A 57,671-nucleotide genomic window follows, 5' to 3' on the forward strand; every position below is an offset into this window, starting at 1 on the left:
ACTGCGGATGCAGGATAGTCAGCTCATCGCGCAGCGCATTGATGATGGGGATATACGCACCCCAGATTGAGCCGTAAGAAGTAAAGCCACCTTCCACATAGACCCATTCCGGTGCCATCGACAGGTAGAAATTCGCCCCGACTTTGGCTTTCAGTTTTTTGACAGCGACCGGCAGATACGTCTGGATAGCGGCACCCTGCGCCACGCCGTTTTCAAGATCAAGGTCTATGCCATCAAAACCGTATTTGCTGATGATGCCGTACAGGCTGTTGGCAAAGTTGGTGGCTTCAGCATCAGAGCCCACCGAGACTGAGCCATTCTGGCCGCCCAAAGACAGCACGACTTTTTTACCTTGCGCCTGCTTGGTCTTGATGTCTGCAATAAATTGCACTTCGCTACCCGCACCTGGGTCCAGCGTAAAGCTCACATTGCCACCGCCTGCGTTGTCACCAAACGAAACGACGATCACATCCCAGTCATTGCTGACTTGCGCGATAGGGTAAGTGTTACCGCTAGGGTTGGTAAAGTTGTGCCAGTAACCGACCAGTGCATGCTTGGCCAGGCCTGGGACTGGCGTCGGTGTGGGCGTTGGTGTCGGTGTGGGCGTTGGAGTTGGTGTGGGGGTAGGCGTTGGCGTCGGTGTCGGAGTTGGGGTAGGCGTCGGTGTCGGAGTTGGGGTAGGCGTAGGTGTCGGAGTTGGGGTAGGCGTAGGGCAGGCACTTGATGTGACTGATGTCCACGCGCTAGTCCAGGCCCAGCCTACACCAGGCTCGTAAGCAGATGCGCCGGTAGAGCACCAGCCCGCTACATCGCAACGATAAAAACCACCCGCATTGCTGACCACTTTTCCAGCGGCGTATTGAGTGCCGGCGACATAGGCAGAACAGCTTGGTGTCGGGGTTGGTGTGGGAGTCGGAGTAGGTGTCGGCGTGGGCGTTGGGGTTGGCGTTGGCGTAGGAGTCGGTGTGGGCGTTGGAGTGGGTGTAGGGGTAGGCGTTGGCGTGGCATCACAAGCGCCTTTGCCTGTCCAGGGTTTGCCACTTCCAGAGGCACCGCTATTGGTCGCGGGGCTTTCATTTTGCGTCCACCAGTTCGCCACATAATTATTACCACCGGTGCTGACCAGGGCACCGCCGTTGTAGGCCGTTGCTGCATCCCATGCCGCATAGCACGCTGTTGAAGCCAATGCTGGCGCGGCCTGTGGCGGTGTGTTTGCCTGCCCATTGCCCGCTGTGTTACCACTGCCACCACCGCATGCAACCAGCAAACTACCGCTCGTTGCACACACCAGCATGTTTTGAATCAGGTTTCTTAAAGTTGTATTTTCCACTGTCGTCTCCCCCGTGATGTTGTGAATTCTGAAAATGTGTTTATTCCCCCAGATACATTCTTGATACGCTTGCCCTTGCTGCAGACAAGCGCTCAGGATTCAAGCATGTAGGCCTTGAATTTGGACGTCAACTGGTTTTGTTTTTATCTTGCCACTTAAATACCACTTGGCTTGAAGGCAACAAGATGCAATGGAAATAAGAATCAGGTAAACACAGTATGTCCTGCTTTTGTCAGGCAATGATCAGACCAGCTATGGTGATTTGCGACAGTGGTATTAGGCTTTTTGTCATCCGCAGGAATGGTCGTGCGTCAGGAGATGTCGCATGCAGATGCAAACCTGCATGCGATGGGGACAGAGTAAGTCAGCTTATTCAGGCAAGTCAGCTTATTGAGGTAAGATAGGACAGGAGATCACTCCTGATACTTTTCAAATAATTTCGCCAATGTACCCTGGCGTTCGAGCAGGGCGACTGCGGCTCGCAGTTTCTTTGCATCTTCCACTGCCAGGGTCTTTGACAGCGCCATGTACAACTCGTCTTTCAGCATCACCTTGGGCAGCAGTTTGATCTGGCCTTCCAGCCCTGCCTGCCGTATTTCTGCAGCGATACCGGGTGAGCGGTGACAATAAAAACGGCCTCTGCGGGCAAGCAACTTGTTCAAATTGGATTTTGAGGAGACTGCACTGGAATCGACCTGCAAGCCCCCCAGATTCATGAGGCGTTCATTGATGGCATAGTTGTGCATGGACAGGATAATGCCGTCCTTGCCGAGCTTGCGTATGTCATCCCAGCCTGACACTTGTATATCGTCGTCGGCACGCACGGCCAGCAGGTAATTGACTGAAATAATGGGCGTATCAACATAGTCGTAGAGCAAGGCACGTTCTTTGGTATATAGTATCCCGCAAATCGCATCGACAGGCCCGCCCAGCATCCTGACCAGTGGCAACCAGTTTTGGTCGCCGACAAATTTAATACCGGGTTCCACCGCTTCTATGGCCCGCATGATATCGACACATATGCCGCCAACGGCGGGTTTGCCATCTTGTATTACAGGGATGAACTTGGGGGCAGATGCCTCTTGCGCAGCAGTCCTGATCAGGGTTTGCGCATTGGCGGGGCAGGCAAAATATAACAGCGACGCCATGCACAGAATAAAGCAGCGTGTGCCTTTGATGCTCAATGCGAAAGCAGCCACGTATCGTCTCCATTTTGTATTTTATGCGCGCCCTGATTGTCGCCACAGCCAGGCTCAGAACAGGGCTTTTTCCATTGTACGCCAGCGCATACCTGATGTCTCAGCTAGTTTCCAACGCTGACTTTGCGGGGCTAGCCACCGTCACACTTCAACGCCCTGGCTTAAGCTTGAACATGGTCCATGGCAAAAGCCATTCTCCACCGCATGGCCCTTGCTTGTTGTGTGAAAAGGCAGGCTCCAGCATGACTCCTGCCGCTGTCATTGACCATGCAGGCTGGCGCCAGATATCTTGATCCTTGGCTGCACATCGTTCTTTGAGATCGGCCATGTCGTTGCCGTGGAGATTTTGCATGGCATTTGTGATCCAGCTGGAAAGTGCAGACTCGTCCGCTACGACTGGTTTATCCCCACCCCAAATCAGTTGTGAAAGCCCAAGTTCATGCATGCCAGGAATCTGGACATTCATGCTTGATCCATGGATAGATAATCCGCCGCTGTTGCAAGTGCTTACTGTACTAAAGCGTACGCTGATTAGCGTCGTCGTTAATAAACGTGGCTCGGCACTGAAGCTGAAATCAGCAATTTGTGCGGGGCCGTAACGGCGCGAATAATCGAACTGGCAAGCGAAAAAAGCGGTAATGGCGGTCGTTTGCTCTTGTGATAGCCGTGCATTAAGACTTGCCAGTACGGTAGCGTCATAGCCACTGTCAAAACGAAACGCCCTGACTCCAGACACGGGCTCTACCCACCATTGCAATTTTTTATCCGCGACCGTTTCAGCATTGTCACGAAGCAGCGGCAGGCCTTGCAGCCGTTCATGTTCGTAGGCATTTGGCCCGGTTACAGAGCTGGTAACTGTCTTTAACGGCGACAACTGCACACGCAGGGTAGCAGGGCGCGCATGGGCTTTCCAGCTCCCCTGCCATGTGCCATTGGGGCCTGGTCGCACTACCATTTCAGCATTCGCTGTCGATGAGTGTGCAGAGACTTCTGTCAAGGCCAGGCTACCGTCGTCACGCAACTGACCTTCAAGAGCCAGATCCAGATGATGCCTGCGATAGAAATAACGGCCCTGTACATCTCCCTTATTCAACTCCAGTTGCATAACAACAGGCGAGGTACCTATTTTACCGGCGAGAGTGAGTGATTCTGCCCAGCATGTCGTTGTGAACACCAGCATGAATATGCTGAGGATAAGGCTGCTTGATTTTATATAGCATTTCCCAGCGCAGTGGACCATACCTGGTTTTCCTGGTGTGTTTAGTATTTTTTCAAATCCCGGATGTGGCAGGATTGGCCTTGCCGCATAGTTCAAGCAGTATGATAGTCGGTTTCCATTGTGATTTAATGGCAATATGAGAACATGCATCAATTCTGCTAGTGCTAGAGGTCAATACAGACATGTTTCATGCGAACACGCCACATCTGAGAACTTGTTAGGGAAAACAATATGACATCGAATACATCTGCGCCTATTCCAGAAGTGAGCGCGCAAACTTCCACCCCGCTCCCGGATGTGCAGGCAGACAAGGTCGCGGATACCGTTATCGACCTGCTTGACAAGCACGCCGTGCATCTCAATACGCACAGCTTTCCGGCCAGCCTGTATGCCGAATCGCTGTTGTACATGATTTACTGGTTCCATCGCCTGCGTGACCCGGCCCGCAAGAACTACATGCAAGAGTGTATAGGCAAATACCTGGATCTGGACCCCCAATCAGCAGCGGTGCAGGCCCTGGTGTCGGATCAACAGCTTAAAACCGGGGCAAGGCAGCGCATCGATCAGGGCATCATGGTGCGCAAGACGGTAGATGTGCTGGTCATGCGGGAAGGACAACATGGCCGCGAATTCCTGGTTCTGGACCGGTCCATTTTTCCAGAAGGTATCGCCTTGCCTGGTGGGCTGTTGCAGGATGAAGATGAGCAAAATGCGAGCGGCATTCCCGCCAATATTTTCGCTGCATTGCGGGTCTCAGGCAGCAAGGTGTTTGCATCCCTGGCACCAGAATACGGTATTGCAGAAGAAGATGGGCGCAAATACTATTTTGTCCGTGATGAAGTGAGGAGTGCAACCATCAATGAAGCCCGTATCTACATGGACAGAACGGTGACGCACAGTTACCGCGACCATCTAAGAGAAATTGCCGTTCCCTCTGACCCGCGCCATATTGTCGATACGCTGGGCTTGCTCGTCGAAATTGCCGATACCAAAGGCGTACACGGTAGGTGGTTGCCTGAGAGCGTGATGACAACGCCGTATGCGAAAGAAGGCTCGTTTGCTTTTGGCCACCACAAGCAGATAGCTGCAGCGCTGGTCGCGAAAAATTTCAGCAGGACGCAGGGTGTTTCACATCATGAGTGGATACGCGAATGGGTGAAGAACCCGGTAGATTTATACCGTGAATTGCGCCAGCTCTTTGAACATAACCACAATAACCTGAATACACCTGTGCTTGAATTGTTGCCCGTGGTCGAATATTTTCGCAGCCAGATGACACTCCCGGCAATGGAAGAAAAATGCCGCAACGATGCAGCGCTGGCTTTCATGCGCGATCAAATGCTGCACAAGCTGCACCACGTCACGATACAGAATGGCGCGATGTGTCCGTATGAGCCGACTTTGCGCATTCTGTTTGAAGCAGTAGGATTTTTTGATGTGGCTTGTCGCACTGAAAAGAATTTGAGTACGCATTTCCAAAAGAAATATTGGTACCGCTATGAAGAACTCATGCGGCGCTTGCCAGAGGTCATCATCATCCCCAGCTTCGATAATATCTCTGCGACTGATCTCATGAAAATACGCGGTACACCGGTGTATTTTATCGGCGTATCAACCGAGCCTGTGTATGTTGACGAGTTCTGGCAATCTCCGCTCGAATTCCTGATTCATGACCTCAATCATGCCTGGAAAATGATGGATATGGATGACAGGTTTTTCAAACATAAACCTGAAGTCGGCAGGGATGAATTGATCAGTAAATCCAATGCCTTTATCCGTGAGTACTTCCCGACGATTGCCATTCAAAAGACGGACACGGAAGAGCAAAAGGAAATGAAAAAGCTCAAGAAAATTCTGCTGTTTGAAGTCGGGCATGAAGATGCCAGGCCACTATTGCCAGCGATCGTCAGCGAAGCGCTGCTGGAAGATGAGGGCTATGAATTCCCGGACATCGTCGTCCGCTATGATGAAGAAGGAAAACAGGCTTATCTGGAACAGCGCACGATACCCGGCATCACCGCGCTATCATATGTGAGACATAAATTGCAGCACGGCTTCTTTGATCAGACTGATTCACAAAATATACAAATCGTCTCACCAAAATATCGCAGCGTGGAATGGATAGTCAAGGCAACAGAAGAGTTACTTGCCGAAATGCAGGCAATAATCCCACCCGCCGTGCAAGCGGAAGGTTTGACGGAATACCTGACACGTCAGGCTTGCTCCAGAGGGCCGGCTATACTTCATGCACCAGAAAACCTGGACCCGGCTGTTGAGGAATTTGGGGATGGTACAGTGTCCCGGGCGTAGGCGATTTTTCTGTCTGCGGTGATATTCCTGCAGAGTACAGCAAGAAATATTTGTCATTCCCGCGCAAGCGGGTATCAAAAGGTTGATGAACAAACAGAGTTTTTTGAAGATAAATCAACTTGCTTATAAGTGATTCATCATACGGATGATAAGGATTGATTTACGTTAGCGACGATTTCTGGATACCCGCCTGCGCGGGTATGACGATGTGGCAGGTACGGTGATTTTTGTGCAGAGTACGACCGTAAAAATCCGTCATTCCCGCGCAGGCGGGAATCCAGTGGTTGATGAACAAACAAAGGTTTTAGACGATTAACCTATCATCTAGCAATGCGTATTTCTGACCCGATTTTCAACCCGATTTCCAACCCGATTTCCAACCCGATTTCCAACCCGATTTCCAACCCGATTATCATTTCACTCATCATGCAAGCCGCCATCTACATCCTTGCCAGTCAGCGCAATGGAACTTTGTACATAGGTGTCACCAGCAATCTGGTGCAGCGCGTCTGGCAGCATCAAAACGACATTGTTGAGGGTTTCACCGAAAAATATGGCGTCCATATCCTGGTGTATTACGAATTATTTGAAGACATGCTCAGTGCGATCACCCGGGAAAAACAACTGAAGAAATGGAACCGCGCATGGAAGCTGGCTTTGATAGAAAAACATAACCCGAATTGGCAGGATCTATGGACTGTCATCGTTCAGTAAATACGGACGCTGGACGGGGCCAGGGGAGCAAGCGCACAAAGCAAGAGCCTTGTGCGCGTTGGTGATGCTATGCTGTAGAGATACTGGCAAGACTTCATCAACGGAATCTTAACGTCCCTTGATCACGATGACCGCTGCTTCCCAGCCAGGATAACCCGCACCGCTGCCACCTACCGTACCTGCAATGCCAAATGTGCCGGTAGCAGTCGGGCGTTGTTCATAGATGCGCGAAGTAACATAGGTACCTGCCTCCGGGCTCACCAGTTGCCATGGGCCGCTTGGGCTGAACGGAATGGCGTTGCCTATGCCCAGATCAATCAGCGCAAGAACCAGATCATTTGCCTTGGTGCTGACTTGTGTTTGTGATGACAAAGCCGTAGATGCGAAGCGCGGGCCTGAGCTGGTTGCCAGAGGTACATCCATTAAATTCAAGGCATCGGCATTCTGGATTTCAAGCACATGTATGCTGCCCTGGTTGGGGATGCCTACCGTCAATTTGTACGTGCCTGAGCTCGTGGCCTTGGTCGCATACAGATCGGTTCCCATGCCATCGACGTAGATACGTCCCATTGATGTGAAAGAGTCGATATCGGCATGGCCCTGATTGTCGGACAATGTGCCAGATACACCGAGCGCATTATTGTTGACACCCACTGTCACCAGTATCCAGTTACCTGCCGACACGGCGCTGGACAATTGGTGCGAACTCGTTCCTGCGGTGATCACGCCAGAGTATTGCTGGCGCACGCTGGGTGGGACGGACGGATCAGGGTTGCTCGCCAGGTTAGCGCTGCAACTTGCCGTTGTTCCCCCGTTGCTGCCTGAACAGCTCCATGCCCAGCCACTACTGGTCGTTGAAACCAGTGATGCAATACCTGCGGAACAAAGTTGGCTGCTTGGGGCAGCGCTGAACGACTGCCCGTTGGCCGTGCCGCACATGCCATTCACAGGTGTAGGAATAGGTACGACAGCACCGCTGAGTTCAAAAGCGCCAATGTCCTTGCTGTTGCCTTGCGGACGTGCAGTATTGCTGACGTCATCATTGACGGCAAAAATACCGGGCTGGGTAGCTGCATCCACGGCCGGGCTGGTCGCCAGCAATGTGTAGTTGGACGACGCTGCATTCTTGAACTGCGGGTTACCGGAGATGGCCAGGTTGTCGCCCAGTGTGCCCGGCGTTGGCGCAGTCTGACCATTGCTGAAGTACAGATTCTGTTTGAAGTCGTAGCTGGTGGTTGTTGATGGCGTACTGTAGTCAATCAGCCAGGTTGTGCCAGGCTGGGTGTCGGGGCCAAAGGCAAAAATATTATTGTAGAACTTGTTGCGTATGCCCGCGCCGCTGCCAAAGCCTTCGTCCATGATGTAGGCTTTGTTTCCTGATGCCCCGGTCATGGCGTTGTATACCGTATTGTAGGCAAACCACATGTTTTGTATCGTGGCTGTTGAGTTAATACGTATCGGGTAGAGCTTGGTGCCGGTAATGACATTGTTCCAGCTCTGGGCTTCATAAATGCCCTTGTGTGTGCTGCCCTGGTCATTGAAATTGATACCGTATTTTGCGGCGTTTTCCAGCCAGTTGTGGTGTATGCGTATGCCGGTAAAACCTTGCCAGATGCCGCCGTGTGGCAAAGTGTAAGAGCCTGCTCCACCCTCATTGTCATTGAACTGTACGGCTGAACCGCCGGTGATATTGTGTATCCAGTTATAGGCAACTTCCCAGTCCTGTGCCGTGGTGTCCGCATAGATGCCATGGTTTTGCAGTTCAGATGTGCCGGCGATGTCGTGGATGTTATTGCCGAGAACCTGGTTGCCCTTGCCATGGCCAGATACGCCTGCTGCATTGAGCGTGGCAGAATTACCGGCGATCCAGGGACCCAGTTCATTGTTGACCACCCGCCATGGGCCAGCCGTGTATTGGAAGTTGACCGGCGCAGCATCACGGCTGGCACCGCCTGCCACATCCATCCTCAGGTTCGATACCGAGATGTATTCACCGGTAGAACCTGCAATAGCTGACCAGGGTCCTGCAATTCCACCTGATGCTCCGGCTGGTGTCGTGTAATGCACATCTTCTATCGCGTTACCATTGACTGGACCTGGGTAGGCGGTGATATGTATCCATGCAGCAGGGCTGCCGTTTCTGGCATAGATGCCGCCACCAAAACGCATCCATGTTTTGTCCTGGCCGTTAGTGTCATGCCAGCTACCGCCGCGTATGACAACCTGGTCGCCAGTCTGCATGGCAAAGTAGGCACCTTTGAGCGTACTCATGTTTTGCAGTGAGCGCCATGGCCTGGCAATATTATTAGCGACAGCGCTGGTGTCAGAACCAGAGAGCGACACGAAAAGTACCCGGCCAGAAGTAGGGGTAAAGTTATTGTCGGTATTTGAAGATGCGCCGTTATACACGACCTTGACAGGCAGTGCGCTACCTGTGGGCGCGCCCTCAAGCGCGCCTACCTGTACCGTGATCTGCTGCAATCCAGTTTTTGCGCTTGATTTTGCATTGCCCAGATAGCGGTAGTTGGCGACTTCCTTATCGTTGATATACACCCTGGTATTGGTGCCAAGGTCGCTGGCAGAACCAAAGTTCTTCCCGAAGATGGAAAGGTAGCCACCCTGGTTGTTTTCCCCGCCAGTGGTCGGTGCGCTCAAGGTATCGGTAAACAAGATTTGCGGTGCGGGGCTACTGGATGCGAGTCCCTTCGCAGAATGCGCGCTCAATAGTGTCGAAGCTGTCTTTGTCGTCGGTGCCAATACATTCTGCGGGAAAGAACCGTCAGCAGGCGCCGGTGGCGGGTTCGATGTCTGTGTTTGCGGCGCAGTTGACACCGCACCATTGTTACTGCCCCCACATGCACTGAGCAGGGCGACCACGCTGGCTTGCAGCATCCATGACATCCATCCCGACTTGCGAATTTTATACATCACTGTACCTTTTGAAAGAGCGCTTCCTGGCAAAACAGGTTGGGCGTTGTCATGGTCAACAACAAAAGCAAATGCTGGCAGATTTAGCATTCATTCACAATCGTAATGATTTTTTGTTACCAAAATCTACAATTGGTAACCACAGGATTGATGGAAACTGGAAACTGGAAACTGGAAACTGGATAGTGGATAGTAGATAGTCAGACGAAAAGCGCAGCGTGAAATGACAATGTCGATTTTTCTGTTGCTTGCGCTGGAGGTCGGGCAGCACGTTGTAATGTCTTCAGACATTTGCTTGCTGATCTGACCATGCCAGTTTGATCCAGCTTGTACTAATCAAGATCAACGCTGGCAAATACGTGGTCAACTGCCTTGATGGCAGTTCGCCATGCCAAGGGAATGACATACCTTTAGCTTGAATGCCGACGACGATCTCCAGAAACTGGGGCACGCTGGGTAACCATGCCGGCGTTGATCATGCCCGTTGTCGATGTGGATAGGGCATCAAGAAAAAAGTTGAATCGTTCTTATTTGCAGTAGTGAGCTATTGTGATCTATTTAAGATCAAGCGCACGTATGTGCATCTTGCCTTCGTGAATATATGACGGTTATCAACAATTGTATTTTCCAGCTCTGGTATATTCATGAAGCTAGAATAAAAAAGCAAGGCTGACTGTTTGGCGAGTTAAAAATGAGCGTAGTACGGATGTTTCTCCTGGATATGCATGATTGATCCCTCACAATCCACCAAGATCATCGGAATAAGGGTGAAGAAAGCTTCACTTACTGGATTAGTGTTGGGGTTCGTCATGCTGGTTTGCCTGTCGCTTATCTTCATGGACGGATGGCGAAGCTGGACAGCCAGGAAAAATCAGTTGCAAGAAGCTGAGGTTTCCACAGCCAATATGGCGCGCGCGATAGCGCAACATGCCGACGATACGATCAAGGCGGCCGATACTGCCCTGCTAGGCATTGTTGAGCGTATTCAGGCGGATGGCACCTCTGCACCTGCGTTGGAGCGCCTGCACAAATTGCTCGTGCGCAGAACTTCACAACTAGCACAGCTCAAAGGCTTGTTTGTTTATGACGAAAACGGGCGATGGCTAGTGAATTCATTGCCAGCTATGCCTGAGAACGTCAACAATGCGGACCGCGACTATTTTATTTATCACCGCACCCATCAGGAAGACAAGCCATATATAGGATTGCCTATACAAAGTCGTTCCAGCGGCGCATGGGTCATGACAGTGTCTCGCCGTATCAATCATGCAGATGGCAGCTTTGCAGGTGTCGCACTGGCGTCCATCGATATTGATTATTTCAATAAATTTTACGACAGCTTCAATCTCGGAAAAAATGGGGCAATCGTTTTAGTCATGGAACGTGCTGTCTTGGTGACGCGTCGGCCTTTGTTGGCCGACTCCGTCGGCAAGAGCATGGTGAATACCACCGTTTTTAAAGAGAGCCGCTCTAAAGCGCTTGGGATATTCACCGTAAATTCTGCGCAGGATGGCGTAAAACGATTGAACAGTTTCCGTCACCTGGATAAATATCCCTTGTTTGCTTCTGCAGCCCTATCAGAACAAGAAATTCTTGCAGAATGGCTGGCGGATACTTATTTGCATTCAACTGGGGTGGGGATACTTGTGCTGGTTTTGAGTTCAGTCGGATTTTATCTTGTAGGGCAAATCAAGCTGCGTGTTGATGCAGAAGCAGAAAGCGCTGCTGCAAAAGATGCCATGCAGCGCCTGAACCTGGCTCTTGAACGGCTTTCACTGCAGGATGCATTAACTGAATTGGCCAACCGGCGCAATTTCGACATCATCCTGGAAGAAGAGTTTAATCGCGCAATCCGGAATTCGAGTTCCCTGGCGTTGATTATGTTCGATGTTGACCACTTCAAGAGGTATAACGATATTTATGGCCACGTAGCAGGAGATGAATGTCTCAAAGAAATAAGCCAGGCCGCCAAATCCTGCCAGCGTCGGGCAGGTGATCTTATCGCCCGTTATGGTGGTGAGGAATTCGCAGTGATCCTGCCAGCGACTGACGTCGAGGGTGCTCTGCTGATTGCAGAAAATATTCGTCTTGCAATTCAAAAGCTCGCTATGCCCCACGCCGCCAATGCGACGGGCGTTGTAACGGTCAGCGCTGGTGTGGAGGCGATTATCCCGTTGAGAGAATTAAACAAACCGGTTGCTTTGATCGAGGCTGCCGATATGGCACTATATGTTGCAAAAAGAACTGGGCGTAACCGTGTTTGCCGCAATGAAAGCCTGACGAAAACAGCGTGAAGAGAAAATCATGATATTGATATTGATATGCCGTGCCGGACAGGTGCTTATCGCGGGAGACTTGCTATAAAGCTTGAATAAAGTAGATGAAACATCAATAGAAAAACCACTGCGTCCCTTGCGTGGACTGTTCTTTGCGGTTATGCCTTAAGCGACAAAGACAGTACTTTAGTACGCGGCTCCTAGAAGGCGAGCTACAACGTAGCTGGGGCGGTTTTCTGTCAGTCCGAATAGTTTAAGAAAATTTAGCAGAGACCCGAAGATCTACTGAGCTCCGTTTGACTCATGCTGTATTCCCGTGGTGAGCATTGCATGACACGTTTGAAGGCTGTGCTGAATGCGCTTTCAGATTCGTAGCCCAGTGAAGGGGCGATGACGGCGATGGAGTCGCTGGTAGTCATCAGCCGGTCCCCCGCCAGCAGCATGCGCCAGCGGGTCAGGTAATCCATCGGCGATTCGCCTACCAGTGTTTTGAATTTCAAAGCGAAGGTTGATCTCGACATACAAGAGCGTTCTGCCAGGCTTTGCAAGGTCCATTTGTGGGCCGGGTCTTCATGCATGGCATGGATGGCGGCACTGAGCTGTTTGTCGCTTAGTGCATAAATCCAGCCTACGCCACTGGCTGCTTCTGTCCCTGCAGCCCCTTCTGCACCATTCACCAGAAACAGCCGGAGCGCCTGGATGAGCATGAGATGGGCCAGGTGCCGGGCGATCAATGAACCGCCAGGCTGGGGCTCGCGCAGCTCTTGCATGATTTGTTCCAGTGAACCACGCAAGGCTTTTTTATCGGATTCTTTACGAATATGTACGACCGCCGGCAAGATGCTCAGCAGCACGCTGGCATGTCTTCCGGCAAATTCGAAATAGCCGCCCAGCCCATAACAATCGCCCCCGCCGTTGTAGGTGACGATGCCACCTTCTTTTGCGGTGGGGAATACCTTGCTGGCATCAACCGCGGGCAAAGCCGGGTCGCTGCCCAGGCTGGCGGGTTGCCCGCCAGGCAGCAGTACGCAATCGCCTTCTTTCAAATGGATAGGTTCAGGATAGCCTTCCACGCTGAGCCAGAATTCGCCCTCAAGCAGAGCATAGCAGCGTATGCCTTGCATGGCCTTGAAATACAATGACCATTGTCCACCCGCGTCCAGGCCGCGAAACATATAGCTGCGCGGCTTGAGCAGGGATAAGACATCTGAAAGTGGGTCCATCACATTCCCGGACGATAGCAAAGATAAGCCGGACTATAGAGCATGGATGCTCCTTGCACAAGCGCCTATCATCTGGCCTTTCTTGCCCGTGATGGGCGATCAGTATTTATTTCAGGGGGCATGAATGACAACCAATACTGCGGCATGGATATTATCGAAACGCGCTGATCTGGCGGTACAGCCAGCCAGTTACACCCCGCCCGGCGACAACGAGATTGTGGTGAAAAACCATGCCATCGCCATCAATCCGCTGGACTGGATATTGCAAAATGCGGGTGAACTGGTGTTTTCATGGATCAGATATCCGTTTATCCTGGGGTCTGACCTGGCGGGCGAGGTAGTGGAAGTGGGCAAGAATGTCAGCCGTTTCAAGGTGGGGCAGCGGGTGCTGGCGCATGCCGTGGGGTCTGATCCCAAGCGCAACCGCGCCGCCGAAGGCGCTTTCCAGAATTACACAGTCGTTCTTGAACAGATGGCCTGCCCCATTCCCGACAGCATGTCGTATGAAAGCGCGGCGGTTCTGCCGCTCGGTTTGTCCACAGCCGCGTGCGGTCTGTTTGAACAAGATCAGATGGCGCTCCAGCATCCTTCTGCCACTGCCAAACAAGCCAAAGCCACCGGACAAACCGTGCTGGTTTGGGGTGGGTCAACCAGCGTGGGCTGCAATGCCATACAACTGGCTGTTGCTGCTGGTTATGAGGTGATTGCCACTGCCTCGGCAAAGAACTTTGATTACCTCAGAAAACTCGGTGCCAGCCAGGTCTTTGATTATCGCAGCGACAGCGTGGTCACGGATATCATCCAGGCTTGCAATGGCAAAATCCTGGCGGGTGCAATGGCGATAGGCATGGGTTCGATGGAAGCCTGTCTTGATATTGTGCATGCCTGCAAGGGCAATAAATTTGTGGCGATGGCGACGTTTCCAGTGTCTTTCCAGAAGATGACAAAGGGAACCAACCTCAAGCTACAGTTCCTGCTTCAGTTGCCAAGGCTTGTTGCGTTCATGCTGTCGATGCAGATCAAGTCGCGCTTGCGCGGTATACGCACCAAGGCCATTTTTGGCACATCGCTGATCGCCAATGAAGTCAGCCACCTTATCTATAGAGATTTTTTGCCAGCAGCGCTCGCGCAGGGCATCTTTGTTGCCGCGCCTTCGCCGCATGTCATCGGCAAGGGACTGGAGTATGTGCAGGCCGGTCTGGACATGCAAAGAAAAGGCGTATCAGCCAGCAAGATCGTGATTTCGCTGTAAAGTGGGTATCATCAACGCAGATATGAGGTTCATGTATGACATCACTCAAAGATGCGCAACAGGTGTTGCTGATGTACGGCCTGATGATGGGGGTAGGCATGGTGCTGGCCTGGGGCTGGTCGCACTTTGACAGGCGTACATTTCGTGGCGTCGGCGTCTGGGTCAAGCCGCTGAAATTCATGTCGGCCACGGCGCTGTTTGCCATGACCAGCGCAGGGTTGATGCAGATGGCTGAGGTGACACCCGCGGCCTTGCCTTCGTTTTACTGGATTGCTGTGCTCATCGTCAGTACATCGATCTTTGAAGTGTCTTACATCAGCTTGCAGGCCAGCCTGGGGCAGGCTTCGCATTACAATACGTCAGACGCTCTGCATGCGGCCATGGCGGCGCTGATGGGCATTATGGCGGTGTGCCTGACGGCCAGCCAGGTCTGGCTGGCCTGGGCCATCTGGGCGCACCGTAGCAGGCCAGCAGTGTCGCTCACGCTGATCGCCATCGTCACGGGTTTGATGTTGACTTTTGTGCTGGCAACGGTCAGCGGCTTTATGCTGGGTGCGCGTCAACCCGCAGCCGGTAAAGGCTTGCCACTGGTGGGCTGGCATGTGCAGGGCGATGTCCGGCCTGCCCATTTTCTTGGGGTGCATGCACAGCAATTCATACCGGCCTTCGGGCTGATCGCCTCCTGGCTTCCTGCCTATTTTCCGGCAAAGGCAGGCTATGTGGTATTCATCGTTCTCACTACAAGCTATGTGCTTGCGTGGTGGCGTTTAAGCGCCACTGCATTGCATGTGCGTTCATGAAATTGTGGACAGTGTTTTTGGTAAGGTAAAAATATGCAGATCATCATTATCCGTTTTATTCTTGGCATCTGTTTTCTCCAGTTGGCAGGATGCGCACCCATGCAGCATTATCCCAAATCAGATCACTATGATGGCAGCAGGTTTTTTAATCCAGCTGATCCGGCAGGTAACAGCTTGTGGGATGGGCTTAAAGTCTTATTTGCATTTGATTTTGCGCACTGGCCAGACCAGGTCGACAATGCGCCGGCACTGCATCTGCATGACAAACTGGCTGGGGATGAAGTTGCCATCACCTTTGTCAATCATGCCAGCGTGCTTATCCAGACAGAGCACATGAATTTGCTGACCGACCCGGTCTGGTCGGAGCGCGTCAGCCCCTTAAGCTGGATCGGCCCCAAACGGCACCGTCAGCCAGGCATTGCTTTTGCTGATTTGCCAAAAATTGATGTCGTCATCATCAGCCACAATCATTATGATCACATGGATCTTGACACACTCAAGCAATTAGAAGAGCGCTTTCACCCGCTATTTTTTGTCCCGCTCGGTAATAAAAAGTTATTAGAAGATAATGGCGTGACGCAGGTCGTTGAGTTGGACTGGTGGCAAAGCCACCCGCTTGCTTCGGGCGTGAAACTGAGCCTGACACCCGCTGCGCATTTTTCTGGCCGCGGCCTGTTTGACAGGGACCGCAGCTTGTGGGGCAGTTACCATCTTTCCTTTAACGGCCACAGCCTTTACTTTGGTGGCGACACCGCGTATTCACCTCATTTCAAGGCGATACAAGAACGCTTTGGCCCGCCCGATATTGCCTTGCTGCCCATTGGTGCCTTTGAGCCAAGATGGTTCATGAAGCAGGTACATATTGACCCGGCAGAAGCTGTGCAAGCACACCTGGACTTGGGAGCCAGACAAAGTATAGGCATGCATTTCGGTACTTTCCAGCTGACCAATGAAAGTATCGGTCAACCGGTAAAAGACTTGCAATCCGCTTTGCAAAATAAGAAAGTAATGGCGAGTGAATTTGCAGTTCTGGGAGAAGGGAGCACTACCAGGTTCAAACTAAAGTCCGCAACAGTGCTTAGTCAAGCAGAATGAGACACGAGTTTTTTTGAAAGAATAAGTGTGTGTAAATCAGTGAAGATTTGACCACTACCCGAGCCAGGCGTTATTAATACTGCAATCCGAAATTGCTTATCCTGGCCATTGGAATGTTCATTTTTAATAGCCATTAATTAACTAATCACGCTGACCCGTCTTTGTAAAATCAATTGGATCATCCCAAAAACAAATGCTGGACTACAGGCTACACAAGACCTTGAAAACTCCTTGAATGCCATGCCGCAAAAATTAACAAAAAAATGGTGAATCCGCCACATATTGAAAGGAAAATCAATCAGAAATATCATAAAATAATTGTGTGCGCTTAAAACTGTCTGGAATCGTAAAATGAAAAAAAATAAAAACCACCTTGACCGATTAGAGCGCATCGTTGAAACCCAATCACTTCTCGCCCAGGCGGATCTGGATCTTGCGGTGTTCATGCAGCTTGTTGTCAATACATTACAAGAACTCACAGACGCCAAAGGCGCGGTAGTCGAACTCGTCGATGGCGACTACATGGTTTATCGCGCCGCCAGCGGTGCGATATCCCAGCATGTTGGTTTGCGCTTGTTGAGGGCGAACAGCTTGTCAGGCTTATGTGTCAGTAGCGCACAGATTCTTCAATGCGACGACGCAGAAACCGATTCACGCGTCGATGCCAATGCCTGCCAAAAGGTGGGTGTCCGTTCCATGATTTGCACACCACTTTTTGAACGGGGCCTGCCCGTTGGCGTTCTTAAAGTCATGTCGGAGCAGGCATATGGTTTTGATGAAGAAGATTTACAGACGCTGGAACTGATGGGCGCGGCACTGGGGGCAGCGCTTGGCAAGCAGGTGGCTTTTGACGAGATGCTTCGTGTGCAGGCACAGCTGCGCGCCAGTGAAGAACGCATACGCACCATCCTGGAACATGCCAATGATGCCGTGATATCGATAGACAATGCTGGAATCGTGACACAATGGAACCGTTCTTCCGAATCCCTGTTTGGCTGGCACAATCATGAAGCCATGGGGCGCAATATAGTCGATCTGATCGTGCCACCGGCTTTCAGAAGTTCCTTCGTCAATATCCTGGCGCATTTGGATAAACTCAGAAAAACACCAACAACCGCACGACGGGAATTCCTCGCCGTTGACCGCGACGGTAAAGAAATTTCTGTCGAGGTGAGTTTGAACGTGAATAATATTGCAGACCGGCTTGAATTCACTGCTTTTTTACACGACATTTCTGAACGAAAAAAATGGGAAGAAGCGCTCAATGCAATGGCGCTGTCGGACGGATTAACCGGGCTTCCAAACCGGCGTCACTTCATGGAAGTATTGCATCAATCGATAGTCAGGCAATTGCGACAAAACAATGGGCTTGCTTTATTGTTCATGGACTTGAATGGTTTTAAAAAAATAAATGATACCAACGGCCATGACACGGGAGACCAGGTATTAAAAGAATTCGCAAAAAGAGTTTCTGGCTGTTTGCGAGAGAGCGACACCATGGCCCGTCTTGGCGGCGATGAATTTGTGGTGCTCGCCGAGGGGGTGCGGGTACTGGAGCATGCCCAAATCCTGGCCCGCAAAATTGTCACGACATTGGATGCGCCTGTCTCCGGTTCTGCGATTATGATGTCAACCAGCATCGGTATCAGTATTTACGATTCCCTGGCCAATGCCGAGCAATTCCTGAAGGAAGCCGATATCGCCATGTATAAAGCAAAACAGCTTGCGTCCAGTAGCAGCGCTATTGCCGCATTTGTGGAACAAAGCGTATTGCTAAAAGAATGTTGACCTGGATTTTAGTGAAATTTCCCCGCATTGCCTGATTATTTGCATCGATGCTGATCCACGGTCAATACCCCTGTCTCTACTGATCTTGATGGACAGGGACGCACCCCTCAACAGTCCGACCGATTTTATGGTTGTAAATTGCATAAAACTCATTTCATCAATAGGGTGAGATGCGGTTGTCTCATCACCTGGGCTGGTAAGGCGGGCGAGGCAATCAATAGGGCGCTATTGATAATAAGTCCAGCACAGCCCAGCGCAGGTGATGAGGCAAACCCTCCGGGAACTGACGATTTGGGCGCATTACAGCGTTGCGCCCCTCGCTAAGGTAGCAGCTTTAGCTTCGTGCCACGCCTTGCACTCCATCCCAATCGTCTTGTTCGCACGCATCCTATTGATGAAATGCGTTCTATTACATCTATTGTCATTTGACTGCAACCACACTTGCTACGTAGCGCGACATGTACACATCTACGCCAGCCATCGTAAATTTTCCGGTTTTTATTCTACTATGCAGGACTATGTCCGTTCCCGCACAGAACAATATCGCGCCAGATTTCATAATGAATAAAAACCTATTCACTGAATCTGACCATGACTATCTCAAGCGACGCTCACCCCAATGTAGAAACCGATGGTGTGCCACCACCACCCAAGAGGCGCCGCACGGCGTTCCTCTCACTTTCTGCATGGCGGCAATTTCTTGATGTCGCCAAGCCTTATTGGCTTGGTGAAGAATGGAAGAGAGCCTGGACACTTCTGGTGCTGCTGATCGTATTAATGCTGTTTGAAACCAAGTTCGCCGTCATGCTGAACGATCAGGCCGGAGAAATGACTTCGGCGCTGGCAGCAAAGCAAGGAGATCGCTTTTGGACATCCGTGCAAACCTGCCTCATGGTGCTGGCCTTTGCCGTGCCAACTTATGCCTTCTACTATTACATGCGCGACCTGTTCGCCAACCAGTGGCGGCGCTGGCTCAGTGGACGCTTCCTGGACGGTTATCTTAAAGATCGCAAATACTACGCACTCGGTGCCGACAGCACGCTCGACAACCCTGACCAGCGCATCAGCGAAGACATTAATACGTTTACAGGCAGGTCCATTAACTTCTTGCTCATTTTCTTGGGATCTGCCATGCAACTGGTGGCGTTTAGCGCTGTGTTGTGGTCGATTTCTCATTTGCTGGTTGGCGTATTGGTGGTGTACGCCCTGATCGGTACTGGTGCCGCGCTGTATGCATTCGGCAACCCATTGATACACCTGAATTTTTGGCAACTGCGGCGTGAGGCAGACTTTCGTTACAGCCTGATGCGTGTACGCGAAAATGCAGAATCGATTGCCTTCTATCGCGGCGAAGCGCAGGAACGCGCGCACATCGACAGCAAGCTTCACCGCGCCATCCAAAACTACGACAAGCTGATCAAGAAGCAGCGTTCTCTTAATCTGTACCAGCGCACGTTCAGTCAGCTCACTTTGGTGTTGCCAGTGGCGATACTTGCCCAACAAGTTTTGTCAGGCGAGCTGGAGGTAGGGCGTGCTACGCAGGCGATCGGGGCATTTTCTGCAGTACTCGGCGCTGTGGGTGTGATCGTGGAAAATTTTGAAAGCCTGAGCCGCTTCGTGGCAGGCGTAGGCCGCCTGCAGGCATTGTCAGACCTGGTATTACCCAAGACGGCACCGGTGCCGGCAACTGAAGCGGCAACTGAAGTCGAGACCGTACGCATCCAGCTGCGCCCAAGCACCCAGTTCGCACTGGAATCAGTCACACTGCATCCACCGCAATCGCAACGTGTGCTGATCAAGGAACTGAGCCTTGCATTGCAACCCGGTGAGGCCTTGCTCATTACTGGCGACAGCGGCTGCGGCAAAAGCTCGCTGTTGCGCGCGATCGCCGGATTGTGGCACACCGGCAGCGGCCTCATCCATCATCCCCCGCTAGAGAATTTTTTCTTCCTGCCGCAGCAACCTTATTTGCAGACAGGTTCGCTGCGCAGCCAGCTGATCTACCCTAGTGCGGACTCAGCACTCAGCGACGAACAGTTGCTGGAGATTCTGGATCAGGTATATCTGCCGCAACTGGCCGAACGTGTAGGCGGTCTGTCTGCGGTGCATGACTGGGAGAAGTTGCTGTCGGTCGGCGAGCAGCAGCGCATGGCATTCGCCCGCATCCTGGTCCATACACCCGACATCGTCATTCTGGACGAAGCAACCAGCGCACTCGACAGCGCCAATGAATCGGCCCTGTACGCACGCCTGCGTGAGAGCGGCGTTACCCTGATCAGTATCGCCCACCGACCCGCCGTATTGAAGCACCATACCCATGTCCTGCACCTGCTCGGTGACGGCGCATGGAAACTGCATGAGGCGAGTAGGTATCAGTTTGATGCAGCAGTAGTCAATGTGGTCAGTGTGACCAGTGAGGAAGTGCAGCCTGTGCCTGCGTTACAGGCTGCAGCAGCATAGGGTGCGGGTGCAAGGGCTCAAGCGTGCAAGGCGGCTGCGAGGTGGCATAGGCTGGACTATTGTGCATTCTGCGGCCATTGCCGTTAGCAAGCCGTTTTCGACGCGAGCTTCGGCTCCAACTTATTTTGGAGCCGCCGACCATTTCAGCATAATGGGTAGCAACGCGGGCGACGGTTGCGTAGGTCTTGCTTGTGTCGCTCAATCTGGTCGGCGAGGCAGACCTGCGCGCGTTGCTGGAAAAAGCAAAGCCAAGCGGAAGATTGATTGTGACACGCGTCGCTGTGCTGGCGGCGCTCCCTCCGCTAGAGGCCACTCAAAACCGGAGGTAGGGAGCGACAAAGTTCGCGATAGATTAATGTCTCGTGAGCAACGAGGTGGCATTCATACAGATGATTATCGAGACACGCATCGATTGAAACTAACCGAACTGCCATGCCGAGCTGCCCAAGCCAATTTCGCTCGCGAAGATCAAACAGTGGGCGCTTGAAGGCAGCATCCTGCAAGCGGCCTGCGTGGACCGCGAGTATTCCTACGTAAATGCGTAACAGGCGAAAACAGCTTTGGAATCAACGTATTTTTGCCTCACCGAACGACAGGTAACGACCCATAAAAGACACACGCTTGCGTCGTACAGGCCATTCTTTAGCGCTGATGTTGAGTAGCGTAGGCAAGTGTATGTGATTCTACTTCAAAGAAGGTGGCACAGATTGCAGCAGGTTGGCCACTTCAGCCTTCCAAAACCTCGCTTGAAATGCTGTTCCGTGCCCGGCCGTCTGGTCACTCATCGGTATGAGAAAAACATGTCCGTTCTTCACGCGCTTGATTTCACGATCCAGAATTCCAAGCTCTGGTGGATTGCGTTCGTCATCAGCGGAATTGATCGCCAACAGCGCGGACTGGATTTGCTCAAGTCCAGATGACGCGTTGTAATCACGCGAAGATTCCCACTGATAGAGGACATCATTGGCGTCAGCACTGAAGGGCGCGTTGAGCCGTTGATCAAGATTTTCGTCGGCTTTCTGGCGTGTTGGAGTCGCTCTTAACATTGCTTGATTGCCACCGTTAGTGGCAACACCAAAAAACACGGAGGCGAATTTCGCGCTTCGCGGTTGCTTCAAGTAGTTTCCGCTCATCCATTCTGGATCGCTGCGAATTGAATCAATGATGAGCCGCCTGAGCATCCAGTTCCGGCTTGACATTTCGGTTGGCAGCGATGCCATCGGAACTACGATGTCCATTAACTTCGGATGTTTTTGAGCGAAAATCCATGCCTCCATCCCGCCCATGGAATATCCAAGAACAAGTCGCAGATGGGGTATGCCGAGGTGCTCTGACACAAGTTTGTACTGGGCTTCGACCATGTCCTCATAGCTGTATTTCGGAAATTTCATGCGAAGCCCGTCAGAGGGCTTGCTCGATTTGCCGTGGCCGATTGCGTCGGGAATAATCACAAAGTAACGTCCTGCATCTAGCGGCTGCCCCGGACCGAAGAGTTCGCCAGCGAATGCAGGTGCAAGCATACTGGAACTTGATTGAGTAGTGCCGTGAAGGATCAGTACAGGCTCGCCGGTTGGAGCACCAACGGTTGTATAGTGGAGCCTCAGCTCAGGCAAAACTTCTCCAGAGTGAAACCGAAAATCGCGCACGATCCAGTCACCTTCGTTTGGCGCCGGATAGTCCGCGGCGAAGCCATCAATGGCGGTCAGCAGACAAAAAGTGGCAAGTATTGCCTGCCAAAGAACATGAACGAGTTTCATCGAGTCTCCCTTTTAAGCGTCTTAAGCGTTCTTGAGATGTCTTCTTACAGTTATTTTCGTTTCGTGAACTGCGGGCCCGTATGCTGCTACTTTGACGCAGGTAAATCTACGTCTGATGTTTCGGCAGCGCCGGAGGCGGCTCTTGGCCGATAATAACCCTAAATTGCTTATCATTTGCTGATGACAGCGCAGACGGAACAATGCGCAACTAAAATCAACGCATCTCCGCTTGGCATAGCCCCTTTGGGGTCCAGTCATGAACCAATGTCGTTGGCGGAAGAGAGGGCGCATGGAGGATAAGTGCGAAACCTTTTCTCGGTTCGCGTCCTAATGCCATAAGCAGCATTGGCGGGCCGCCACGTATTACCATGCTATTCCCTGGTCCACGCCCCACTTGTACGCCTTCTGGCGTTTCCAGACAAGAATCCCCGTTGACGGCATAAAAAGCTTCAGGCCCAGAGTGAACATGGATTGGTGCTGTCATACCTGGGCTAAAGGTAGATTTGAGAAACTCCGCATCATACGAAGTATTTCTATCTATTGAAATAGGTCCAACTTGCGCTACGTGTTCTCCGTTGAGCGGGCGCGATGCCACCGGGCCGACCGTGAACAACCAGACGCTGCCAAACGCTTTGATAACCGAAGTGCCCCGGACTACATCCCGCTGCGCTGCTTCGACGCTGGAATATTTATCCAGGCTCCAATAGACGGTATCTGCGTTAAAGTTGCCCAAGCTCTCATGTGAAAGCAGACATGCGGGGCCAGCTTTTTCTTCGTTGACGTTCACATCCTCACAATGACGGGATGTGGCCTGGGCCCAGGCAGGAGTGCTTGCGATGATTAATTTGAATGCGACTAAGATGCCTGCAATAGTTTTGCAGCTGGAAGACATCCAAAATTTGTTGGTAGTTGACATGGGCACTCCAAAGAATTTAACAGCGGGACTAACATGAAGATGCATGTTGATTGCTACGCCGACGGTCCGCTTTTGGTCATCCGCTGCCGATCCAGCTAGGTTTTAATCAAAATCTTCCGTCCTGTTTGCTTCAACGTGCCAGCACCCGCCAATATTTTTAAGCCGACGTTTCTAGAGCGCAATTCCTCCACTGCCGTTACCAAGTGCTTCAAGTCGCGACCTAGCCGATCTGGTTCCCACACCACCAGCGTCTTGCCAGGCTCAAGCGCTTTGAGGCAAGCATTCAACCCGGGCCAGTCGTCCTTGCGGACAATGGTAAGGTCTTCATAAATCCGGCTTGGATCAATGCCAGCGGAAATCAGTACATCGCGTTAAGGCATTCGTGCCTGACTAACATTGCTTTTAGAAACGCAAAGATATTCAACCAACATAACGCATCAAACGTGCAAGAAAAATTAAATCCAAGGGTACAATATTGTGTATTTATTATCAATGAGTTTTCTTGTGTTAATTCTCCTTCTTTCGATGTTCATTTAACTTTGAACAGCCAGAACCGCTAAATCAAGCACTTACAAAACCGCAGACAATTTAAGTTTGAACCGTTTTTTCATTTAACTCTGAATTTACAGGGTTTTTTTTCATTTAAGTCTGAACTTTGAGAGATGCATGTTCGTTTGCTAGCTGAATTGACCCGGCCAGTTTGATCCACCTTCCACTTCCTGGCGAAGGCTGCCACTCGGTCGTACGACCCTTCAAATCCCAGTTCTTTCAGGTCTAAGTGAATCTGTTTTAGGCTGCGTCGCTGCTTACGATTTTTACCTGCTTCGGTTTTAAGCCAGCTTGAAAGCTGTAATGCATATTTGTCTATCGCATTGGTCGTTTGTCGCTCCGCATAGACTGGCTCTGTGACTTCAAAGCGCAGATAGCGCCGGACAGTATTGCGAGAGATATCCAGTCGTCTGGCGATCTCCCGTATGGAATCTGGTCACGAATGTGCCAGCGTCGAATCCCTGCGCTTTCCCCATAGTTCAATGCCTGCTTGCGTTCGACCTAACGACTCTTCTTATGAAAAATTTTTCTAAATATTTCACGAAAAATCAAAGATTCAATTCGATAAAATATATGGTTTGTAGTTAATTTGCTGATTATTGGACGTTAATTTCCCAATTCAGCATTTGCATTTCGACATGTGATAAGCCTCATCACGCTGATGAGATGGTGTTACCACTTTCACTAGGGACTGAGCTACGATCCTTACATTCAGATGTTTCCCTGAGTGCATCTTTTGATGCAAAAGCTTACTTCAGCTCCACTCAACATACCGCGTGGTATTTTTTTGGGGGCTCTTAAAATTTCTTTTAAGTCAATGATATTAATGCAGTATGCTGAGTGGAGTATGTAATTATTTTAGCGAATATTAGGCTATAACGCTAAATTAGTTTTATTTCATCAAGAATTTTTATTTTTGCAACAGTCAATGAATTGTTGCAGCAGCTCAAAAGGCACTCTTGTTTAGCTAATCTGCGCCGTGGTCTATCGATTAAGAAAGTTTGTCGGCGTGCTGGGATAGTTTCGAGAACTTTGCGTTGCTAGGAGTTGATGTGATTTTGATATTTGTTATTTACTAAACTCTTGGAGTTTCCTTTAATAAATGACATAAATACTATGAAAAATAAATGTGTAATTATTCTAGCGAATATTCGCTAATAGATCTAAAATAAATCCATTATGGCCCAGAAAATTTCTACTTTATTACCCATTGCTGACAAGCTGCTGCAGCAATTTGGAGAGCGTCTGCGTTTAGCGCGGCTACGCCGTGGCCTATCAGCTAAACAAGTTTGTGAGCGCGCTGGAATGGCACCTATGACATTGCGTAGCGTAGAGAGAGGTGGCTCAGGTGTCACTATAGGCGCTTATATGGCAGTAATGCAGGTTCTTGGAATTGAACAAGATTTAAGCTTGCTTGGACAAGTCGATGCTGTAGGACGATCATTACAGGATTCACGCCTTCCTGCGCCTCGGGTAGCAAGTGTGCATAGTAGGACATTTTTAGGAGAGAATCGTGAGGTCACCTTGGGGCCTGACTATGAAGAAATGAAACGCCTAGCGGCTGGCGAGAGCGCATTGGACCAGATGCACAAGGTCATGGGACCTGACTATAAAGAAATGAAACGTCTGGCGTCTGGTGAAAGCGCATTGGACCAGATGCGCAAGGCCATGGGGCCTGACTATGAAGAAATGAAGCGCCTGGCGTCTGGCGATAGCGCATTGGACAAGTCGCGTAAATTCCAAGAAACTAGCGTTGCCAACAAAGATCATACGAATTGGGCGAATGAAGGTAAATTCATTAGTTCTAGTGCGCTTTCCAACTTGATCGCTTTACCTAAAAAAGATAAATAAAGATGGCTCAGCAACGGATCGCGGTGTATGGAGATTGGGATGGATTGGAAGAGCCACTACGTCTTGGTTTCCTGAATGCCCGCCGTAGTGGTAGTCAAGAACTCTTCGAATTTTCGTTTGATGCCGAGGCGCTTACACACCCAATGCTTGCGAATATTCAACTTGACCCACGTCTACAATCCTTCACAGGCCCTCAATATCCGCCACAAGGTCGAACTAGATTTGCAGTTTTTTCCGACGCAAGTCCTGATCGTTGGGGTCGCTTCCTAATGCACCGTCGTTTAGAGCGTGATAAACGCGCCGGAGTCGTTGGGCAATCGACTAAACTCTATGAGTCCGACTATTTGCTGGGTGTACATGACCAATATCGGGTTGGTGCGCTACGCTTCCGACTTGATGACGTAGGTCCATTTTTGGACAACCAAGACCACCGAGGGGCACCACCTCTAGTGGCTTTGCGCGAACTAGAGGCTGCTAGCGACGCAATCGAACGCGACGAATTCAACGATGCACCTGATGGCGGTAAATGGCTGAAGATGCTGATTGCCCCTGGAGGATCGTTAGGGGGTGCGCGACCCAAAGCTAGCGTGATAGATCCCGATGGCGGCTTATGGATTGCCAAGTTTCCCAGTGCGCGGGACACCAGGGATGATTTCAATATTGGAGCTTGGGAAATGGTGGTGCATACGCTTGCTCGTCAATGTGGCATCCGAGTTCCCGAGAGTATGTTACGGCGCTATGTACATGCCCACCACACTTTTCTTGTTAAGCGTTTCGACCGCATCGCAAATGGCCGCCGTCTCCATTTTGCCTCGGCGATGACGCTTACTGACCATCAAGATGGTGATGACGCGGCTATTGGAGCTAGCTATTTAGAAATAGCCGAAGTCCTAATCCAATACGGTTCACAGACCAATGCTGATTTACGTGAACTGTGGACTCGTATCGTTTTTAACTTGCTCGTGTCAAATACAGATGATCACCTGCGTAATCACGGGTTTTTGCTTGACCCTGGCAAAGGTTGGCGCCTTTCAGAAGCATATGATATGAACCCGGTGCCTCATTCTGATGGTTTAAAACTCAATATCAGTCAGTCCGACAATGCTTTGGATCTCGATCTTGCTAGATCAGTCGCCCAGTATTTTCGCTTGTCGCCCACGGAGGCTCAAGAGATCATCGAAAACAGTCAAGAGGTAGTACGCCAATGGCCTCTGCTGGCTACAGCGTTGACAATTCCCGAGCGCGAACAAGAACGAATGGCTGCTGCTTTTCGATTAGCATATGCGAAATATTGATGGATATCTGCGGCGAAAATGAATGTAATTAATCAAAAATCCGCAAGACATGAACTTAGCTGTGACCAATATATAAGCATTGCGACAATCTGTGAGATTCCACATATGCATATCAGAAAATATGTATTAACTAAAGTAACACCTCACTTCATCCGATACGAAGAGGTTTTTACGAAATTAAGATGGCTAAGTGCCATCGCCGCACACAGTACTTCAGTAACGCAAGGCGACGCAACAACACCAGATTAATTTGGCAACAGTCTCTTGGTCGATTAGATAACGCAATTAAATCAATGCAAACTTGAATGTAGAAAAATGTGCAGGCATAAAAGTATGGACAACATTGTGAATCACAAAACCATCGACACCTAATCTTTGAATTAACTCAATGATTTTGATTACTTATATAAAGATCATCATCTAGAGCAACTAAATTTAGTCTCGCGCAACCGTACTACACTTGTCGGTTGGTCAAAAGCACACACATGTCAAAACTTGAATCGGAAATCACTCAGTTACGTGCTGAAAACGACATGCTCAAGCGTTTGCTGGCTACACATCGCATCGCCATTCCAGGTGCTGTTGCAGATGTTAATCAAACAGGGTATATGTATTCTGACGTGAAAGTAACAGGAACGCTTTCTCCAGAGTCGAAGGTTAAACTGTTCCGTAAATTATTTCGTGGCCGGGAAGATGTGTACCCAATGCGTTGGACGAGTACCCAGACTGGTAAGGCGGGATACTCCCCGGTCTGCGCCAATGAATGGCGTCGAGGCGTTTGCGAGAAACCGCGTATCAAGTGCAGTGATTGTCAGCACAGTTTGTATGTGCCAATGACGGACCAGGTCATTTTCAATCATTTGAAGGGCGAAATAACCGCCGGCATCTATCCTCTGTTAGTCGAAGACAGGTGCCATTTCCTGGCTATCGATTTTGACGATGCCGATTGGCGCGAAGACGCCAAGGCTGTGTTACAGACTTGTATTTCTAATGGTCTTCCTGCTGCACTCGAAATTTCTCGTTCTGGGGAAGGGGCGCATCTTTGGATGTTTTTTAATGGGGCAGTCCTTGCGCGCGATGCGCGTCGTCTTGGCACAGCTTTAATCAGCGCCACTTGCGCCCGGACCAGGCAATTGAAGCTGAGTTCATATGATCGCTTATTTCCTAACCAGGATACGATGCCTAAAGGTGGATTTGGTAATCTAATCGCACTTCCTTTGCAAAAACTCCCGAGAGAATTGGGGCGTAGTGTGTTCGTCGACGAGAATCTTCAACCGCTGGCAGATCAATGGGCTTATCTAGGCAGTATTCAACCTATGCTTGCGGCTCTGCTGGAGCCAACCTTAACAAAATTGGTCGGTGATCGGCATCCTCTCGACATTGCCTACGCCGAAGTACCAGATGAGAATGCGGACACACCCTGGATCAAGGCGGCTAAACCTGATATCAAGCTCACTGGCACCATGCCAAAAGCAGTTGTCGCTACGATTGGCGACCAGCTATACATCGAGAAAGCAGGGTTGCCGCAAGCATTGATGAATCGATTGATTCGCCTGGCTGCGTTTCAAAATCCGGATTTTTATAAGGCACAGGCGATGCGTATGTCCACTTGGGACAAGCCACGCATTATAGGCCGTGCCGAAAATCACCCTAAGCACATTGCCCTGCCGCGTGGATGTTTGCCAGATGCTAGTTCGCTCTTAAAGGCTAACAAGATTGAACTCCGGCTGACAGATGTTCGTACCATAGGTGCCGCGCTCAATGTTAGATTCTCTGGAACCTTGCGCGCAGATCAACAGGAAGCAATGGACGCGGTGCTACGCAAAGATTGCGGTGTGCTAGTTGCTCCGACCGCCTTTGGCAAGACAGTCACTGCCGCAGCGATCATTGGGCATCGAAAATGCAGCACGTTGATTCTGGTTCACCGGGCAGATTTGATGCGGCAATGGCAAGAGAGGCTAGGGAGTTTCTCGGACCTTGGGACGCAAAAAATAGGTTTGATTGGTGCAGGAAAAAGCAAACAAAACGGATTATTGGATATTGCCGTCATCCAGAGCCTGGCTCGTCGAGATGATTTGCCCGATTTTCTCAGTCATTATGGGCAGATCATTGTTGACGAGGCGCATCACTTATCTGCGGTCTCATTTGAGTTGGTACTCAATCAGGCCACTGCACGTTACGTCCTCGGCTTAAGTGCGACTCCAGTTCGTAGCAACGGACACCACCCTATAATGTTCATGCAGTGCGGTCCTGTCCTTCATGTTGCCAAGCAGCCTAGTCACGTACCAGAACAATTGCTAGTCCAAGTGCAACATTTGCCAGTTCCTGCAATGCCAGCGCAAGCAAGCATTCAGGACGTAATCCGACTCTTGGCTGAAGACGATGTACGTAATGCTTGCATTGTTAGCGATGCAGTCACAGCGCTAAAACAAGGCAGGAAAGTGCTGCTGCTCTCGAAGCGGACAGAACACCTTGATTTGCTGCACGGACAATTGAAGAACTCGGACTTTCCATGTTTCTTATTGCATGGACGGATGAAGTCAAAGGATAGGCTAGCAGTAATTGCGTTGCTAAATGAATTACAGGAAGATGCACCGCACATTTTGCTGGCAAGCGCACAATTGATTGGAGAAGGATTTGACCATGCTCCTTTGGACACGATGATCTTGACTTTGCCAATTTCCTGGGAAGGCAGCTTGCGTCAATATGCTGGGCGACTGCATCGAGATCACGCTAACAAAACAAATATTTTGATATACGACTATGCAGAACTAGATCATCCACAGCTTGCGAGGATGTGGGAGAAGCGCCAACGTGGATACCGGGCAATGGGATATCAAGTTGAAGTGGCTGGCCGCAGGTTGTGTTGAGAAATTTCTATGAGGCTAGCGAAGAAGTAGTTCGATCTTTACCGGCAGGCCTGCGTCATCAATCATGTCATCTGTGACTACGTGAAATGAAAATGTTCGCTGTTTGAGAATGGATGAAACCTGATTAAACATTTCAACCGACTTGTAGACGAACACTGCTGGCTTGACTTCTATGATCAGCGTCCTCCCTGAAGAAAATTCAACAAGGAAGTCTGGTGTATAGGATTTGTCCTTTTCTTCCCCATAAGTCACGGTAAATGGCTGGTCGATAATGCGAATTACACCTGGAGTTAGTAGCATCCTCTGGATGAACCGGCGCTCAAGTTGGCTCTCATATTCGATGACTTCTTTCTGTAGCCAGCCACATGCCACTAACCCGACAGTGCGATGGGGTGATCTAGTAATCACTTTGCGTTTGGGTTTCATGTGCGGTACCCGTTGCTAAGTGAAAAGGCAGCAAGTGATGGTGCAAGTGGAAGCTTCAGATGCCTATGGTGATCGCATCCAGGACTGCCAGGCGATAAAGTATTTTTGGCTATTCTGGTTAGCCAACGGACCATTTGCTGTGGGTGTAGCTGCTTGTGGCAAGTGATTGCACACAGCTTTTGGAATTGCGAGAGAGGCTGGATTGATGCATGGAAATATATGCCCTTCTTCATTTGATTTCTCCTGCGTACAGGCGTGCGGGTACGGTGCCCGCATGTACGCGATCACAAAAATGATAAAAAGGGGTTTCGACATAACAAATGTTAAGTGATTACTAATGTTTGACTGTAAAATTCCCCATTCAGAAATCAATGCAAAAAGTCGCTTGCATAAATCACTGTTTTTTTATACAGTACTGCAAATCGCAGGAAATTAAGCCTGTATTCCTTTTTCCACCCGCCGCTTATTGAATGAAAGAATGTATGGACGATAAGAAACCAGAAAATGCCTCAGAAAAAGCAAAGGCACTTGCAGCAGCGCTGGCACAGATAGAAAAGCAGTTTGGTAAAGGTTCGGTCATGCGTATGGCCGACGGTGAAGTGGTGGAAGAGGTGCAGGTAGTCTCTACTGGCTCTCTGGGCCTGGATATTGCGCTGGGCGTTGGTGGCTTGCCGCGTGGCCGCGTAGTCGAGATTTATGGTCCTGAATCCTCTGGTAAAACCACATTGACGCTGCAGGCGATTGCTGAAATGCAAAAGCTGGGTGGCACTTGCGCGTTTATCGATGCTGAACATGCGCTGGACGTTGGTTACGCTCAAAAACTGGGTGTGAATCTGTCTGATTTGCTGATTTCCCAGCCTGATACAGGCGAGCAAGCACTGGAAATTACCGATGCGCTGGTACGTTCCGGCAGCGTTGACCTGGTCGTCATCGACTCGGTTGCAGCTTTGACACCCCGTGCCGAGATTGAAGGCGACATGGGTGACTCTTTGCCTGGTCTGCAAGCACGTCTGATGTCCCAGGCTTTGCGTAAGCTGACAGGCAGTATCAAACGTACCAATACCCTGGTGATTTTTATTAACCAGATTCGCATGAAGATTGGTGTCATGTTTGGCAGCCCGGAAACGACTACGGGTGGTAACGCGCTGAAATTTTATGCTTCTGTACGTCTGGATATCCGTCGCACTGGCTCTATCAAGTCTGGTGATGAAGTGGTGGGTAATGAAACCAAGGTCAAGGTTGTCAAGAACAAGGTGGCTCCACCATTTAAAGAAGCGCACTTCGACATCATGTATGGCGAAGGTACTTCACGCGAAGGCGAGATTCTGGATCTGGCAGCCGATGCCAAGATCATAGAAAAAGCCGGTGCTTGGTATAGCTATAATGGCGAACGTATCGGCCAGGGTAAGGATAATGCACGTACTTATCTGAAAGAACGTCCTGAGCTGTCATTTGAAATTGAAAACAAAGTGCGCTTGCATCTGGGCGTGCCTTTGTTGATGCCAGCAGCGGCAACGGCTGAATAAGTTGTTGCACTAAGCGCTAGCACTCTTGGCGACATAGTCTTGAATCATGCCGGTTGGTAGCTACTAACTGGCATTTTCGCTTTTAAAGTATGAAGAAACCCACCATTAGTCTGAAAGCCCGTGCCTTGCGTTATTTGTCCATGCGTGAACATAGCCGCATGGAGCTGGAGCGCAAGTTGGCGCGTTATGTGGAAGAGGGCGACGATGTTGGTGCTGTGCTGGATTTTTTGGAAGCCGCAAAGTATTTGTCTGGGGAGCGTTTTTCTGAATCGTTGGTGAACCGTCGGCAGGCCAGATTTGGCAATTACCGTATTCTTGCTGAGCTGCAAAGCCATGGGTTGGATGCGCAGGATATAGAAAACGTCAAGGACGGTTTGAAAGAGTCAGAGCTGGAGAGGGCGATTCAGGTCTTGCACAGGAAATTCCGGCATGCGCCGCAAGACCAGCAAGAAAAGATGAAGCAGGCGGCGTTTTTGCAGCAGAGAGGGTTTTCCAGTGGGGCGACGCAGGCGGCGATGCGGGCGTCGCGGGATGAGGATTTGGACTAGGATAGGCTACGTCGAGTTGATAGACTTTGCTTTTACTGACGTAGCTCCGAGTATTATTGCATTTGTCATAATAAGTTTTTTTTGCAAAAATCTAAGTGTATATACATATTTATGCCCTCCCAGGTTGAGGCTGGCTTTGGTAGGTGGGGCCGGGCCTCGCTAGGCTACGTTTTATCCGCCCAACACTCGGCCTTGAAATAATGCATGCGTTTATTAACGCCCAATGTTGGGCTGATAAAGCGTAGCAAAAACTACGAAGTTAGCCTCTCAAATAAAAATTGTCTTGTAAATATGGAAATTTTTAAATCGCTTATTACGTTTGCTGGTTACGACGAGGGGTATTTTCATCTCTCGGATACAATTCAGTACGAAGGAAATTGGTGGCTTGTTGCAACTTGGCTAAAACATCCAGTCTTAAAACACCGATTACCAGAACGAATCGTTCAGATGGATGGCACTGTAATTCCTTTCCAGGAAGTTCAAGAGTTGGAATATCGTTTCTTGGTAAACAGCCCAATACCGAAATCCGTTGTCGATGGTAAGCCACAAGCCGGGTACACCATCACAATTCATCCCGCATCAATACTTAGTGCGCAAGGTCCAGAATCCATTCATTAGGCAATTTTTTCATAGACAAAATTTATGGTTTTGGGGTTTCAGTTCCATAAATGTGCTACAAGAAGCGACATGTATTCGGAAGAGGAATGAATTATGGATAAGCTTGTGCTTATTCTAAATATTAATACTGCGAAATCAAACTTTTGTTAGGTTTCAGCTTGGCAAACCACAAAAAACTTAATTTTCTGCTTAGATTTCTGCATAAGCATACTCAGAAAACTGCGTAAATTGTAGTCATATGATGAGTTCGCGGCTGGTCTGTGCTAAACTCTGCTGGTTTTTTTGCAGGGCCGCAGGAGCGGCTGTTATCGTAGAAGCTGCGGTAACGACACGCAATTGTGGCTATTTATTCAGTAATTCCGGTTTAGCCGCCAGCAGGCATGATGCCCTTATCTTCGTCAACCAACAGACGCGCCTTAAAGCACACGCGTACTATCCAGATCGAAGCGTTCGCGCGCGATGACGGATTGTGGGATCTTGACGCCCGTATCACTGATTATAAGCCCCGCGATATCACCCTCGCATCTGGCGTGCGTCCGAATGGCAGCGCGCTGCATGACCTTAGCCTGCGCATTACCATTGATTTGCAATTGACCATCGTTGATGTGGAAGCATCTTCGGATGCGGTACCTTACCCGGGTTATTGCGAAGTCATTACGCCAGACTATAAAAAACTCATCGGTTTGAATTTGTTAACACAGTTCCGTCAGGGCGTGAAAGAGCGCATGGCCAGTGTGCAAGGGTGCACCCATCTGACGGAAATGGCGCAAATTTTGCCGACGGCGGCAGTCCAGGCTTTTGCCGGAGATGTCATTGATACCCGCGATGGCGCCAGCGACACGGGCAAGCAGCAACACCAACCTTTTCAACTTGATCGCTGTCATGCCCTTCGTACTGATGGGCCGGCGGTTGTTCAATATTACCCGCGTTGGGCAAAAGTATCGCCTGACGTGAAATCACCCAGCTAGTTTGTTTGTTTAATTATTTATACCTCAGTGTCTGAAGGGAAGTCGTATGAAAATTCATGAGTATCAGGGTAAAGAAATCCTCCGTAAATTCGGAGTGACAGTACCACGCGGTATTCCATGCCTGTCTGTTGACGAAGCGGTCAAAGCGGCTGAAACGCTGGGCGGACCAGTCTGGGTTGTTAAAGCGCAGATACACGCTGGTGGCCGTGGCAAGGGTGGTGGCGTGAAAGTCGCTAAATCCCTGGAGCAAGTGCGCGAATACGCTGAGGCGATTCTGGGCATGCAACTGATCACGCATCAGACTGGCCCTGAAGGTCAAAAGGTTCGTCGCCTGTTGATCGAAGAAGGTGCTGATATCAAAAAAGAACTGTATGTCAGTATGGTCACTGACCGTATCAGCCAGCGCGTGGTCTTGATGGCCTCCAGCGAAGGCGGTATGGATATTGAAGAAGTGGCAGAATCACATCCAGAGCTGCTGCATTCTATCGCTATCGACCCGACCAATGGTCTGCAAGATGCTGAAGCTGATGATATCTCCCGCAAAATCGGTGTGCCTGAAGGCTCTATCGCTGATGCGCGCGTACAGTTGCAAGGTTTGTACAAAGCCTTCATGGAAACTGACTGCTCCCTGGCTGAGATCAATCCTTTGATACTGACCGGCTCCGGCAAAGTGATCGCACTGGATGCAAAATTCAACTTCGACGCGAATGCCTTGTTCCGTCAACCAGAAATCGTTGCTTACCGCGATCTGGATGAAGAAGATCCAGCTGAAATCGAAGCCTCCAAATTTGACCTGGCTTACATCTCCCTCGACGGCAATATCGGCTGCCTGGTGAATGGTGCTGGTTTGGCGATGGCAACGATGGATACCATTAAACTGTTCGGCGGCGAACCAGCCAACTTCCTCGACGTAGGCGGTGGTGCGACAGCAGAAAAAGTAACAGAAGCCTTCAAGATCATGTTGAAAAACCCAGGCCTGAAAGCCATCTTGGTCAACATTTTTGGCGGCATCATGCGTTGTGACGTGATCGCTGAAGGCGTGATCACTGCATCCAAGGCAGTTTCCCTGCAAGTACCACTGGTTGTGCGTATGAAGGGTACTAACGAAGACATCGGCAAGAAGATGCTGGCTGACTCTGGCCTGCCTATCATCGCGGCTGACACGATGGAAGAAGCAGCGCAGAAGGTTGTTGCTGCCGCTGCTGCTAAAGCTTAATAATCGCAAGGAACAGATATGTCCATCCTGATCAATAAAGACACTAAAGTCATCACCCAAGGTATCACTGGCAAAACTGGCCAGTTCCATACTCGCATGTGCCGCGATTACGCAAACGGTAAAAACTGTTTTGTCGCTGGCGTGAACCCGAAAAAAGCTGGCGAAGATTTCGAAGGCATCCCGATTTTTGCTAACGTATCCGAAGCTAAAGCTGCTACTGGCGCGACAGTTTCCGTTATCTATGTTCCACCAGCAGGCGCAGCTGCTGCCATCTGGGAAGCTGTTGAAGCTGACCTGGATCTGGCAATTTGCATTACCGAAGGCATCCCTGTCCGTGACATGATGATGTTGAAAGACCGCATGGCGAAGTCCGGTAGCAAAACAAAATTGCTCGGCCCTAACTGCCCAGGTCTGATCACGCCAGACGAAATCAAGATTGGCATCATGCCAGGTCATATCCACCGTAAAGGTCGTATCGGCGTGGTTTCCCGTTCCGGTACACTGACATATGAAGCAGTGGGTCAATTGACTGCACTGGGTCTGGGTCAGTCTTCTGCTGTTGGTATTGGCGGTGATCCTATCAATGGTCTGAAACACATCGACATCATGAAGATGTTCAATGATGATCCAGATACTGATGCTGTCATCATGATCGGTGAAATCGGTGGTCCGGATGAAGCGAATGCTTCTTACTGGGTACGCGACAACATGAAGAAGCCGGTTGTTGGCTTCATCGCTGGTGTAACTGCGCCTCCGGGTAAACGCATGGGCCACGCTGGCGCGCTGATTTCTGGTGGTGCTGATACTGCACAAGCCAAGCTCGACATCATGGAAGAATGCGGCATCAAGGCCACGAAAAACCCATCAGAAATGGCGCGTTTGTTGAAAGCCATGCTGTAAGCAAAGGGTTGTAAAGCTGCTTCGCAAGAAAAGAGTCGCAAATTTTGCGACTCTTTTTTATTTATGGCTGGGTTTATGGTGGATATCCGTGCAAATAGATTTCCTTAATGTTAAGCTTGAACATCAGTGGTTATTCGCTATTGAATTGAGTATGTTTTGTTTAGCTGATTATGTGGCATATTGCGTCAATAATGAGTGAGAAGATAGGAAAGAAAACAATTCTGCGAAGTAGGAGCAGGGGATTTACGCAAAATTTCAGACGGCATCCGGCCATCGACGCTACTAGACGGGACTAAAGGTATTTTAAGTCGTCGTGTCCAGCACTGCGTTGACTGGGGGTGCTTCCAAAGCCCGAAGAATGTTTGCGCAAGCCCTGATTAAAATAATTCTAAAATATGGTCTGTTTCATATAAATTTATTCACCTCAGGATGTATCCCAACATTTATTGATGTCATACCAGCGTGTACTAGAATTTGCTGCCCTGTCTGATACGGGCTTGGTCAGGTCGCATAACGAAGATGCTATCGTCGTTTGTGCAGATTACGGCTGTGCGGTCCTGGCCGATGGCATGGGGGGATATAACGCGGGCGAAGTCGCCAGCGCCATGACAGCCCAAATCATTGCTGAATATTTATGTAGCAAGATGGATGCCATCTGGTTCCCATCCATGGGACCAAGGCCGTTGGCGATGGCACGATGGATGACAGAGTCGATAGAGCAGGCCAACCGCAATGTATTGTATACGGCGCTGACCAATCCAGAATGCGCAGGCATGGGCACTACCGTGGTGGTGGCATGCTGTTTGCAAGACAAGCTTTTGCTGGCGCATGTCGGTGATTCGCGCGCCTATCGTTATCGCGCAGGCGAGCTGACACGCCTGACGCAGGATCATTCGGTATTGCAGGAACAGATTAATGCTGGTCTGGTGACCGAAGAAGAAGCGCGTTATTCTTCTATTAAGAACCTGATCACCAGGGCAGTGGGTACTCTGGAAGAAGTGCATACAGAGTTGCATACACACCATACTGAAGAAGAAGATTTGTATCTGATGTGTTCAGATGGATTGACCGATATGCTCGGGCATGATGAAATCCAATCCTTGATCAGGCAGTACGGGACTGAGCTTCAGCCCTGTGCCGAAGCGTTGATTGATGCTGCCAAGGACAGGGGCGGGCTGGATAATATCTCCGTTGTCCTGTTCCGGCTGGTGAGTGAAGAAAACAAGTCCTGGTTACAAAGAACATTTACCCGGTAGGTCGGGGATTATGAATTGATGAGAGATTTATGGCGAAAATTATCGTCACCTTTAATGGTTTGGTTCAGCAAGAAATCACTATCAGCAAATCACGCCTCACTGTAGGCCGGCGTCCCAGTAATGATATCGTCATCGACCACCTGACGGTCAGCGGCCAGCATGCCGCAATTGATACTTCTTCCAGCGGCTCCTTCGTACTTGATCTTGGCAGTACCAATGGCACCATGGTCAATGCGCAGCCTGTCAAAAAACATCTGTTGCAGCACGATGATGTCATCGACATCGGTAAATACAAATTGCGTTTCCAGGTAGAAGAATCAGGCAAGCAGACTTTTGTGCCTGAGCCAGGCCAGGTGCAACCAGCAGCTGTTGAAAAACCAAGAGCCAAGATCAAAGTGATGACGGGCCCTAATGCAGGCAAGGAACTCAATCTTGTAAAGCCCGTCACTACGATAGGCAGCCCTGGCACCCAGGTCATCGCGATTACCCAGCAAGGCAAGGATTATGTCATTGCCCAGGTCGAAGGCAATACCGCTGCGACGGTCAATACCCAGTCCATCAAAGACAAACCGCACACCCTCAAGCATGCTGACATGATAGAGTTGGCAGGGACAAAAATGGCAGTGATTTTTTATTAATCACCTGCTGCGCACGTATCCCTACCCTGGTTAACAGGGCAGGGATAGTCTCAAACACCTGATACTGCTTATCACCAATTCCTGCTGCCTTATGGTGATGAGTTGAACTCGAGGCCGTATATTATCTATGCGCCACGTTGTTACCATGACCCGCATGCAAGCGATGCGCAAAGTAAAAAATTTTTCAAATTTGTAGCAAGTGTTGAAACAATTTTTTACATGACTGACAGACTTGTCAGTCGTCTTTGTAATCTGGCACAAACACTGACAAATATTTGTATTGATTAAATTACAATCATTGACGCAATTCGTCACTAGTTAATCAATGGCCTATGAAATCGCCAATTTATGCATAAGAAAATGCATAGTTACGCAGTAAACAAAAACTGGCACGGTGATTGCTACATGTAAAGCGTAGTTCCTGATTTCAACTTTTTCCTGGAGTTCATAATGAAAGCTATCCCTAAACAGCTGCAACGCGGCTTTACACTGATCGAATTGATGATTGTTGTTGCGATTATCGGTATCTTGGCAGCGATCGCTATTCCTCAGTATTCTGATTACACATCCCGTACTCGTGCAGCTGGCGCAGTTTCGGAACTGGATAGTCTGAAATCTGCAATGGCAATTTGCTACCAAAATGAAGGTGCATGGACAAACTGTGCAACTACAGGTTCAAACGGTATCCCATCTTTCCCAGTTACAACTAAATTCCTGCCAGTAATCCCAACTGCAGCCGGCGCTGGTATTATTACTGCCACTTCAACTGGTGCTACAACAACTACTGGTACTAACTTGACATTGACATTGACACCAACAATCTCTACTGGTCAAGCTAACATGATCTGGACAGCATCTGGCACAGTCTGCGATCCTATCCGCGGCTTGAAATCTGGTCAAGGCGGCTGCCCATAATAGCTGGTTTGATTTTCAAAAAAAGCCCACTTTATTGTGGGTTTTTTTTTAGCGAGCGATCAAAAATATATTCATAAATGCCACATATTACATGTCAAAAATTGTCTTTTAGCCATATTCTCAGTCCATACTGGCGAGCCGCAATTTTTACCAAGTAATGAATGAGACAACACAAATTATTATTTGTAAGTCAAACAATAAAAAAAATGCTCATTTCGCGATAAGTTAATTGATCGTAAGAGTGTGCTTAATATGTATTTGACGCCAGGGACAGCGTGAACTACCTAGCTCAGCAATAGGGAAACATATTTACTCTCGACAAACTTGTTTTGCTTACAGATAGACTCTTTACATGTAGGCGTAATAAATTAAATTACCTATGCAAACAGTGCAACGGGCTTTATGCTGATCGAACTGATGATTGTTGTTGCAATTATCGGCATCCTTGCAGCGATCGCTATTTCTCAGTATTCTGATGACACATCCCGTACTCGTGCAGCTAGCGCAGTTTCAGAATTTCAGAGCTTGAAGAAAGCGATGGCGATTTGCTACCAGTACGAAAGCGCATGGGCTAGCTGTATAACTACTGGGTCAAATGGCATTCCATCTTTCTCCGTTGAACTAAATTCCTGCCAATAATCCCTACTGCATCTGGCCAAGGAGTCATCACTGCATCTTCAACTGGCGTTACAACAACTGCTGGTAAAACTTGACATTGACACCAACAATCTCTACCGGCCAGGCGAACATGATCTGGACGGCCAGTGGCACAATATGCGACCCTATCCGTGGTTAGAAATCTGGTCAGGGGGGGCTGTCCTTAATAGCTGGTTTGGTTTCCCAAAAGAGCCCACTTCATTGTGGGTTTTTATTTTGCTGGTCAAAGTGTACTGATAACAAGAGCAGATCAAACCCTGCAAAGTGAGAAATAAACAGGCAGGGCCAGATTTAATGGCTTACATGAAATTCATCGGAGTAGAATTTGTCAAATCACTTTTGTCTTTGATGAGGACATGATTCGAGGCTGGCTTGGGAACTTGACCAGATCAATCAAGAAAGTATGCAGTTTACATCGATGATGGCATTTGCCTTCAGTTACGATCAACCCTTATATGAGGTAGCAATAAATGACATCATTTGCGCGGACGGTGCAACGCGGTTTCACCTTGATAGAATTGATGATAGTCGTGGCAATTATCGGTATTTTGTCTGCAATCGCTCTTCCACAATATTCTGATTACACATCCCGTACCCGTGCGGCCGGGGCAATTGCGGAGTTGCAGAGCCTGAAGCATGCGATCTCGCTTTGCTATCAAATGGAAGGCGGATGGACGGGTTGTTCTACGATAGGTAGTAACGGCATCCCATCTTATCCAGTCACAACCAAGTTCTTGCCTGTAGTTCCTACTGCAGCGGGCAATGGCGTTATCACTGCAACACAAACTGGCGCGACAACGACTGGTGGTACACCTTTGGCTCTGACATTGACCCCGACTATCTCCAGCGGTCAGGCAAACATGATATGGACAGCAAGTGGCACAATCTGTGACCCTATCCGCGGTTTGAAGTCCGGCCAAGGTGGTTGCTGACATTAATTTACCCGCTGCTAAAAAGACCAGATCGCGAGTTCTTCTCCCCTGTCATTTCTGTATTTCCATACATGGCATATAGCGCATGGCAGAAAAAAATGTCGCCTTGCCCTGTCGGCAAGCATCCTGCCATATGCAAGAGACACATTTCAGGGCTTGCAACGCGGTACTGATTTCTTGCTCAAACTTGCGCGCCACATTTACAATCTGGATTAGTAGATGAATATGGCTGGCGCTTACTTGAGAAATGACACATGCTGAATTGGATTAAGAGTAAATTTTCTTCAACCGCTGATAAGAGTACCAGCCTGGTCCCTGAACCTGCGGGCTTGGCAGTGCACCTGCAAGCGTTGGGGCCAGGAGATTTGAAGGCGGCTGGAGATGAGTTTTTTAAAAACAGACATTTTGTTGAGGCAGTCAAAAACTATCAACAGGCCTTGCTTGCCCATCCCCATGATGCAGAATTAAACAATAAACTGGGCGATGCCTGGTATGAGCAGCGCAATTGTGTGCAAGCCGAAAAGTATTACCGGCAAGCGCTGGCAATCAAGCCAGATTTCCTGGATGCGGCCATTAACCTGGGTATCAGCCTTGATGAGCTACGTCGTTATGATGAAGCTGAACAAGTGTATAAGCAGATTCTTGCGTTCCACCCTGAGTCTCACTACATTTTCTTCAACCTGGGTGTTACCCTGACATCCATGGGGCACCTTGATGATGCCAAGACCTGGTACCGCAAGGCTCTGGCACAGAGGCCCAATTTTAGCCATGCGCACTTCAACCTCGCGACTATTTTACAGCGCCAGTCTTTGCTGGACGAAGCTGAACATCACTATAAACAAACCATCAAAGTCGATTCTGGTAACTTTGCCGCTTTTTGCAATCTGGGCATGATATGCAAGGAACGTGGAAAATATGATGAGGCAGAAATCTATTTTGATAAGGCCTTGAAGATCAATGAACTTCATGTAGAAACCCGTAATAACATCGGCTTGATTTTGCAGGAGAAAAATAAGCTGGAAGAAGCGGCGCAATGTTTTCAGGCTATCCTGAAAATACGCCCCGACTTTGCAGATGCGCATTGTAATCTTGGCGATGTCTATAAAAAGCAGACCCGCCTTGAGGATGCAGAAAAGTGTTATAAAACTGCGATATCGCTGCAAGCCGACATTGCCCGCTTTCATTGCAACCTGGGCATCGTCTATCACGAAACGGCACGCTATCTTGAGGCGACAGCCTCTTATCAGCGTGCCCTCAGTCTGGATGCCAACTCACTCAATTTGTTCAGCAATATGGGAAATACATATTCTGATCGCGGCATGCGCGTCGAAGCTGAACAAAGTTATCGCAGGGCGCTGGAAATAGAGCCCGATCATGCTGAGACCTATGGCAATTTACTGTTCCTGCTGAACTATGATCCCGTGCGAAATGCCAGTGAGATTTTTACTGAGTATCAGGTATATGAAGAAAAGTATGCACGTCCTCATCGGAGCAAGTGGCAAGCATTTGCCAACGATAAAAATCCGCATCGCCGAGTAAAAGTTGGCTATGTTTCGCCAGATTTTCGCCGGCATGCAGTGCAATATTTTCTTGAGCCTTTGTTGGCGCATCATGACAAGCAAGCTTTTGAGTTATACGCCTACGCAGAATTAAAATATGAAGACGCAGTCACTGAGCGTTACAAAAGTTATGTGGATCACTGGGTGCCGACGGCAGGTCTGTCTGATAACGAGCTGGCAGAGAGAATCCGGGCTGACGGCATAGACATTCTGATTGATCTTGCTGGCCACACGGGGAGTAACCGCTTGCAAGTATTTGCCCGCAAGCCAGCCCCGGTACAGGTTTCATGGCTGGGTTATGGTTATACCACCGGCCTGAAGGCGATTGATTATTTTCTGACAGATGATACTTGCGCTCCACCAGGCGCTGAAGCGGTATTTTCAGAGCAGCCCTGGCGCCTGGAGACGCCATCGTTTGCATATCGTCCTGCTGAGGGGATGGGAGAGGTCAGCCCGCTGCCCGCCCTCAAAAATGGTTACATAACTCTGGGAACGCTGACCAGGTCAGTCAGGATTAATCATCTCACCATACGTATATGGGCGGCGATTCTTGAAAAAATAGAAGGCGCAAAATTATTAATCAATAGCGGGAATTTTAAAAACGCCGATTTGCGCCGGGATCTTGAAGAAAAATTTGCGGCCCTTGGCATACACAAGTCCCGTCTGGACATAGGATACGATACTCCGCCCTGGAACACCCTGAGAAAGATCGATATAGGCCTGGACTGTTTCCCGCACAATTCCGGAACTACGCTGTTTGAGACTTTGTATATGGGCGTGCCCTATGTGACACTGGCCGGACGACCCAGTGTTGGTTTGCTCGGAAGCTCAATCCTGAAAGGTATTGATCATCCTGAATGGATAGCGCAAAGCGAGCAGGAATATATCGATAAAGTCGTAGAACTTGCCAGTAATACCAGTGCGCTTGCGCTAGTGCGTGACAATTTGCGCGAGCAAATGACGCATAGCAAGCTTATGGATGAGGAGGGATTTTCATCTAAAGTAGATACCGCCTTGCGTAGCATGTGGATCAAATGGTGCGAACACACTAGCTAATAAGCGTGGCTCAATAGGCTTGTAATCTGGCATCTTTTTAATCAAGCACAATATATAGCTTGATTGAAAAGGGTACGAGGTGCAAGTTCAGCATTGCTCCAACCTTGACAGGTTTAATGCCAGATATTAGCACCCACCCTGGCCTGGTTTCAAACCGCGAATTGGATCACACACAGTGCCTGTGTTTGTCCATACCATATTACTTTGTCCAGAACTGATTGACGGCGACAATATGATGCTCAACGCAGCGCCAGTGGTGGTGGTAGCGCCTGTCGTTGTTTGCGTAATCACACCTGCATTAGAAATGGAGGGTGCATTATTGGTCAAAAATTTTGACGTGATGACAATGGGAATGGAATTGCTGCCCATGACTGTGCAGTTTGCCCAGCCATTTTCATTCTGGTAGCAAATGGATAATTCTTTTTTCAGGCTGTTGAGTTCGGATATCGCACCCGACGCACGCGTGCGTGAAACATAATCAGAATATTGTGGAAAAGCGATTGCTGCCAGGATGCCAATAATAGCAACCACGATCATCAATTCTATGAGTGTGAAGCCTCGCTGAATTGTTGTTGAATAACTTTGCATTTCTTTCTCCTCAGCAGCAAAAAGCAGTGTAGTCACGGTATAGACGCAAATTTTGTGCCAATCATGTGACTGCGCCTAAAATTGCCACTCGTATGCTAAAGCTGAACGCTTAAGGTCACAATTGTTCTTGCTCTTAGCTTGCAATTGTTTGCCTTGTTGATACAGGAGAAATGCCAACTAGAGAGTCAGCAAGGAATAGAAATTCTTGCGACCTGAAATGGTGGGAAACTATTTGGCTATGGGAAAATATCGGCCTGTGCTGTACTTATATTGATGAATTTCTGACATAAGGCACAATGTTCTTGTCATTTTAGTTTTTATTTTGAAAAATGCTAAAACGACAAATGTCAATGACAAAAAACGTCAATGTAATACAAAAATTTGCACATGTTTCGAAATTGTTACACTTTAGGTCAGTATTTTTTTAATAATGCAACAAAAGTTGATATTTTCAACGGGTCACTTTGGCAAGTGATGATCGACTTAAAACCCTAGGGCCGCACCATCTGGATTGCGCGGGTCTGAATACCCGGCAAATCCTTGCGGGACTATTTGTATGGTCTGGGTCTTGCCGAGCGTGCCTGTCGGGCGTAATACCTGTCCCTTTTGTTCCAGCAGGCGCAGTGTGTCCATGCTGATGCCTTTTTCAAAGCGCAATTGGTCTGGCATCCATTGCTGGTGTATGCGCGGCGAGATGGTGGCTTCGGCCACGTTCATGTCATGGTCTATGACATTCAATATGGTTTGCAGCGTTGTCGTGATAATGCGGCTGCCACCAGGGCTGCCCGTCACCAGGAAGGGCTTGCCGTCCTTGAGTACGATCGTTGGTGACATAGAGCTTAAAGGCCGCTTCCAGCCCTGTACGGCGTTGGCATCGCCGCCCAGCAAACCAAAGGCATTTGGCACACCTGCCTTGACTGAAAAATCATCCATTTCATTGTTCAGGACGATGCCGGTGCCCGTGGCGACGATGCCGCTGCCAAAGTTCAGGTTCAGAGTGTAAGTCGTGGCGACGATGTTACCGAATTTGTCAGCGACGCTGTAATGCGTGGTCTGGTCGCTTTCATAGGGCAGGGGTTTGCCGGGTTTGATGTCGGCAGAAGGCGTAGCGCGGTCAGCTTGTATTTTCTTGACCAGTTCATCTGCATAGGCGCGCGAAGTCAGGCCTTTGATCGGCACCTTGTAATAGTCAGGGTCACCCAGAAATTCAGAACGGTCTGCATAGGCCAGTTTCATTACCTCGCTCAATTGGTGCAGCGTCTGAGCACTATTCGCTCCCTGCTCCTTCAGCGGGTAATGTTCCAGCATGTTCAACATTTGTATGATGTGTACGCCACCAGAGCTCGGTGGCGGCATGGAGACCACGTCATAGCCGCGATAATTGCCACGCACCGGGATGCGTTCCACTGCCTTGTAATTCTTCAGGTCACTGACAGAAATCAAGCCCTCATGCTGCTGCATTTCAGCAATGATTTTTTTTGCGACTGCACCTTCATAAAATGCTGACGGGCCTTGTTCGGCAATCAGGCGCAACGATTGTGCCAGATCTTTTTGCAGCAAGCGCTCACCTGCGAGCATAGGCTTGCCATCCTTGAAAAAAATTGCGCGGCTGGCTGGCCATTTGCCGAGCTGATTTTTGCTGGAATCTATTACCTCCGCCAGATGCGGGCTGATCTCAAAACCCTGGTCGGCCAGGCGTATCGCCGGGGCGATGACATCTTTCCATTTCATGCTGCCATATTTGCGCAAAGCCAGGTCCATGCCCGCTACCGTGCCGGGTATGCCGACCGCCAGATGACTATACAGGGATTTACCGGAGATGACATTGCCCTTTGCATCGAGGTACATGTCACGACTGGCTTTTTCTGGTGCCAGCTCACGAAAATCCAGTGCGATATCCTTGCCTGATTTGCTGTCATGAATAATCATGAAGCCGCCGCCACCGATATTACCTGCGTTAGGCAACACCACAGCCAGCGCAAAGCCGACAGCCACCGCAGCATCTACCGCGTTGCCTCCACGCTTGAGTATGTCCAGACCAACCTGAGTCGCCAGCGCCTGCTCGGTCGCCACCATACCTTGTTTGGCATAGACCGGGCTAATGATGGGGTAGCTGGTGTCATATTTGATACCAGCAGCCAGTTGCGCCTGGCTGGCGGGGCTGACTACGGCGAAACACAGGGGGACGAGCAGACTCAGGCATAGCTTGCGGCTGGAGGGGGAGGGCATGCGTATAACTCCGAAATCATTGATAGCAGAAATAGTAATACCAATTCTGACATGGCATGCGAGTAAAGTATCCCTCATGTACAAAATAAAAAAGCCGCCCGAAGGCGGCTTTCATCTAATCTGCATAAATGCAAATTATTTTGCTTCAGCTTCTGCAGAAGTTGCGCCAGCTGGGATAACAGCGATAGCAACAGTTGCGTCACCACCGTGTACTACAGCTGTCACGCCTTTTGGCAGTGTCAGTTGAGATACGTGGATGGATTGACCAGCTTCCAGTTTGGACAGGTCAACTTCAACGAACTCTGGCAATTCCGATGGCAGGCAGGAAACGTCCAGTTCAACAGCAACGTGGCTGATCACGGCAGCAGACAGTTTCACTGCTGGGGATACGTCAGCGTTGATGAAGTGCAGAGGCACTTTAACGTGGATTTTTTGGTTAGGATCTACGCGTTGGAAATCAGCGTGCAAAACCAGTTGTTTGTAGGCGTGGACCTGGAAGTCGCGCAACAATACTTTTTCTGATTTGCCATCAACTTCCAGGTCCAGAATGGAAGAGTGGAAGGCTTCTTTTTTCAATGCATGGTACAGCGCATTGTGATCCAGCGTGATGGATACCGGGGCTTCTGTACCGCCGTAGATGATGCCAGGTGTTTGGCCAGCAAGGCGCAGGCGGCGGCTCGCTCCGGTCCCCTGTACATTGCGTGCAAATGCGATTACTTTCATGGTGTTACTCCAAAAAATGCAAAACATTGATTTGTTTTGCGGTATTGAACCCCCGCGACCAGGGGCCCAGAAAATAGCCCCGCCATCAAAGAGATGGCAGGGCCGGAAAATGATTTAGTCCGTGAACAGCGAGATAACCGACTCGCCCTTGGTGATACGGCGGAAAGTCTCGGCCAGCAGGCTGTCGCAAGACAATTGACGGATCTTGGGGCAGGCACGGGCAGCTTCTGTCAGTGGAATCGTGTCTGTCACGACCAGCTCATCCAGCGGTGATTGCGAAATACGCTGTATCGCAGGGCCGGACAAGACAGGATGAGTACAGTAAGCCAATACTTTTTTAGCGCCACGCTCTTTCAATACTTCAGCCGCTTTGGTCAGTGTACCGGCAGTGTCAACCATGTCATCCATGATCACGCAGTTGCGGCCTTCAACTTCACCAATGATGTTCATGACTTCAGAGACATTCGCTTTTGGACGACGTTTGTCGATGATGGCCAGATCACAACCCAGGCGTTTTGCCAGCGCGCGGGCACGTACCACGCCACCTACGTCTGGGGAAACCACCAGCAGGTCTTCGTAATTCTTGGCGACCAGGTCACCCAGCAGAATTGGCGAAGCATAAATATTATCGACAGGGATATCAAAAAAACCCTGGATTTGATCAGCATGCAAGTCCATGATCAGCACGCGGTCTACACCGGCTTCTTCCAGCATGTTGGCAACCACCTTGGCAGAGATTGCCACACGCGCAGAACGTGGGCGACGGTCCTGGCGGGCATACCCAAAATAAGGAATAGCGGCAGTGATACGACCAGCAGATGCACGTTTCAGTGCGTCGACCATCAACATGATTTCCATCAGGTTGTCGTTGGTGGGTGCGCAAGTGGATTGCAAGACGAACACATCTTTACCGCGGACGTTTTCATTGATCTCGACCATGACTTCGCCGTCAGAGAATTTGGAAACGTCTGCCTTGCCGAGGGGGATGCCAAGTTGTTTGGCAACACCGGCAGCCAGTGCAGGATTGGCGTTGCCAGTGAAAACCATCATGTTGTCATTTGCGCGCGCATTTGCCATGGCTGGGACCTATCGGCTGAGATTTTGTGGGTCTGGCTTATTTTGCATGGGTTTTACACAAAAATAGCCGCTGATAAAACTGAAAAAGCCGCCGCACAATCTATGCGGCGGCTTTAATTTAATGGCAGGGGAGGAAGGATTCGAACCTTCGCATGCCGGAATCAAAATCCGGTGCCTTAACCAGCTTGGCGACTCCCCTACACAACCGTTTGCCTGTTTCCAAGTTCGCCGCTATTTTAGCGTCAAACCGGCTTCAAGCCAAATATTTTTCGATCCCAATTTCTGCGCCATCGGGTGGCTACTCAGTGCTTTTGCTTTCCATGATGTCCAGCGATCCTGTACTTGCTCTACCACTATGTCTGCTGCCGTTTCGTCGGCAAAGGCACAAAAAACGCAAGCTCCTGATCCCGTCATCCTAGCATCGCCGTGTTGTGAGAGCCACTTAATGGCTGCATCAACTTGCGGAAACAATGCACAGGCTACTGTTTGCAGATCGTTTTTCCAATTATGTTTTGCATCACTGGAAAAGTCCGCTATTCTGACCGGATTCGTGTCCCTTGTCAACTCCTTTGCCGAAAAAATTGCTGGTGTCGGTACTTGGACACCCGGTTCCAGCACCACAAACCAGACGTCTGGCGTGTCCAGCGCCTGCAATTTTTCACCGACCCCTTCGGCAAAGGCATTTGTTCCAAACAGGAAGAAAGGCACGTCTGCACCCAGTTGCAGGGCCAGTTCCATCATTTCATCGCGCTGGACGCCGGTTTGCCATAAATGATTTAGCGCGAGCAGGGTGGTGGCTGCATCGGATGAGCCGCCACCCAGGCCGCCACCCATGGGCAGGTTTTTGCGCAAAGTCAGGTTGGCACCCAAAGTGCAGCCCGTATGGCTTTGCAATAATCTGGCCGCGCGGACGATCAAATCGCTGTCCGCTGGCACACCCTCTATCTCATTGGTGCGGCATATCTGGCCATCGGCACGCACTTCCACATCCAGGTAATCGCAACGGTCTATCAACTGGAAGGCCGTTTGCAGCAAATGATAACCATCTGCCCGTCGGCCCGTCACATGTAAAAACAAGTTGAGTTTTGCGGGGGCAGGGCAATTGTCGAGTCTGCTCATTTCCATTCATTCACCACAATGCGGATAGAGACATCGCCAGCTTGCTCGGTATATCTTTGCAGGTCTATGCGTTTCGGGAAGCTCGGTTGTTCATGCCAGCTGACATAGCGCAGTTTCCAGCCCTGTGTGGTCAGGGTCAGGTCTTCTGCTTTCACGGCGCTTAGTTGCTTGCCATCGACGGCGACAAAGCCTTGCAGCCAGTCGCGCAAACCTGCTACAGGCAAGGACCAGCCCAGGGTATCTTGCAATAACTGATCGAGATTGCTGGCAGTGCGTGGGGTCTTGCCCTCCTGCTCCAGCGTGGCACCTTGTGCAGTCTGGGTAATGCGTGCCATCGTTTGGCCCAGAGGAGACAAGAGATTGATGCGTATGCTTTGCGCGTCCTGTTCCCATTCAAAGCCGCCAGGCAGGCTCTGTGGCTTGTCTGCCTGCTGGTATTGGATGGATATCTTGCCGCTGATTTGTATTTTTTGCTGATATTGACGGGTGCTGATTGTGTTAGCAGTGCTCGTCGTCGCTGTTGCTGGCGCTTGTGCCGGGCCGTTCAGGCTGGCGCAGCCAGTGCTGAGCAAGGCGCAAAATAAGGTTGATGCGAGCAGTTTACATTGGGTGTTTGATAGCATGGTTGCAGTATGGATTGCGTCTATGATGGGCACAAATGACAAGGCGGACATTATCTGTCCGCCAGGTGTCATTCTATTCAATTTTTGATGTAAGCATCTTTGGCAAGATCAGCATCAGGGTTTGACTTTCAATCTTTCCAGCGTGGATTTTAGCGTCTGGTTTTCCGGGTCTTTTTTCAGCGCATCACGCCAGACTTTTTTCGCATCATCTTTTTGCCCCATGGTCCACAAGACTTCACCCAGGTGCACACCTATCTCGGCATCAGGGCGCATTTGATAAGCGCGGCGCAGGGCTTGTTCAGCTTCGTCGTACTTGGCCAGCCTGAACTTGACCCAACCCAGGCTATCAAGGATGAAGGGATCATCCGGTGCCAGCTGGTTGGCTTTTTCTATCAGCGTATTGGCTTCATCAAGTTGCACATTGCGGTCGGCAAAGGAATAGCCAAGGGCGTTATAGGCATGCTGGCTGGTGGGCGCCAGTTCTATGACTTTACGCAGTGAGGCTTCCATGCCAGGAATATCTTTTTGTGACTCGGCCAGCATGGCAAAGTCATACAGCAGGTCTGGATTATTGGGTGTCTGCTTAATACCTTGTTCCAGCACCGCCCTGGCCTGATCTGGCAGGCTTGCATCCCGCAATAGCTGGGCTTCTGACTGTATCAACTGGATTTGTTCAGTTTCATTGCTGGCCTTGATTTGCTGTATAAAGGCGCGTGCTTCCAGCAGCCTGCCTTCCTTGGCCAGCAAGAACCCGCGGCGTATTTGTACATTGAACCAGGCAGGGTTGCGGCCATCATAAGAATCGACCTGCGCCAACCAGTCTTGTGCCGCTTTGTAATCCTTGCGTTCGGCTGCTATGCGCGAGAGATTGACCAGGGCAGTGGTCGGGTCGCGGTCTTCTCCGGTTTTACCTTCGAGTGACTGCAGGTATTGCAAGAAATAAGCCTCGGCTTTTTGCGGCTGATTACGTTCCATCGCCAGTACACCCAAGGTGTAGATGGCACTGACATCATCAGGTTTGTCACGCGCGATGATTTCAAATTCGTGGTTAGCCTGATCCAGTTGCTTCAGGTCTATCAGTATGCTGGCATAGGCCAAGCGTACATCGCGGGCACCTGGGTTTTTTACCAGGAAGGCGGATAAGGCCTTGGCAGCATCTTCCTGTGAAGAGGCCTGGGCAACCGTGAGCACTGCCAACTGAGAATCTGGCCTGACTTTCAGTACTTCCTGCGCCTCACTGACGGCAAGCTTGTTGTCACCCTTGACATAGGCACCCTGAGCCAGCGCCATATGGGCATCAGGGCTGTCTTTATACGGTTGCAGCAGGGTGGTCAACGTATTGTACGCACCGTTTTTGTCCCGTGCACGCGACAACAGGCGCTGCACCTGCAACATCATCACGCCCAGTTGTTTGGGGTCAGATGATTTCAGTTTTTCTGTATAAACAGACTGGATTTCAGTCAGATTATTAATATTCAGCATGAACCCCAGGTAGTACTGGGTCGCTTCATTTGAATTAGGTGCCAGCTCACGCCAAAGACGCACAGCCTGCAAGGCCTCGCCTGATTGTTTGGCGGCCAGCGCGATTTCCGCAGCCCGTTTGGCAATACGCGGATCGCGGGTTTGTTCCGCCACAGAGTACAGAATTACATATGCGCTTTGCCAACTGCCACGCTGGAAGGCGATTTCTGCGGTCACGATCTTGTAGAATAATTCCTCGGTCAGCTTGACTTCCGGCAAGGGGTCTTCATAGACCGGTGCACTGGCTACGCCGTTCAGGGTTTTTTCTGCAGACAGGGCTGCCTGTGCAGCATCGCTGACATGATGCGTGTCTTCGACAGTTTCGCCGCCTGGTTTTCCTACGCTTGCACATCCGCTGATCAGGGCGGCGCTCAATACCAGCACCGCAGGTCGCCACAGTGCAGCAGCAGACATGGACGATATTGCGGATACAATAGGGTTAAATATGAGAGTAGGCAGTGTTTTCAAAACGGATCCGGATTTGACGTTGATGAATGATTTTACGCTGAAGCAGCGCAACTGTGGGTTTCACTGCGTATATACACTGTGTCAGATTGTAATGGTAAAAGTTCCCGCCCATGCCAGAATTACCTGAAGTAGAAGTGACCCGCCGTGGCGTAGAGCCACATCTGACCGGCAAACAAGTCACCGACGTCATCATGCGCCGGGCTGGCTTGCGCTGGCCTTTTCCTACCAATTTACCTGCTTTGCTGACAGGGCAGCAGATATTGGCGACTGGCCGCAGGGGCAAATATCTGTTATTGCATTTTCCGCATGGGGTACTGCTTGTTCATCTTGGCATGTCCGGTCATTTGCGGGTGCTGGATAAAAAGGTAGCCCCTGCAAAACATGATCATATCGACATCGTCGTCGGTGAATTCGCCCTGCGCATGACAGACCCACGCCGTTTTGGCGCAGTATTGTGGCACGATGCTGCTGATGGCAACCTGGAAGAGCATCTGTTGATACGGCAACTGGGCGTGGAACCGCTGGAAGCTGGATTTAGCCCAGAATTATTGTATAAATTAACAAGAAACCGTAGCGCCTCTATCAAGCAAGTCTTGCTGGCAGGGGATATTGTGGTGGGTGTTGGTAATATTTATGCATCAGAAAGCCTGTTCAGGGCAGGCATCAATCCTAAAACTCAGGCTGGACGCATCAGTCTTAAGCGCTATACTTTACTGGAAGCGGCCATCCGTGCGACGCTGGCCGCAGCGATAGAGCAGGGTGGCAGCACCCTTAAAGATTTCATGGGTGTGGATGGGCAAAGCGGCTATTTTCAGCAGTCTTATTTCGTGTATGACCGCACCGACGAGCCCTGCCGTGTCTGTGGAGAAGCCATCAGACAGATAAAACAAGGGCAGCGTAGCAGCTTTTATTGTGCAAAATGTCAGAAATAAACCCACAAATCTGTCTGAAATGTAGGCAAAATTCGATTTACGCGTATTTTTTCAACGCTTCCATATATACTTGGAATATCAAAAAAGTTAACTGAGGGGAACATGAGCAATCTGGTTCAGAAATTCCAGGAGTACAGCGACTGGCGCAAAGGAGTGGTCAAAGCGCTGGAGCAGTACCGGTCATGGATACATGGATCGGATATGGCCGATGCCGCCAGTGATCAGCGTATTGCACGCCTGATGGAGCGTCTGGTTGACGACAAACTGTCCATCGCCTTTGTTGCTGAATTTTCACGCGGCAAGTCCGAACTCATCAATGCTATTTTCTTTGCAGATTATGGCCAGCGTATTTTGCCGTCATCTGCCGGTCGCACCACCATGTGCCCGACCGAGCTTTTGTATGACGACACCATCCCGCCTTGCATACGCCTGCTGCCGATAGAAACCCGCGCCGAAGCGCAATCGACCAGTGAATACAAGGGCCAAAGCCACGTCTGGACGGTGCTGCCGCTGAATATCAACTCTGGCGACGGCATGCTGGAAGCTTTCAAGCAAGTCAGCCTGACCAAGAAAGTCAGCATAGAAGTGGCCAAGCAATATGGCCTGTTCGATGAAAACGATCCCGATGCACCGCTGGAAATCGATGAAGATGGCCTGGTAGAGATTTCTCAATGGCGTCATGCCATTATCAATTTCCCCCATCCTTTGCTGAAAGAAGGTCTGATCATTGTCGATACTCCAGGCCTGAATGCCATAGGTACCGAGCCTGAACTGACACTGAACCTGATCCCGAATGCGCATGCTGTATTGTTTATCCTGGCCGCTGATACTGGGGTGACCAAGAGCGATATCGATGTCTGGCGCAATAATATCGGTAATGGCCCTGGCCGCATGGTCGTTCTGAACAAGATCGACAGTATGTGGGATGAATTGCGCACGCCTGAAGAAGTCGAAGCGCAAATCGTGCGCCAGGTCAGCACGGTTGCCCATACTCTGGGTCTGGAAGAAAAGCAGATTTTCCCTATCTCTGCGCAAAAAGGCCTGGTTGCCAAGATCAACAAGGATGCACCTTTACTGGCACGCAGCCGCCTGCCTACGCTGGAATATGCCCTGTCCAAGGAATTAATACCGGCCAAGCAAAACATCATCCGCGCCCAGATGTCTTCAGAAATCAATGAAATCATCCACGCGCAACAGGCTGTTATTTCGGCCCGCAGCCGTAGCATGGTTGAGCAGATGATGGAATTGAAGAGCCTGCGCGGCAAGAATATGAACGTCATCGAACACATGATGAAGCGTATCGATGCAGAGAAAAAAGAATTCGACGCCAGCCTGTTGCGCATGCAGGGTACACGCTCGGTTTTCACCCGCTTGTCTACCGAGGTGTACACCAGCTTGGGTATGGACATCCTGCGTGAGGAAATTCGCAAATCCCGTGAATCCATGGAGAAAAGCAAATTCTCGGTCGGTCTGCGTGAATCGGTCAGGCAATTCTTTTCTCAGGTTAAATTGAACCTGCAGACATCGAATAAAAAGACCGATGAGATTTCGGAAATGATGACGGTCATGTATCGCAAGTTTTCGACTGAACATGGCCTGGCTCTGTCGTCACCGATGTCTTTCTCGCTCGACAAATACATCAAGGAAGTCGAAGCTATTGAAGGCGTGTATCAAAAGCAGTTCAGTACGGCGACTTTGCTGACGACACCGCAAGTAGTGTTGATGCACAAGTTCTTTGATTCTGTCGCTGCCCGCGTCAAGCAAAGCTTCTTGCAAGCCAATCGCGATGTCGAAGCCTGGCAAAAAGTCGTCATGGCACCGCTGGAAGCACAGATACGTGAGCACAAAGGGCAGTTGAAAAACCGCATGCAATCGATACAGCGTATTCATGTGGCGACTGATAGCCTGGAAGACAAGATATCGTCGTTCGAGAGCTTGCAGGCAGATATCGATGCGCAGAAAAAAGCGCTGACCGATCTGGAAGATACACTGCGTACTGCATTGACAGCAGAACTGACTGCGCTCAGGGTGGCTGCCTGAAATAATGAAGTCCACAGCACCACGTAGCAAGGCTGACCCCGCGGGTCAGCCTCAGCCTGTTATTTCCCCATACTCCGGTCTATACGTCGACCCCAGTTTTTCTGCAGCGCTCATCACCTGGCAAAAACAGCATGGCCGACATGGCTTGCCCTGGCAGCAAAGCCATGAGGCTTATCGCGTCTGGCTGTCTGAAATCATGCTGCAGCAAACGCAGGTCACGGCAGTTATTCCGTATTACAAACGCTTCCTGAAAACTTTTCCTACCGTGTTTGACCTGGCCGCAGCGCCGGTAGAGCAAGTGATGGAACATTGGGCTGGCCTCGGTTATTACACCCGCGCCCGTAACCTGCATCAGTGTGCCAGGCAAGTGGTGGAAAAATACCAGGGCAAGTTTCCGGCTGACCCGGCCCTGCTACAAGAGTTGCCAGGCATAGGCCGCTCCACCGCTGCGGCGATCACAGCATTTTCTTATGGCACGGTGGCAGCAATTTTGGATGGCAACGTCAAGCGGGTATTCGCCCGTGTATTTGGTATAGATGGCTATCCCGGCACCAAACCCGTTGAAGACAATATGTGGCTGCGCGCCCAGGCTTTATTGCCGGCGCAAGAGATAGGCGCTTATACGCAGGGCCTGATGGACCTGGGGGCTACGGTATGCACGCGCAGCAGCCCCAAATGCACGCTATGTCCTTTCCAGCCACGTTGCGTGGCTTATGCACAAGGCAGGACGGCAGAGCTGCCAGTACGCAAACCAAAAAAGGCGCAAAAAGAAAAACAGGCCATCATGCTGCTAATGCAGGATGGTGCAAAAGTCTTGCTGGAACGCAGACCGCCTACCGGCATCTGGGGTGGCTTGTTATCCTTACCCGAGCTGGCAGGCATGCAAGAATATAGCGGCGAGGATGATGCCTTTTCTGTCGATGCGCAAATGGCGACGGTACGTGAACGCGCCAGCCGTTTTGGTGACATCGCCAGCATTCAGGTTTTACCGGTTTTTGCCCATGTATTCACCCACTTCAAATTGCATATCCTGCCGGTGCATGTGCAACTCAAAAAACGTCACCTGCAAGTTGCAGACGGCGAGCATGGCTGGCATCCGCTCAGTGAAGCAATGCAACTGGGTTTGCCTGCACCTATCAAGACTTTGCTGAGCAATCTTGGCACACAATCGCAACTGCCATTTACTGATTGAGTAATTCCGCTTAGACTCCTGAAGTTGCTATTCAAGTAATCAAGTCATGAGTAATCAAGCAAGCAGTTTCAGGAGACCACTTTGAACAAAAGATTCATGCTCAGGCTCATGTCTGGCCTGGCGCTATGCAGTGCGCTAACAGCACACGCCAATGCCGCGGCCACTACTTCACCCACCAAGGCTTGCCGCCTGCCAGACTTCCCACAAGAAGTGCAATGCGGCCAGATAAAAAGACCGTTGAACCCGGCACAGCCGCAAGGCAAGCAGATCGATATCCAGTATGTTGTGATCCCTTCGCAGGACAGGAATAAATTGCCGGATGCCGTTTTCCTGCTGGCCGGTGGCCCAGGCCAAAGTGCCATCAGCGTTGCCAGTTGGGCGACCACCCTGATGGCACGCCTGAACCGTCGCCGTGACCTGGTGTTTGTTGATCAGCGCGGCACTGGCCGCAGTGCGCCGCTGGAATGCCCTGAACTTGAAAAGGCAGAAGAAGTTTTATCGCCAGAGCAAAGAGTCAAAGTCACCGACGACTGCATGCGCCAGTTGCAGACATTGCCTTATGGCGAGCTGCAATATTTTGGCACCAGCATTGCCATGCAAGATCTGGAGGCGGTACGCCTGCAGCAAGGCTATGGCCGTATCAATGTCGTCGGCGCTTCTTACGGCACTCGTGCCGGTCTCGAATACCTGCGCCAGTTCCCGCAATCAGTGCGCCGCATTGTACTTGATGGCGTGGTGCCGCCCAGCATGCGTCTGGCCAGTGCTGACGCACAAAAGGCGCTTGATGCCTTGTTCAGGGATTGCAAAAAAGAAGTCGCCTGCAATGCCAGTTATCCGGATCTGGAGAATCGCTGGAAAAAACTGCTGGCCAGCCAGCCACAAAAAATCAGCATCACGCATCCGCGCATGGGCACACCCATGAAGACTGAGATGACACGCGATGGTTTGCTCGGCCTGGTTCACAAATCCCTGTACAGCCCCAATTCTCTGGCCGCTTTACCTTATGCCCTGACGCAGGCAGAGCAGGGCAACTATGCACCGCTGGTGACCATGACAGGTGCCACCAATTTGCCCGGCCCTGGTGGCATTTCTTACGGCATGCATTTCTCGGTATGGTGTGGTGAAGCTTTTGCACAGTCCGCAACCTTGTCTGCCAATGATGATTTTGAAAAACTCATGGCCGAGCAGTACACCCAGACTTGCAAAAAATGGCCGCGTAGCGAGATACCGGCAGACTTTTTCAGAGTACCTGCCTCAGCATCCCCCGCCCTGTTGCTGAGCGGCGGTCTTGATCCCGTCACACCGACCAGATATGGTGATGAAGTCGCCAAGGCACTAGGCCCGAATGCCCGCCATGTCGTGATAGAAAATACCGGTCATGGTTTGCTGGCGCAAGGTTGCATACGCGATGTAGTGCATCGTTTTTTAAATGCCAAGGAAGATAGCGAAGCCATCAAGGTTGATACGAGTTGCGTGCGCCAGATACCCCGCGCACTGGCCTGGCAGGCACCCGTACCGCCCGCCACCAGTCAAACCGGCAAGGAGGCCAAGCCATGATCATCGTCAATGACTTGCACAAAGAATTTGTGCGCCTCGGTAAATCGTCTGGCAATGCTTTTGTCAATGCTGCGCGCAGCCTGGGCTTGATGAAAAAAACCAGCGAAGTGGTGAAGGCCGTTGATGGTGTCAGCTTCAGTGCCGATGATGCTTGTATCACCGGTCTGCTGGGTGCAAACGGCGCAGGCAAAACCACCACGCTGCGCATGATCGCCGCACTCTTGCAATCCGATGAAGGCCAGATCATGGTTGACGGTACCGCAGTCAAAGCGGGTACTTCATCGACGCAGTCACACATGGGCGTCTTGTCAGATGCCCGCGGCCTCTACCCGCGCCTGACAGCGCGTGAAAATATTCATTACTATGGCTTGTTGCATGGTATGGATACTGAGCATGCAGAACAACGCACCCAGCAGTTATCGCAATGGCTGGATATGGGCAAATTGCTGGACCGTCGCACCGATGGCTTCAGCCAGGGTGAACGCATGAAAACCGCGCTGGCCAGGGCGCTGGTACATGATCCCAAAAACATCATTCTTGATGAACCCACCAATG

General features: G+C 50.2%; 44 protein-coding genes, 1 tRNA gene and 1 pseudogene (2 of these 46 cut by a window edge). 28 read left to right on the forward strand and 18 right to left on the reverse strand.

Going from position 1 to position 57,671, the window contains the following annotated elements:
• From ACO0LG_RS23960 to ACO0LG_RS23970, 3 genes are all read right to left on the reverse strand, one after another.
• Nucleotides 1-1,330 carry the 5' portion of a chitinase gene (locus tag ACO0LG_RS23960; protein WP_423030164.1) on the reverse strand. It extends 380 nt beyond the left edge of the window, so only the first 1,330 of its 1,710 coding nucleotides appear in the window; the start codon lies at nucleotides 1,328-1,330; its stop codon lies off the left edge, out of view.
• 413 nt (nucleotides 1,331-1,743) lie between these two features.
• Complete coding sequence (locus ACO0LG_RS23965) at nucleotides 1,744-2,529, reverse strand: substrate-binding periplasmic protein (RefSeq protein WP_423030166.1); 786 nt, start codon at nucleotides 2,527-2,529, stop codon at nucleotides 1,744-1,746.
• A gap of 148 nt (nucleotides 2,530-2,677) precedes the next feature.
• Complete coding sequence (locus ACO0LG_RS23970) at nucleotides 2,678-3,709, reverse strand: hypothetical protein (RefSeq protein ID WP_423030168.1); 1,032 nt, start codon at nucleotides 3,707-3,709, stop codon at nucleotides 2,678-2,680.
• A gap of 270 nt (nucleotides 3,710-3,979) precedes the next feature.
• Between ACO0LG_RS23970 and ACO0LG_RS23975 the strand changes: the two genes are divergently transcribed.
• The gene (locus ACO0LG_RS23975) at nucleotides 3,980-6,058 is read left to right on the forward strand and encodes a hypothetical protein (RefSeq protein WP_423030170.1); all 2,079 of its coding nucleotides are present in this window, start codon (nucleotides 3,980-3,982) and stop codon (nucleotides 6,056-6,058) included.
• 330 nt (nucleotides 6,059-6,388) lie between these two features.
• Nucleotides 6,389-6,772, forward strand: coding sequence for a GIY-YIG nuclease family protein (locus ACO0LG_RS23980; RefSeq protein ID WP_423030171.1), 384 nt, complete (start codon nucleotides 6,389-6,391; stop codon nucleotides 6,770-6,772).
• 108 nt (nucleotides 6,773-6,880) lie between these two features.
• Here ACO0LG_RS23980 and ACO0LG_RS23985 read toward each other — a convergent pair whose 3' ends face one another.
• Nucleotides 6,881-9,700 carry a choice-of-anchor Q domain-containing protein gene (locus ACO0LG_RS23985; RefSeq protein WP_423030173.1) on the reverse strand — a complete coding sequence of 940 codons (2,820 nt, stop codon included), beginning with the start codon at nucleotides 9,698-9,700 and terminating at the stop codon, nucleotides 6,881-6,883.
• 725 nt (nucleotides 9,701-10,425) lie between these two features.
• Between ACO0LG_RS23985 and ACO0LG_RS23990 the strand changes: the two genes are divergently transcribed.
• Nucleotides 10,426-11,994, forward strand: coding sequence for a sensor domain-containing diguanylate cyclase (locus ACO0LG_RS23990; RefSeq protein ID WP_423030175.1), 1,569 nt, complete (start codon nucleotides 10,426-10,428; stop codon nucleotides 11,992-11,994).
• Nucleotides 11,995-12,239: 245 nt separating this feature from the next.
• Here the strand turns inward: ACO0LG_RS23990 and ACO0LG_RS23995 are convergent, their stop codons facing one another.
• The gene (locus tag ACO0LG_RS23995) at nucleotides 12,240-13,199 is read right to left on the reverse strand and encodes an AraC family transcriptional regulator (RefSeq protein WP_423030177.1); all 960 of its coding nucleotides are present in this window, start codon (nucleotides 13,197-13,199) and stop codon (nucleotides 12,240-12,242) included.
• Between the two features lie 124 nt (nucleotides 13,200-13,323).
• Here ACO0LG_RS23995 and ACO0LG_RS24000 point away from each other — a divergent pair, with 124 nt between their 5' ends.
• The 5 genes from ACO0LG_RS24000 to ACO0LG_RS24020 all read left to right on the forward strand — a co-directional run bounded on the left by ACO0LG_RS24000 (nucleotide 13,324) and on the right by ACO0LG_RS24020 (nucleotide 20,594).
• Nucleotides 13,324-14,451: a zinc-binding alcohol dehydrogenase family protein gene (locus ACO0LG_RS24000; protein ID WP_423030179.1), complete on the forward strand. Its 1,128-nt coding sequence runs from the start codon at nucleotides 13,324-13,326 to the stop codon at nucleotides 14,449-14,451.
• 35 nt (nucleotides 14,452-14,486) lie between these two features.
• Nucleotides 14,487-15,251: a hypothetical protein gene (locus ACO0LG_RS24005; protein ID WP_423030181.1), complete on the forward strand. Its 765-nt coding sequence runs from the start codon at nucleotides 14,487-14,489 to the stop codon at nucleotides 15,249-15,251.
• A gap of 33 nt (nucleotides 15,252-15,284) precedes the next feature.
• Nucleotides 15,285-16,346, forward strand: coding sequence for an MBL fold metallo-hydrolase (locus ACO0LG_RS24010; RefSeq protein ID WP_423030183.1), 1,062 nt, complete (start codon nucleotides 15,285-15,287; stop codon nucleotides 16,344-16,346).
• Nucleotides 16,347-16,697: 351 nt separating this feature from the next.
• The gene (locus tag ACO0LG_RS24015) at nucleotides 16,698-18,134 is read left to right on the forward strand and encodes a diguanylate cyclase domain-containing protein (RefSeq protein ID WP_423030185.1); all 1,437 of its coding nucleotides are present in this window, start codon (nucleotides 16,698-16,700) and stop codon (nucleotides 18,132-18,134) included.
• A 591-nt stretch (nucleotides 18,135-18,725) separates the two neighbouring features.
• The gene (locus ACO0LG_RS24020; RefSeq protein WP_423030187.1) at nucleotides 18,726-20,594 is read left to right on the forward strand and encodes an ABC transporter ATP-binding protein/permease; all 1,869 of its coding nucleotides are present in this window, start codon (nucleotides 18,726-18,728) and stop codon (nucleotides 20,592-20,594) included.
• Nucleotides 20,595-21,277: 683 nt separating this feature from the next.
• Here the strand turns inward: ACO0LG_RS24020 and ACO0LG_RS24025 are convergent.
• From ACO0LG_RS24025 to ACO0LG_RS24040, 4 genes and pseudogenes are all read right to left on the reverse strand, one after another.
• Nucleotides 21,278-22,351 carry an alpha/beta fold hydrolase gene (locus ACO0LG_RS24025; protein ID WP_423030189.1) on the reverse strand — a complete coding sequence of 358 codons (1,074 nt, stop codon included), beginning with the start codon at nucleotides 22,349-22,351 and terminating at the stop codon, nucleotides 21,278-21,280.
• Between the two features lie 214 nt (nucleotides 22,352-22,565).
• The gene (locus ACO0LG_RS24030) at nucleotides 22,566-23,267 is read right to left on the reverse strand and encodes a hypothetical protein (protein ID WP_423030191.1); all 702 of its coding nucleotides are present in this window, start codon (nucleotides 23,265-23,267) and stop codon (nucleotides 22,566-22,568) included.
• 95 nt (nucleotides 23,268-23,362) lie between these two features.
• Nucleotides 23,363-23,629: a recombinase family protein gene (locus tag ACO0LG_RS24035; RefSeq protein ID WP_423030270.1), complete on the reverse strand. Its 267-nt coding sequence runs from the start codon at nucleotides 23,627-23,629 to the stop codon at nucleotides 23,363-23,365.
• Nucleotides 23,630-23,976: 347 nt separating this feature from the next.
• Nucleotides 23,977-24,299, reverse strand: a pseudogene (locus ACO0LG_RS24040) (IS21 family transposase); the annotation flags it as partial.
• 696 nt (nucleotides 24,300-24,995) lie between these two features.
• Between ACO0LG_RS24040 and ACO0LG_RS24045 the strand changes: the two are divergent.
• From ACO0LG_RS24045 to ACO0LG_RS24055, 3 genes are all read left to right on the forward strand, one after another.
• Nucleotides 24,996-25,667, forward strand: coding sequence for a helix-turn-helix domain-containing protein (locus ACO0LG_RS24045; protein ID WP_423030193.1), 672 nt, complete (start codon nucleotides 24,996-24,998; stop codon nucleotides 25,665-25,667).
• A gap of 2 nt (nucleotides 25,668-25,669) precedes the next feature.
• Nucleotides 25,670-26,962, forward strand: a complete 1,293-nt coding sequence (locus ACO0LG_RS24050; RefSeq protein ID WP_423030195.1) for a type II toxin-antitoxin system HipA family toxin — start codon at nucleotides 25,670-25,672, stop codon at nucleotides 26,960-26,962.
• A 485-nt stretch (nucleotides 26,963-27,447) separates the two neighbouring features.
• Nucleotides 27,448-29,832: a TOTE conflict system archaeo-eukaryotic primase domain-containing protein gene (locus ACO0LG_RS24055; protein WP_423030197.1), complete on the forward strand. Its 2,385-nt coding sequence runs from the start codon at nucleotides 27,448-27,450 to the stop codon at nucleotides 29,830-29,832.
• Between the two features lie 15 nt (nucleotides 29,833-29,847).
• On the opposite strand, the gene ACO0LG_RS24060 is transcribed toward ACO0LG_RS24055, so the two are convergent.
• Complete coding sequence (locus ACO0LG_RS24060) at nucleotides 29,848-30,258, reverse strand: TnsA endonuclease N-terminal domain-containing protein (protein WP_423030199.1); 411 nt, start codon at nucleotides 30,256-30,258, stop codon at nucleotides 29,848-29,850.
• Nucleotides 30,259-30,740: 482 nt separating this feature from the next.
• Between ACO0LG_RS24060 and recA the strand changes: the two genes are divergently transcribed.
• The 12 genes from recA (at nucleotide 30,741) to ACO0LG_RS24120 (ending at nucleotide 43,047) form a co-directional block, all read left to right on the forward strand.
• Entirely contained in the window at nucleotides 30,741-31,784 is a 1,044-nt protein-coding gene (gene recA / locus ACO0LG_RS24065; protein WP_186956013.1) for a recombinase RecA, read from the forward strand.
• Nucleotides 31,785-31,873: 89 nt separating this feature from the next.
• The gene (gene recX, locus ACO0LG_RS24070) at nucleotides 31,874-32,332 is read left to right on the forward strand and encodes a recombination regulator RecX (protein WP_423030201.1); all 459 of its coding nucleotides are present in this window, start codon (nucleotides 31,874-31,876) and stop codon (nucleotides 32,330-32,332) included.
• Nucleotides 32,333-32,536: 204 nt separating this feature from the next.
• A complete protein-coding gene (locus tag ACO0LG_RS24075) occupies nucleotides 32,537-32,950 on the forward strand; it encodes a hypothetical protein (RefSeq protein ID WP_423030203.1) in 414 nt (137 codons plus the stop codon).
• A 383-nt stretch (nucleotides 32,951-33,333) separates the two neighbouring features.
• A complete protein-coding gene (locus ACO0LG_RS24080) occupies nucleotides 33,334-33,918 on the forward strand; it encodes a DUF2889 domain-containing protein (RefSeq protein WP_423030205.1) in 585 nt (194 codons plus the stop codon).
• 31 nt (nucleotides 33,919-33,949) lie between these two features.
• Entirely contained in the window at nucleotides 33,950-35,134 is a 1,185-nt protein-coding gene (gene sucC / locus ACO0LG_RS24085) for an ADP-forming succinate--CoA ligase subunit beta (RefSeq protein WP_422942867.1), read from the forward strand.
• 18 nt (nucleotides 35,135-35,152) lie between these two features.
• Nucleotides 35,153-36,034 carry a succinate--CoA ligase subunit alpha gene (gene sucD, locus ACO0LG_RS24090; RefSeq protein WP_186947208.1) on the forward strand — a complete coding sequence of 294 codons (882 nt, stop codon included), beginning with the start codon at nucleotides 35,153-35,155 and terminating at the stop codon, nucleotides 36,032-36,034.
• A 449-nt stretch (nucleotides 36,035-36,483) separates the two neighbouring features.
• Complete coding sequence (locus tag ACO0LG_RS24095) at nucleotides 36,484-37,290, forward strand: Stp1/IreP family PP2C-type Ser/Thr phosphatase (protein ID WP_423030207.1); 807 nt, start codon at nucleotides 36,484-36,486, stop codon at nucleotides 37,288-37,290.
• Nucleotides 37,291-37,319: 29 nt separating this feature from the next.
• Nucleotides 37,320-37,928 (forward strand): FHA domain-containing protein, encoded by a 609-nt coding sequence (locus tag ACO0LG_RS24100; protein WP_423030209.1) that lies wholly within the window; start codon nucleotides 37,320-37,322, stop codon nucleotides 37,926-37,928.
• 450 nt (nucleotides 37,929-38,378) lie between these two features.
• Nucleotides 38,379-38,843: a pilin gene (locus ACO0LG_RS24105; protein WP_423030211.1), complete on the forward strand. Its 465-nt coding sequence runs from the start codon at nucleotides 38,379-38,381 to the stop codon at nucleotides 38,841-38,843.
• Nucleotides 38,844-39,245: 402 nt separating this feature from the next.
• A complete protein-coding gene (locus ACO0LG_RS24110; RefSeq protein ID WP_423030213.1) occupies nucleotides 39,246-39,482 on the forward strand; it encodes a prepilin-type N-terminal cleavage/methylation domain-containing protein in 237 nt (78 codons plus the stop codon).
• Between the two features lie 488 nt (nucleotides 39,483-39,970).
• Nucleotides 39,971-40,432 carry a pilin gene (locus tag ACO0LG_RS24115; RefSeq protein ID WP_423030215.1) on the forward strand — a complete coding sequence of 154 codons (462 nt, stop codon included), beginning with the start codon at nucleotides 39,971-39,973 and terminating at the stop codon, nucleotides 40,430-40,432.
• 254 nt (nucleotides 40,433-40,686) lie between these two features.
• On the forward strand, nucleotides 40,687-43,047 hold the full coding sequence (locus tag ACO0LG_RS24120) for a tetratricopeptide repeat protein (RefSeq protein WP_423030217.1): 2,361 nt from the start codon (nucleotides 40,687-40,689) through the stop codon (nucleotides 43,045-43,047).
• Nucleotides 43,048-43,173: 126 nt separating this feature from the next.
• On the opposite strand, the gene ACO0LG_RS24125 is transcribed toward ACO0LG_RS24120, so the two are convergent.
• From ACO0LG_RS24125 to ACO0LG_RS24160, 8 genes are all read right to left on the reverse strand, one after another.
• Entirely contained in the window at nucleotides 43,174-43,635 is a 462-nt protein-coding gene (locus tag ACO0LG_RS24125; protein ID WP_423030219.1) for a pilin, read from the reverse strand.
• Nucleotides 43,636-44,118: 483 nt separating this feature from the next.
• Nucleotides 44,119-45,864 (reverse strand): gamma-glutamyltransferase, encoded by a 1,746-nt coding sequence (gene ggt / locus ACO0LG_RS24130; RefSeq protein ID WP_423030221.1) that lies wholly within the window; start codon nucleotides 45,862-45,864, stop codon nucleotides 44,119-44,121.
• Nucleotides 45,865-45,999: 135 nt separating this feature from the next.
• Complete coding sequence (locus tag ACO0LG_RS24135; RefSeq protein ID WP_423030223.1) at nucleotides 46,000-46,587, reverse strand: 50S ribosomal protein L25/general stress protein Ctc; 588 nt, start codon at nucleotides 46,585-46,587, stop codon at nucleotides 46,000-46,002.
• 114 nt (nucleotides 46,588-46,701) lie between these two features.
• Nucleotides 46,702-47,664: a ribose-phosphate pyrophosphokinase gene (locus ACO0LG_RS24140; protein WP_186950326.1), complete on the reverse strand. Its 963-nt coding sequence runs from the start codon at nucleotides 47,662-47,664 to the stop codon at nucleotides 46,702-46,704.
• Nucleotides 47,665-47,786: 122 nt separating this feature from the next.
• Nucleotides 47,787-47,863 (reverse strand) — tRNA-Gln (locus ACO0LG_RS24145).
• A 32-nt stretch (nucleotides 47,864-47,895) separates the two neighbouring features.
• Nucleotides 47,896-48,783: a 4-(cytidine 5'-diphospho)-2-C-methyl-D-erythritol kinase gene (gene ispE / locus ACO0LG_RS24150; RefSeq protein WP_423030225.1), complete on the reverse strand. Its 888-nt coding sequence runs from the start codon at nucleotides 48,781-48,783 to the stop codon at nucleotides 47,896-47,898.
• A complete protein-coding gene (gene lolB / locus ACO0LG_RS24155) occupies nucleotides 48,780-49,457 on the reverse strand; it encodes a lipoprotein insertase outer membrane protein LolB (protein ID WP_423030227.1) in 678 nt (225 codons plus the stop codon). The genes ispE and lolB overlap by 4 nt, the downstream gene beginning before the upstream one ends.
• Nucleotides 49,458-49,520: 63 nt before the next feature.
• Complete coding sequence (locus tag ACO0LG_RS24160; RefSeq protein ID WP_423030229.1) at nucleotides 49,521-51,341, reverse strand: tetratricopeptide repeat protein; 1,821 nt, start codon at nucleotides 51,339-51,341, stop codon at nucleotides 49,521-49,523.
• Nucleotides 51,342-51,505: 164 nt separating this feature from the next.
• Here ACO0LG_RS24160 and mutM point away from each other — a divergent pair, with 164 nt between their 5' ends.
• The 5 genes from mutM to ACO0LG_RS24185 all read left to right on the forward strand — a co-directional run.
• Nucleotides 51,506-52,327: a bifunctional DNA-formamidopyrimidine glycosylase/DNA-(apurinic or apyrimidinic site) lyase gene (gene mutM, locus ACO0LG_RS24165; protein ID WP_423030231.1), complete on the forward strand. Its 822-nt coding sequence runs from the start codon at nucleotides 51,506-51,508 to the stop codon at nucleotides 52,325-52,327.
• A gap of 102 nt (nucleotides 52,328-52,429) precedes the next feature.
• Entirely contained in the window at nucleotides 52,430-54,367 is a 1,938-nt protein-coding gene (locus ACO0LG_RS24170) for a dynamin family protein (RefSeq protein WP_423030233.1), read from the forward strand.
• A 4-nt stretch (nucleotides 54,368-54,371) separates the two neighbouring features.
• On the forward strand, nucleotides 54,372-55,559 hold the full coding sequence (gene mutY / locus ACO0LG_RS24175) for an A/G-specific adenine glycosylase (protein WP_423030235.1): 1,188 nt from the start codon (nucleotides 54,372-54,374) through the stop codon (nucleotides 55,557-55,559).
• A gap of 81 nt (nucleotides 55,560-55,640) precedes the next feature.
• Nucleotides 55,641-57,116 carry an alpha/beta hydrolase gene (locus ACO0LG_RS24180; protein ID WP_423030237.1) on the forward strand — a complete coding sequence of 492 codons (1,476 nt, stop codon included), beginning with the start codon at nucleotides 55,641-55,643 and terminating at the stop codon, nucleotides 57,114-57,116.
• On the forward strand, nucleotides 57,113-57,671 hold the 5' portion of the coding sequence (locus ACO0LG_RS24185) for an ATP-binding cassette domain-containing protein (RefSeq protein ID WP_423030239.1). 272 nt of this gene lie beyond the right edge of the window; only the first 559 of its 831 coding nucleotides appear in the window; its start codon is at nucleotides 57,113-57,115; its stop codon lies beyond the right edge, outside the window. The genes ACO0LG_RS24180 and ACO0LG_RS24185 overlap by 4 nt, the downstream gene beginning before the upstream one ends.

This window comes from Undibacterium sp. Ji42W (genome assembly GCF_049340405.1).
Taxonomy (GTDB): Bacteria; Pseudomonadota; Gammaproteobacteria; order Burkholderiales; family Burkholderiaceae_D; genus Undibacterium.

Coding starts and splice junctions, on each gene's coding strand:
- ACO0LG_RS23970 (WP_423030168.1), bottom strand. CDS start 3,709: ATGCTGGTGTTCACAACGACATGCTGGGCAGAATCACTCACTCTCGCC.
- ACO0LG_RS24030 (WP_423030191.1), bottom strand. CDS start 23,267: ATGTCAACTACCAACAAATTTTGGATGTCTTCCAGCTGCAAAACTATT.
- ACO0LG_RS24020 (WP_423030187.1), top strand. CDS start 18,726: ATGACTATCTCAAGCGACGCTCACCCCAATGTAGAAACCGATGGTGTG.
- ACO0LG_RS24100 (WP_423030209.1), top strand. CDS start 37,320: ATGGCGAAAATTATCGTCACCTTTAATGGTTTGGTTCAGCAAGAAATC.
- ACO0LG_RS23975 (WP_423030170.1), top strand. CDS start 3,980: ATGACATCGAATACATCTGCGCCTATTCCAGAAGTGAGCGCGCAAACT.
- ACO0LG_RS23980 (WP_423030171.1), top strand. CDS start 6,389: ATGCGTATTTCTGACCCGATTTTCAACCCGATTTCCAACCCGATTTCC.
- ACO0LG_RS24055 (WP_423030197.1), top strand. CDS start 27,448: ATGTCAAAACTTGAATCGGAAATCACTCAGTTACGTGCTGAAAACGAC.
- ACO0LG_RS24095 (WP_423030207.1), top strand. CDS start 36,484: ATGTCATACCAGCGTGTACTAGAATTTGCTGCCCTGTCTGATACGGGC.
- ACO0LG_RS24170 (WP_423030233.1), top strand. CDS start 52,430: ATGAGCAATCTGGTTCAGAAATTCCAGGAGTACAGCGACTGGCGCAAA.
- sucD (WP_186947208.1), top strand. CDS start 35,153: ATGTCCATCCTGATCAATAAAGACACTAAAGTCATCACCCAAGGTATC.
- ispE (WP_423030225.1), bottom strand. CDS start 48,783: ATGAGCAGACTCGACAATTGCCCTGCCCCCGCAAAACTCAACTTGTTT.
- mutY (WP_423030235.1), top strand. CDS start 54,372: ATGAAGTCCACAGCACCACGTAGCAAGGCTGACCCCGCGGGTCAGCCT.
- ACO0LG_RS24075 (WP_423030203.1), top strand. CDS start 32,537: ATGCGTTTATTAACGCCCAATGTTGGGCTGATAAAGCGTAGCAAAAAC.
- ACO0LG_RS24105 (WP_423030211.1), top strand. CDS start 38,379: ATGAAAGCTATCCCTAAACAGCTGCAACGCGGCTTTACACTGATCGAA.
- ACO0LG_RS24050 (WP_423030195.1), top strand. CDS start 25,670: ATGGCTCAGCAACGGATCGCGGTGTATGGAGATTGGGATGGATTGGAA.
- ACO0LG_RS24140 (WP_186950326.1), bottom strand. CDS start 47,664: ATGGCAAATGCGCGCGCAAATGACAACATGATGGTTTTCACTGGCAAC.
- ACO0LG_RS23995 (WP_423030177.1), bottom strand. CDS start 13,199: ATGGACCCACTTTCAGATGTCTTATCCCTGCTCAAGCCGCGCAGCTAT.
- ACO0LG_RS24060 (WP_423030199.1), bottom strand. CDS start 30,258: ATGAAACCCAAACGCAAAGTGATTACTAGATCACCCCATCGCACTGTC.
- recA (WP_186956013.1), top strand. CDS start 30,741: ATGGACGATAAGAAACCAGAAAATGCCTCAGAAAAAGCAAAGGCACTT.
- ACO0LG_RS24080 (WP_423030205.1), top strand. CDS start 33,334: ATGCCCTTATCTTCGTCAACCAACAGACGCGCCTTAAAGCACACGCGT.
- ACO0LG_RS24135 (WP_423030223.1), bottom strand. CDS start 46,587: ATGAAAGTAATCGCATTTGCACGCAATGTACAGGGGACCGGAGCGAGC.
- ACO0LG_RS24160 (WP_423030229.1), bottom strand. CDS start 51,341: ATGTCTGCTGCTGCACTGTGGCGACCTGCGGTGCTGGTATTGAGCGCC.
- lolB (WP_423030227.1), bottom strand. CDS start 49,457: ATGTCCGCCTTGTCATTTGTGCCCATCATAGACGCAATCCATACTGCA.
- ACO0LG_RS23985 (WP_423030173.1), bottom strand. CDS start 9,700: ATGTATAAAATTCGCAAGTCGGGATGGATGTCATGGATGCTGCAAGCC.
- ACO0LG_RS24125 (WP_423030219.1), bottom strand. CDS start 43,635: ATGCAAAGTTATTCAACAACAATTCAGCGAGGCTTCACACTCATAGAA.
- ACO0LG_RS24120 (WP_423030217.1), top strand. CDS start 40,687: ATGCTGAATTGGATTAAGAGTAAATTTTCTTCAACCGCTGATAAGAGT.
- ACO0LG_RS24015 (WP_423030185.1), top strand. CDS start 16,698: ATGAAAAAAAATAAAAACCACCTTGACCGATTAGAGCGCATCGTTGAA.
- ACO0LG_RS24025 (WP_423030189.1), bottom strand. CDS start 22,351: ATGAAACTCGTTCATGTTCTTTGGCAGGCAATACTTGCCACTTTTTGT.
- ACO0LG_RS24005 (WP_423030181.1), top strand. CDS start 14,487: ATGACATCACTCAAAGATGCGCAACAGGTGTTGCTGATGTACGGCCTG.
- ACO0LG_RS24115 (WP_423030215.1), top strand. CDS start 39,971: ATGACATCATTTGCGCGGACGGTGCAACGCGGTTTCACCTTGATAGAA.
- ACO0LG_RS24010 (WP_423030183.1), top strand. CDS start 15,285: ATGCAGATCATCATTATCCGTTTTATTCTTGGCATCTGTTTTCTCCAG.
- ACO0LG_RS24045 (WP_423030193.1), top strand. CDS start 24,996: ATGGCCCAGAAAATTTCTACTTTATTACCCATTGCTGACAAGCTGCTG.
- ACO0LG_RS23990 (WP_423030175.1), top strand. CDS start 10,426: ATGATTGATCCCTCACAATCCACCAAGATCATCGGAATAAGGGTGAAG.
- recX (WP_423030201.1), top strand. CDS start 31,874: ATGAAGAAACCCACCATTAGTCTGAAAGCCCGTGCCTTGCGTTATTTG.
- ACO0LG_RS24110 (WP_423030213.1), top strand. CDS start 39,246: ATGCTGATCGAACTGATGATTGTTGTTGCAATTATCGGCATCCTTGCA.
- ggt (WP_423030221.1), bottom strand. CDS start 45,864: ATGCCCTCCCCCTCCAGCCGCAAGCTATGCCTGAGTCTGCTCGTCCCC.
- ACO0LG_RS24000 (WP_423030179.1), top strand. CDS start 13,324: ATGACAACCAATACTGCGGCATGGATATTATCGAAACGCGCTGATCTG.
- mutM (WP_423030231.1), top strand. CDS start 51,506: ATGCCAGAATTACCTGAAGTAGAAGTGACCCGCCGTGGCGTAGAGCCA.